Annotated in this window: 53 protein-coding genes (1 of these 53 running past the window's edge); 19 read left to right on the top strand and 34 right to left on the bottom strand. The window is 44.8% G+C overall.

Features of this window, described 5'->3' with window-relative positions; all coding sequences use genetic code 11:
- From JKP77_RS02815 to JKP77_RS02805, 3 genes are all read left to right on the top strand, one after another.
- Positions 1-193 carry the 3' portion of a tyrosine-type recombinase/integrase gene (locus tag JKP77_RS02815; RefSeq protein WP_246601056.1) on the top strand. The gene continues 83 nt to the left of window position 1, outside the view, so the window shows 193 of its 276 coding nt (coding positions 84-276); the start codon falls outside the window, past its left edge; the stop codon is at positions 191-193.
- Positions 194-280: 87 nt separating this feature from the next.
- A complete protein-coding gene (locus JKP77_RS02810; RefSeq protein WP_218309703.1) occupies positions 281-613 on the top strand; it encodes a type II toxin-antitoxin system PrlF family antitoxin in 333 nt (110 codons plus the stop codon).
- A gap of 20 nt (positions 614-633) precedes the next feature.
- Positions 634-1089 (top strand): type II toxin-antitoxin system YhaV family toxin, encoded by a 456-nt coding sequence (locus tag JKP77_RS02805; RefSeq protein WP_218309932.1) that lies wholly within the window; start codon positions 634-636, stop codon positions 1087-1089.
- 271 nt (positions 1090-1360) lie between these two features.
- Here JKP77_RS02805 and JKP77_RS02800 read toward each other — a convergent pair whose 3' ends face one another.
- The 4 genes from JKP77_RS02800 to JKP77_RS02785 form a co-directional block, all read right to left on the bottom strand.
- Positions 1361-2944: a hypothetical protein gene (locus tag JKP77_RS02800; protein WP_218309702.1), complete on the bottom strand. Its 1584-nt coding sequence runs from the start codon at positions 2942-2944 to the stop codon at positions 1361-1363.
- A 406-nt stretch (positions 2945-3350) separates the two neighbouring features.
- Entirely contained in the window at positions 3351-3833 is a 483-nt protein-coding gene (locus tag JKP77_RS02795; RefSeq protein WP_218309701.1) for a hypothetical protein, read from the bottom strand.
- A gap of 124 nt (positions 3834-3957) precedes the next feature.
- Entirely contained in the window at positions 3958-4263 is a 306-nt protein-coding gene (locus tag JKP77_RS02790) for a hypothetical protein (RefSeq protein WP_218309700.1), read from the bottom strand.
- Positions 4264-4525: 262 nt separating this feature from the next.
- Entirely contained in the window at positions 4526-5503 is a 978-nt protein-coding gene (locus JKP77_RS02785) for a lipid A deacylase LpxR family protein (protein WP_218309699.1), read from the bottom strand.
- Positions 5504-5765: 262 nt separating this feature from the next.
- On the opposite strand from JKP77_RS02785, the gene JKP77_RS02780 reads away from it, so the two are divergent.
- The 3 genes from JKP77_RS02780 (at position 5766) to JKP77_RS02770 (ending at position 6720) form a co-directional block, all read left to right on the top strand.
- Positions 5766-5987 (top strand): hypothetical protein, encoded by a 222-nt coding sequence (locus JKP77_RS02780; protein WP_218309698.1) that lies wholly within the window; start codon positions 5766-5768, stop codon positions 5985-5987.
- Between the two features lie 6 nt (positions 5988-5993).
- Positions 5994-6434, top strand: coding sequence for a hypothetical protein (locus JKP77_RS02775; protein ID WP_218309697.1), 441 nt, complete (start codon positions 5994-5996; stop codon positions 6432-6434).
- Positions 6435-6537: 103 nt separating this feature from the next.
- Positions 6538-6720, top strand: a complete 183-nt coding sequence (locus JKP77_RS02770) for a hypothetical protein (RefSeq protein ID WP_218309696.1) — start codon at positions 6538-6540, stop codon at positions 6718-6720.
- Here JKP77_RS02770 and JKP77_RS02765 read toward each other — a convergent pair.
- The 3 genes from JKP77_RS02765 to JKP77_RS02755 form a co-directional block, all read right to left on the bottom strand.
- On the bottom strand, positions 6707-7108 hold the full coding sequence (locus JKP77_RS02765) for a DUF6088 family protein (protein WP_218309695.1): 402 nt from the start codon (positions 7106-7108) through the stop codon (positions 6707-6709). The genes JKP77_RS02770 and JKP77_RS02765 overlap by 14 nt on opposite strands.
- Before the next feature lie 10 nt (positions 7109-7118).
- Positions 7119-7331 carry a hypothetical protein gene (locus JKP77_RS02760; protein WP_218309694.1) on the bottom strand — a complete coding sequence of 71 codons (213 nt, stop codon included), beginning with the start codon at positions 7329-7331 and terminating at the stop codon, positions 7119-7121.
- Between the two features lie 111 nt (positions 7332-7442).
- Entirely contained in the window at positions 7443-8252 is an 810-nt protein-coding gene (locus JKP77_RS02755) for a competence protein CoiA family protein (RefSeq protein WP_218309693.1), read from the bottom strand.
- Positions 8253-8604: 352 nt separating this feature from the next.
- On the opposite strand from JKP77_RS02755, the gene JKP77_RS02750 reads away from it, so the two are divergent.
- A complete protein-coding gene (locus JKP77_RS02750; RefSeq protein ID WP_218309692.1) occupies positions 8605-8895 on the top strand; it encodes a helix-turn-helix domain-containing protein in 291 nt (96 codons plus the stop codon).
- Positions 8885-10084, top strand: a complete 1200-nt coding sequence (locus tag JKP77_RS02745; RefSeq protein WP_218309691.1) for a type II toxin-antitoxin system HipA family toxin — start codon at positions 8885-8887, stop codon at positions 10082-10084. Before JKP77_RS02750 ends, JKP77_RS02745 begins: the two co-directional genes overlap by 11 nt.
- A 593-nt stretch (positions 10085-10677) precedes the next feature.
- Here JKP77_RS02745 and JKP77_RS02740 read toward each other — a convergent pair.
- The 9 genes from JKP77_RS02740 to JKP77_RS02700 form a co-directional block, all read right to left on the bottom strand.
- On the bottom strand, positions 10678-11034 hold the full coding sequence (locus JKP77_RS02740; protein ID WP_218309690.1) for a hypothetical protein: 357 nt from the start codon (positions 11032-11034) through the stop codon (positions 10678-10680).
- A gap of 90 nt (positions 11035-11124) precedes the next feature.
- Positions 11125-11691 (bottom strand): hypothetical protein, encoded by a 567-nt coding sequence (locus tag JKP77_RS02735; protein WP_218309689.1) that lies wholly within the window; start codon positions 11689-11691, stop codon positions 11125-11127.
- Positions 11679-12368, bottom strand: coding sequence for a hypothetical protein (locus tag JKP77_RS02730; protein ID WP_218309688.1), 690 nt, complete (start codon positions 12366-12368; stop codon positions 11679-11681). Before JKP77_RS02730 ends, JKP77_RS02735 begins: the two co-directional genes overlap by 13 nt.
- 52 nt (positions 12369-12420) lie before the next feature.
- Positions 12421-13413 (bottom strand): hypothetical protein, encoded by a 993-nt coding sequence (locus tag JKP77_RS02725; protein ID WP_218309687.1) that lies wholly within the window; start codon positions 13411-13413, stop codon positions 12421-12423.
- A 168-nt stretch (positions 13414-13581) separates the two neighbouring features.
- Positions 13582-14073, bottom strand: a complete 492-nt coding sequence (locus tag JKP77_RS02720; protein WP_218309686.1) for a hypothetical protein — start codon at positions 14071-14073, stop codon at positions 13582-13584.
- A gap of 119 nt (positions 14074-14192) precedes the next feature.
- A complete protein-coding gene (locus JKP77_RS02715; protein ID WP_218309685.1) occupies positions 14193-14825 on the bottom strand; it encodes a TIGR02594 family protein in 633 nt (210 codons plus the stop codon).
- 2 nt (positions 14826-14827) lie between these two features.
- A complete protein-coding gene (locus JKP77_RS02710; RefSeq protein WP_218309684.1) occupies positions 14828-16156 on the bottom strand; it encodes a hypothetical protein in 1329 nt (442 codons plus the stop codon).
- A 55-nt stretch (positions 16157-16211) separates the two neighbouring features.
- Positions 16212-16853 carry a hypothetical protein gene (locus JKP77_RS02705; RefSeq protein ID WP_218309683.1) on the bottom strand — a complete coding sequence of 214 codons (642 nt, stop codon included), beginning with the start codon at positions 16851-16853 and terminating at the stop codon, positions 16212-16214.
- A gap of 31 nt (positions 16854-16884) precedes the next feature.
- Positions 16885-17871, bottom strand: coding sequence for a hypothetical protein (locus tag JKP77_RS02700; protein ID WP_218309682.1), 987 nt, complete (start codon positions 17869-17871; stop codon positions 16885-16887).
- Positions 17872-18959: 1088 nt separating this feature from the next.
- On the opposite strand from JKP77_RS02700, the gene JKP77_RS02695 reads away from it, so the two are divergent.
- The 4 genes from JKP77_RS02695 to JKP77_RS02680 all read left to right on the top strand — a co-directional run bounded on the left by JKP77_RS02695 (position 18960) and on the right by JKP77_RS02680 (position 22904).
- Positions 18960-20066 (top strand): hypothetical protein, encoded by a 1107-nt coding sequence (locus JKP77_RS02695; protein WP_218309681.1) that lies wholly within the window; start codon positions 18960-18962, stop codon positions 20064-20066.
- A 390-nt stretch (positions 20067-20456) separates the two neighbouring features.
- On the top strand, positions 20457-21041 hold the full coding sequence (locus JKP77_RS02690) for a hypothetical protein (RefSeq protein ID WP_218309680.1): 585 nt from the start codon (positions 20457-20459) through the stop codon (positions 21039-21041).
- A gap of 194 nt (positions 21042-21235) precedes the next feature.
- Positions 21236-22285, top strand: coding sequence for a DNA adenine methylase (locus tag JKP77_RS02685; RefSeq protein ID WP_218309679.1), 1050 nt, complete (start codon positions 21236-21238; stop codon positions 22283-22285).
- 259 nt (positions 22286-22544) lie between these two features.
- Positions 22545-22904 carry a DUF3800 domain-containing protein gene (locus JKP77_RS02680; protein ID WP_218309678.1) on the top strand — a complete coding sequence of 120 codons (360 nt, stop codon included), beginning with the start codon at positions 22545-22547 and terminating at the stop codon, positions 22902-22904.
- Positions 22905-23090: 186 nt separating this feature from the next.
- On the opposite strand, the gene JKP77_RS02675 is transcribed toward JKP77_RS02680, so the two are convergent.
- A complete protein-coding gene (locus tag JKP77_RS02675; protein ID WP_218309677.1) occupies positions 23091-24665 on the bottom strand; it encodes a CHC2 zinc finger domain-containing protein in 1575 nt (524 codons plus the stop codon).
- A gap of 518 nt (positions 24666-25183) precedes the next feature.
- Between JKP77_RS02675 and JKP77_RS02670 the strand changes: the two genes are divergently transcribed.
- Positions 25184-26299: a thioredoxin domain-containing protein gene (locus JKP77_RS02670; protein WP_218309676.1), complete on the top strand. Its 1116-nt coding sequence runs from the start codon at positions 25184-25186 to the stop codon at positions 26297-26299.
- A gap of 45 nt (positions 26300-26344) precedes the next feature.
- Here JKP77_RS02670 and JKP77_RS02665 read toward each other — a convergent pair whose 3' ends face one another.
- Positions 26345-28786: an ATP-dependent helicase gene (locus tag JKP77_RS02665; RefSeq protein ID WP_218309675.1), complete on the bottom strand. Its 2442-nt coding sequence runs from the start codon at positions 28784-28786 to the stop codon at positions 26345-26347.
- Positions 28787-28856: 70 nt separating this feature from the next.
- Here JKP77_RS02665 and JKP77_RS02660 point away from each other — a divergent pair, with 70 nt between their 5' ends.
- Both JKP77_RS02660 and JKP77_RS02655 read left to right on the top strand, forming a co-directional pair.
- A complete protein-coding gene (locus JKP77_RS02660) occupies positions 28857-29483 on the top strand; it encodes a hypothetical protein (protein ID WP_218309674.1) in 627 nt (208 codons plus the stop codon).
- 53 nt (positions 29484-29536) lie between these two features.
- The gene (locus JKP77_RS02655) at positions 29537-29812 is read left to right on the top strand and encodes a hypothetical protein (RefSeq protein WP_218309673.1); all 276 of its coding nucleotides are present in this window, start codon (positions 29537-29539) and stop codon (positions 29810-29812) included.
- 395 nt (positions 29813-30207) lie between these two features.
- On the opposite strand, the gene JKP77_RS02650 is transcribed toward JKP77_RS02655, so the two are convergent.
- A complete protein-coding gene (locus JKP77_RS02650; RefSeq protein WP_218309672.1) occupies positions 30208-30423 on the bottom strand; it encodes a hypothetical protein in 216 nt (71 codons plus the stop codon).
- Between the two features lie 164 nt (positions 30424-30587).
- Between JKP77_RS02650 and JKP77_RS02645 the strand changes: the two genes are divergently transcribed.
- Positions 30588-31451, top strand: coding sequence for a hypothetical protein (locus tag JKP77_RS02645; protein WP_218309671.1), 864 nt, complete (start codon positions 30588-30590; stop codon positions 31449-31451).
- Positions 31452-31476: 25 nt separating this feature from the next.
- Here JKP77_RS02645 and JKP77_RS02640 read toward each other — a convergent pair whose 3' ends face one another.
- Positions 31477-31851 (bottom strand): hypothetical protein, encoded by a 375-nt coding sequence (locus JKP77_RS02640; protein WP_218309670.1) that lies wholly within the window; start codon positions 31849-31851, stop codon positions 31477-31479.
- 238 nt (positions 31852-32089) lie between these two features.
- Between JKP77_RS02640 and JKP77_RS02635 the strand changes: the two genes are divergently transcribed.
- A complete protein-coding gene (locus JKP77_RS02635; RefSeq protein WP_218309669.1) occupies positions 32090-33124 on the top strand; it encodes a hypothetical protein in 1035 nt (344 codons plus the stop codon).
- Complete coding sequence (locus JKP77_RS02630) at positions 33124-34398, top strand: tyrosine-type recombinase/integrase (protein ID WP_218309668.1); 1275 nt, start codon at positions 33124-33126, stop codon at positions 34396-34398. Before JKP77_RS02635 ends, JKP77_RS02630 begins: the two co-directional genes overlap by 1 nt.
- A gap of 13 nt (positions 34399-34411) precedes the next feature.
- On the opposite strand, the gene JKP77_RS02625 is transcribed toward JKP77_RS02630, so the two are convergent.
- From JKP77_RS02625 to JKP77_RS02605, 5 genes are all read right to left on the bottom strand, one after another.
- Positions 34412-35722 (bottom strand): IS4 family transposase, encoded by a 1311-nt coding sequence (locus tag JKP77_RS02625; RefSeq protein ID WP_218309667.1) that lies wholly within the window; start codon positions 35720-35722, stop codon positions 34412-34414.
- Positions 35723-35848: 126 nt separating this feature from the next.
- Positions 35849-40420, bottom strand: a complete 4572-nt coding sequence (locus tag JKP77_RS02620) for a beta strand repeat-containing protein (protein ID WP_218309666.1) — start codon at positions 40418-40420, stop codon at positions 35849-35851.
- 2 nt (positions 40421-40422) lie between these two features.
- The gene (locus JKP77_RS02615) at positions 40423-41298 is read right to left on the bottom strand and encodes a hypothetical protein (RefSeq protein ID WP_218309665.1); all 876 of its coding nucleotides are present in this window, start codon (positions 41296-41298) and stop codon (positions 40423-40425) included.
- Positions 41299-41831: 533 nt separating this feature from the next.
- Entirely contained in the window at positions 41832-42284 is a 453-nt protein-coding gene (locus JKP77_RS02610) for a type 4 pilus major pilin (RefSeq protein ID WP_218309664.1), read from the bottom strand.
- A 137-nt stretch (positions 42285-42421) separates the two neighbouring features.
- Positions 42422-45547: a response regulator gene (locus JKP77_RS02605; protein ID WP_218309663.1), complete on the bottom strand. Its 3126-nt coding sequence runs from the start codon at positions 45545-45547 to the stop codon at positions 42422-42424.
- Between the two features lie 186 nt (positions 45548-45733).
- On the opposite strand from JKP77_RS02605, the gene JKP77_RS02600 reads away from it, so the two are divergent.
- A complete protein-coding gene (locus JKP77_RS02600) occupies positions 45734-46978 on the top strand; it encodes a response regulator (RefSeq protein ID WP_218309662.1) in 1245 nt (414 codons plus the stop codon).
- Between the two features lie 21 nt (positions 46979-46999).
- Here the strand turns inward: JKP77_RS02600 and JKP77_RS02595 are convergent, their stop codons facing one another.
- The 9 genes from JKP77_RS02595 to JKP77_RS02555 all read right to left on the bottom strand — a co-directional run.
- Entirely contained in the window at positions 47000-48076 is a 1077-nt protein-coding gene (locus JKP77_RS02595) for a hypothetical protein (RefSeq protein WP_218309661.1), read from the bottom strand.
- A complete protein-coding gene (locus JKP77_RS02590; protein WP_218309660.1) occupies positions 48073-49629 on the bottom strand; it encodes an ATPase, T2SS/T4P/T4SS family in 1557 nt (518 codons plus the stop codon). Before JKP77_RS02590 ends, JKP77_RS02595 begins: the two co-directional genes overlap by 4 nt.
- Positions 49630-49640: 11 nt before the next feature.
- Positions 49641-50453 (bottom strand): hypothetical protein, encoded by an 813-nt coding sequence (locus JKP77_RS02585; protein WP_218309659.1) that lies wholly within the window; start codon positions 50451-50453, stop codon positions 49641-49643.
- Entirely contained in the window at positions 50450-51871 is a 1422-nt protein-coding gene (locus JKP77_RS02580; RefSeq protein WP_218309658.1) for a hypothetical protein, read from the bottom strand. The genes JKP77_RS02585 and JKP77_RS02580 overlap by 4 nt, the downstream gene beginning before the upstream one ends.
- Positions 51868-53517, bottom strand: coding sequence for a type II secretion system protein GspD (locus JKP77_RS02575; protein ID WP_218309657.1), 1650 nt, complete (start codon positions 53515-53517; stop codon positions 51868-51870). Before JKP77_RS02575 ends, JKP77_RS02580 begins: the two co-directional genes overlap by 4 nt.
- Entirely contained in the window at positions 53514-54206 is a 693-nt protein-coding gene (locus tag JKP77_RS02570; RefSeq protein WP_218309656.1) for a hypothetical protein, read from the bottom strand. Before JKP77_RS02570 ends, JKP77_RS02575 begins: the two co-directional genes overlap by 4 nt.
- Before the next feature lie 99 nt (positions 54207-54305).
- Positions 54306-55595, bottom strand: coding sequence for an EAL domain-containing protein (locus JKP77_RS02565; RefSeq protein WP_218309655.1), 1290 nt, complete (start codon positions 55593-55595; stop codon positions 54306-54308).
- A 26-nt stretch (positions 55596-55621) separates the two neighbouring features.
- Positions 55622-55825, bottom strand: coding sequence for a hypothetical protein (locus JKP77_RS02560; RefSeq protein ID WP_218309654.1), 204 nt, complete (start codon positions 55823-55825; stop codon positions 55622-55624).
- A 1145-nt stretch (positions 55826-56970) separates the two neighbouring features.
- A partial coding sequence (locus JKP77_RS02555; protein ID WP_218309653.1) for a Tn3 family transposase occupies positions 56971-57671 on the bottom strand: 701 nt, incomplete at its 5' end.

Raw genomic sequence — 57671 nt, 5'->3', positions numbered from 1 at the left:
TTGTTACCTGTTTAGTCATGCTACGGCTACGACAATGCTTGATAATGGTGCTGATTTGCGTCATTTACAAGAAATGTTAGGTCACGCTGATATTTCCACCACAGAAATCTATGCCCATGTGTCGTGTTCTAAGCTGGCTGAGGTGTATGGTAAGTCACATCCTTCAGCGCTGAGTGAACAGCGACTATTCTGATAAAAAGAAGAGGTAATGCATTTGCATTGCCTCTTCTTTCATATTAAACTGTAACCAAATGTCTGTATATCATATTGAGAGGCTATTATGGCTCAAGTTGCTTTAGAAGCAGAATCTACACTGACAGATCGTTTTCAAACCACAGTGCCTAGTCCTGTTCGTCAGGCATTGCACTTAGGCAAGAAAGACAAAATTAAATACGTTATTCAGTCAGATGGTAGCGTGATTATTTCTCGTGCTCATGTGGCACAAGAAAGTGATCCTGTACTTGGTGAATTTTTGTCGTTTATCGCTAGTGACATGCAAGCTCACCCAGAAAGACTACAACCACTCACCGCAAGTATGCGTGAAAGCGTGGAAGCATTGGTTGAAGGCGTTGAGATAGATTTAGACGCGCCACTAATGGATGAGGATGAATAGTTTTGTCGCAAAGTATTCCAATGGTTGTAAATGGTTGGACACTTTACACTCATCCATTATTTTCAGAGCAATATTTAGAACTAAAAGCCCAGATAGAAGACCTTAAGGAGAAAGATCCTACCGGTTATGTAAATAAAAATGCCACTAAACGGTTAGCGGCTATTCAAAAGCTGATGTTTCAAGTAATCCCACAAGATCCAACCAGTGCAAATTTTCGCCAAGGAAATACCTTAGGAAGTGATAATAAACATTGGTTTAGGGCAAAGTTTTTCCAGCAATATCGCTTATTTTTTCGTTATCACTTGGAGTCAAAAGTCATCGTATATGCATGGGTGAATGACGAGAAGACTAAACGAGCATATGGCAGTAAGGCAGATGCTTACAAAGTATTCAAAAAGATGTTAAAGACAGGTAATCCTCCAGAGGGATGGGATGATCTTTTAAAAGCAGCTAGGGACGAAACGCACTCTCCATAAGCAAACCGCTTGTTTTTCAAAAAGAAAGTAGCCTAGATTTTATTTAAGATTATTTTTTAAGCAGGCACGGTACTATGATCCAGTTATCGGGCGTTTTTATTCCAATGTTCCAATTTTAAATGTTGAATGGGCTTGGAATATGGGATTTTCCACTCTCACGCAGCATTATCTTTCATCCAAGTTGCGTCGACCTTTGTAAACATAATAATTACGTGCACTCTCAAGTCCACAACAATTTGCTGGTGGTGAAAGACGTAGGTAGAGCGTGCCCTCAGTCAGCAAGCCAGCTGTGCGATTTCCGAGGATCATCAAATCTATATGCTCTCAAGGCCACCCTGGAGGACCACAAATAAGATGAAAAGGTTTCATAGGGATCTGGGAGGTCAAGACTTTCCATTTGCGACCGGTATGCATATGAGAACCGCAGGCCAATCGTTTTGAGGTACCGAAGGACATCGCTGTAACGCGGAAAGTTCTGATCAAGCTGATAGGCAATACAGATAGTTTGCCATATGTTTGGAGGCACATCGAAGATACGGTACTCATCATCTGATTCGGATATCATTGAGTCCAGGATATGGGCGTCTATTCCGCATCCCCGGTTTAAGTATTCATAGCTAAAGATGAAATCATCGTGAGCCTTTTTAAAGTGTCGTGAGTTGCTGTGGGTGGCACTTATCTGGCGCTCTTTAAAGGTTTCTCTCCTATCAAAAATAGATTGTTGAAAACGCTGCCAATCAGAATTAGCTTGTTGCTTGAATTTCTTTTTTTTGGCGTCTAACTTTTGGTTCCTGCCCCAGATAAATGAAGGCGGCAGTGACGCAAGTAGGGCACCCTGACCTAATATGAGATAGCTTTGCAACCCTCTCGCTTGCTCCTGACTGGCTGACTCTATGAATACGGGGAGGGAGGGGGTCGTTTCAAAAACCAGTTGCAATTCGTTTTTACCAAGGTGTTCTACTGCTTTCACTGTAGGTGTTTTCAGCTGCCGGAAAACTCTATTCAAGTCTGAGGCCCGGGTTCTGAGCAAGTGTCTCCAGGCATCATCACCTTCTTCTGGTATCTCATAGTCAGGCAGAGGGAGGGGCTTGCCGACAATACCATCCACCAGCGACTCAAAGTTTTTACCAACAGTTGCTTCTCTGTCGGATATTAGTCGTTCACGCTCCGCGGATACCGGTGCCAACAATGCGTCCCTCAATGACTTGCATACGTGAAGTAGCGTCATTCTGCTGCGAGAAAGCACCGCTTTTTCAACAGAATCTTCCGTCCAGGGCTTTGTATGAAGGTCAGACAAGTCAATTTCTATTGTGGTGATGTCAATACGCTGCAGTTTGATAAGCTTCTCCGGGTCCACCTCATGGGTCACTTTCACTTCAAGGTTGAGTCGGAACGGAACGTCTCGATACTTGCTCTGGCAGACAACATCCCCCCTAATCAGAGCTTCGTCACTGGCACCGGTTATGCTGACCTCTGTTAGCGCTTCGGAAATTGGAAAGCCAGCTTTTTCACCAAGGGCATGTGCTTTTTCAAGGAGTAGAGGAATGCCGAAGCTGTCTCGATGTTGTCGTTCTGGCAAAAGGGGGAAGCCTGGCGCCGGGAGCCACGTTTGTTTCATTAAAATCGCTTCGGCAGTACTGTGAAGTCCATAGGCTGAACATTTGCTGGTGGCGGTCTTACCTTTGTGTGCAAAGTGATTGGTAGTGGTTCCTTTATAGAAGCGGGCTACCAGCAAGTCATTGCACTCGGGATTTGGGCATACGCAATTGCAGGCAAGGCCGTTACTTCCTTCTGGTAAGTCGGATATCAGTACTGGTTTGCCAGTGTCCCTATCAAGCCCTACGGGAACTTTCATTGCATCTCCTTACCGGTCCACGCATACTATTGCATCATGTTGTAAATGATGTCGCCATATCCCCAAGTCAATGTCCCGGCTATCGTCATAATGATAGCTACTCCCTTCGTTACAGGAAGCAGCCAGCTAAAAGACTTTATGGCCTCCAGTTCTTCAACCTCCGGATGTGAAGATGTAACGCGAAACGAAAGGTAATCTGCAATAAGGACAAGGACAGTAACAACAGAGCCTGAACGCTGGAACCATATCGCGGGGCTTTCGCATTTTGGTATTAACACACCTGCATACGCGCTAATGGTGAAGATCACGGAGAATGCAACAAGGGCCCACACCCAACACGTTCGTTTAAGCAGCTTTTTCTTGTAATGCTCCAATTATGTCCCCAGCTTTTTCCTTGATTACAGGGCTACATGTCATCCAACACTGAGCCAGATTTACACCATTCATTACGCGCTTTTTCATTGAAAGCCGGCTTTATAAAGCTCAGGTTATTCAACTTAGCTCCAATGTCAAAATATTGCTTTATTTGCAGCTTTTCTTTTTGCGGGATTTGCATGATTTTTTTGATGTCTTTATAGCGGACGTCGCGATTAGCAGCATACAGCACGTTGAAATGAACCTTCTCGATGGCTTCTACCAGGTCGCCACCACACATAGGGCAGCTATCTTTCGGCTTGTCATCAAAATCGACATCCCACCACACTTTTTTGCATTGGTGGATACACGCATATTGCGGCGCAGTGTTTTGGTCAGAAAAAGAAATGTGGTGAGCCGTATCGATGATTCTCATTGGTAAACTACTCAGTCGAAAAGATAATGGTAGGTGTGGGGCCGTGCTCGGCAAAGCACAGACCCACTTGGACCCAAGCTCGGCAAAGTTTGGATCCATGGGCATCTCGACGCTGAAACGCTGAGATACGATGTGCCATGCAATGCGCCAACATTCATGACACTGGTTGTTTAACCACGGAAAACAACAACGCTATATTACAAGGCACTTTGGGAGGTGTCTATCAGGGTCGTGCTCTATTTTTGGCCGCCAGGGGCGTATTGACTTTGCCGACTTTTATAGCCTCTTCCGGATGTAATCCTGACTGAATGTTTCGGAACACAGCCGGACTGGCTTTCAATCCTTTTACGTGGCCATTGAGCTTTACGGTACCATCCAGGGTGACGGCAATACTGTGGTTCTCATATTCTGTGAAATGTTGGACGCGGCTGGTCAGGTAAAAGCTGTGGTTATCATTGTGGCCATAAATCACGCTTTCATTGTCGATAAGCTCGGACCAAACTCGCCAGCAGTCGTTAAGTTCAATCATCCTGGTACCATTCTAAACGGGGAGGGAAGGTTACATACTTACACTACGAATACCTTTGAAGTTCATAGATACCGTAGTGCAGTCGTAACATGGCTCGTAGCCAGTAGGGACCTTCATTAATGACTGGAGATGCTCCTAGTCGAAGGTGTACGTATACGCTATACCCATTGGAAGATATGGTCAAGCAAAGTGGGTGGGTTACCAATATACCGGCAGCTGTTACCAATAATGGTTATCCGCTTTACCAGTTGCCGGTACACGGTTACCAATTAAAACCAAATCTTAGTTCTCCCCAGCGATGATAGTCCTCATCAAAAGGAATTCCCTCTACCTCCGGACTTCTGGCATTAAATGCTGCGGATAGCTGCCACGTTTCCCAGGCCACCCTTATACCAATTGCGGTAGTACGCACGCGCTTTGCGGCATGCTGGGTATACGGAGAGTCAGTAAACATGCCTCCTTCAATTGTTGAGTTTCGTAGAACGGCAGTCTCTTCTGCGGTAGCAAACAAATATGCGCTGGTGGGTGTGCATATTACTTTTAAGAAGCAGTGCTTTGACGGTGGTTCAGGCTTTCTTACAGGTTCTGGCGCGGGCGCCAGGGGATCTAAATCCCCCATTTTAGGGACTTTGGAAATCAGAAACGGGCCATCAAAATACGTTTTCATGTTATACAAAGACACTCTGACATCCAGTCCTGCTGTCGCTCTCATGAATACCGACCCCGCTTCTATGAAAACATAAGGCTGTACATCGGCATATCTGGTGTTTTGGATGCGGTCTTTATTCCACTGCATGAACCGGGGGATGGCAAAGCGGTGTGTATAATTGAACTGCACTGCCGGTTCGGTAGCTATTTGCTTCTCCCAGGTGGGATCATCAAGGTCCCACAACTTGTGCCAGTTCTTTTGCACCTCTTCAGACAGCGATGCTCTGCCCAGCAGGCCTAACTGAAGTTCAAAACGTGTGCTGGAGTCATCAGCATAAAGAGTTTCAACAAAGCGCGAGTAATAGGTATAGCCGGCATATGGCCGGTCCAGTGGCTCAAACTCGTTAAATCTAGCTGTGATTTCGGTCGGCGTGTAAATAAGATTCGCGAAGTGCTGTCCGGCGTTATGCTTGAAAACCTTGAAGTCGTTTTCACTGGTGAAGCAATTGAGAACATTAGCGCGATAATGCAGCTCATAGGCGGTTTGGGGCTTGTCTTCACAACCCTCCGGAGGGGGTTCTTTTGACTCCATGGGAAGGGGATTGCCAATCGGCTTTATTTCACCGTGGGGAAGAGTAGTAGTAGGTAATAAAGAATCGAGAAACGCATAACAATCCTTGTTGTGTCTGTTCTGTCTAAATAGTAGTCAGCAATTTTCAGCATAACCAGTTTTTTTGAATTTAACGCTGCTCCGGTAGATTTGCAGATAATGTACACACAAAAGTAAATGCGTGTAGATTCCTGATGCCAGGGCTAGCCTGGTGTTTCTTCAATTTGATTAAGGTATATATAAGATGAATTTCATTATTATCGCCGGTGTGCTGGCAGCGGTGTCGCTGTTTATCACCCATTTTTGTCTGGATGAAAATGCCACCACGGACGAAGCGGCCCAGCGGCGTCGCAAGAACTGGAAGCGCACCAATACGTTAGTGCTGGTGGTCATAATCGTCGTGTCCGGTTATGAGAAGTTTGAGGCTGAGTCAACTCAGAAGGAACTCGCTAAAATCGAGATATAAAGGGAAGTGCAACAGGAGGTCCGCGACCTCGGGTTCGAAGCACTGGAGCTACTCTTCAAGTTTCAAAACTACCGTTATCATGTTCGTTCGTATATCGAGCTTAGCGAGTTGGAAGGTGATGCCGCGCTGATTCAAAGGGAGAACGGTTGGCTGACTGAAATGAAGTATTCGGATCCACTCCAGAAAGCGGGGCAGATTTTACTAGAACTAAAGAGAGTAGCCCGGGACTTGTCAGCACTTAAGATGAGCAACCAGGAAGAGGTTTCAACGCAAGTGAGCGAATGGACAAGTCTAACGCTCAGCATGGACCTTGAGGATTTGTATAGGCATACCGGGAGCGACCTCGAAAAGCCCAATAACTATGTAGAGCAAACCGCTAAAATTGTCGGCCGAGCTCTGTGGCAAGATTTAGAGGCCGGGCAACGTCGCTCTGATATTTTGAATTGATGTAGCTGGGCGCCGGCTATATGCGGGCGCTCTGTTCCTAAGAGAACTCGATGTCTCTCGTTCCGTGATATTATGCGACCAGGTTAAGACAAGAGAACTCTCAATGTACAAAGTTGTTGGTCAGGGTAAGAAGGCAAGATTATATAAGCTTGATAAAGACGGCGAGCCATTAATAGACCAGGAGGTTATCGACCTCAATGAGATGGTACAACTGGGGGTGACTGACGCCGTTGCGTTATATGAGTTTGCTGACCTTCACAATTCAGGGGTACTTAAGGACAATTGATTTTGTGCTTACCGACTGTAATTTTTCTGTTGAAGGCAGGGTCATCTGGCGTCACTTTGACGTGCGCCGGGACTTGTGTACTTTGGCCTGACATGTATTTTTCGCTGAGACTGTCCACGGTATAGCTGACGCCCAATCTCTCCAAGGCTTCAATGAGTACACTGTCTGCACCACCAGCGCAATCTGGCATCACTTCTCCCGATATTCTATTTACCCTTGCTTTGGCATATAAGCCGTAGCCAATTCGCATTAACTCTCCGGATAACACGAGTTCTCGTAGTGCTTTCCCTGCCTGTTGGTAGGTTGATATCCCCTCAAAGTCAGAGCGCAGAAATACACAATTTTGCGACTTCGCAATTCGCTCTCTTACTCTACTCTTTACGGTCATGCGCGTAGGTTTACCCATTACTCTCGCTGGTGGACGTGATCTCATTGTAATACTTTTCGGCCCTGACACCTCCAGAGGAGGTCAGTCTCCATGCCAGGCTGAGATTGTCAGCGCGGAACTTCTCAATTAATCCATGTTTGGCCAGGGTATGGCAAGACACTCTGAAGTTTCTGTCAGCAATCGTTTTACAGCGACTCTCATTGATCATTGCTAGCAGCTGCATTCCAGGTACCGGCTTCTGGTGACCTTTTTGCAAGAAAACCCAAAGAAGAATTAATATATCCTTTTGAATAGTAGATATGCGCACTTCGCTCTTATTCATGTGCCACCTGAATTATCCTTTCTGACGCTTGAAGGGTCTGCGGGACGGTGTCCACCGCGGAGGCTCCGTTCGCATGGAAAGGCCTATGCTCAAAAGCTCATCGCGCAGAGTATCACTAGTGTCGGGATTCTCAGATTCGTTTAAGGGGGGCGTTTTATTTTGTCGTGGCTTGCGAACATAGGTTGCGGGCGGCTTAGTATAGTGCCTGTTGTAGACCCAGTAGCGGTACGATTGCAGCGTCTCTAGATAGTCTTTTAGTATTTCCGTATACAATTTCCCTTCACTTTCTGCGAAACGTTCTGAGAGTATCTCAATGTCCAGTGCCACAATCCCACAGTTCTTCCTGGTAGGGGAGGTGAGCTCAGCCGGCACTGTGCGACCTCTGTGTGTTAGGTACAAAACAAAAGTGTGTCCCTTTACTTCACTGAGGATGTCGACTTTTATACCCTCGAAAAACGCATCTATCTGTATATTCTCCAGCTGTAGCAATCGACTTTGACATTGCGTGGGGGGCAGGGCGGTGCGGTGTGCAGCAAGTACCGGTGTCCGGAAACGAAGCTGCCCGGTGTCACTGAGTTGGTGCATCATCAATCTCACTGACATAGCAAGTGAATACTCACAGAGTTTCTCAGCCTTTTTGTCGCCCCGGGTATGGTGGGCAAAATGGGGCATCTTGATGTTGCGCTCTGATTTTCTGGCCACCAGGGGGAGTCGGCAACTCGGACAAATACATCCGGCATCAAGTCCGCGCTCAACCTCATCAACTGACACCATTTTCTCATCGGCCAGTCGTAATCCAAAAGGGATAAGGTGAATACTCATGCTCGTTGTGCTCCCGATGACTTGTAAGTCATTTACAATATACTAGTAGCTAGCCCATTTCATGGCTTACCTCGTCCAATTAGGGCAATTATTACATCTAGCTTATAGTGTTTGTCCATATGGTCAAACTAATGAAAATAACCGATGCTAGTGTTCGTACGAACAGTGAGTTTGTTCGTAGCAATAACGTGTAAAAATCAATCCTACGTTAAACATGTACAAAGATGGGTAAAGACAATTTTTGTGATTAAAATATCATTCGTAAGCCGACTTATGCTTTATATTTTATACATGCCCAGCTCGCCTTTTTGTGTTATATTTAAATCATAAGCCCACTAATGAGTAATAAATCATGCAAAAGGTACAGGTTTTCATCAAATCTATTGGGAGATTGGTAAGTGCGGTGCGCTCTGACACCATGGATCAAACCGAACTGGCCGAGCGGACGGGGCTGAGTCGCTCAACAATATCAGCGATGGAGAATGGCCGGCCAGTAAACGTAAAAGCAGTTGTAAGCGTGTTGGAACATTTGGATTTGCTCGATGATTTTCAGGCGCTGGTGGATGACAAACTGGCAGAAAAAAGCCGCCTTTTGTTGCGTAAGTCTCGACAGGGAAATGTGGAATTAGACAATGATTTCTAAAGCGTTTGTATTTATTGATGGGTTAGAAGCATCCCCTGTGGTTTGTGCCAAGATTGCTTACGATCACCGCAATAATTCTTGCCAGTTTGTCTACGGCAAAAGTTACCTGGCACGCAAAGATGCTTTTGCCCTTGACCCGATAAACTTGCCGCTTAGCGAGAACACTTATTCAACCAAGTATGATCACGGACTTTTCGGGGCATTAAATGATGCCGGCGCGGATTCATGGGGTAAGCAAGTTATTCTGTCGTTGCATACTACCAAACCGAAAAATGAATTGGAGTTTTTGCTGGCCGGTTCTGGCATGGGAGTGGGGGCGCTGGTATTCAGTTTATCCAGCACTGGCTCAAAACGTAAACACAGCAAAAACACGTTGGGTGATATTCCGGTATTGCTAAAAGGGAAGGACGCCATCTTAAATGATAAGGAGGTGTCCGATGAGGCAAAAAAGGCCTTCGAGTATGGCTCAAGCATGGGGGGAGCGCGGCCTAAAACTCTCATCAACGACAATGGCATAGCCTATCTGGCAAAATTCAATCGCGATAACGACCTATTTAATACAGTAAGAGTCGAGCACGCCTCAATGCAAATGCTGTCAGAGCTGCCTTGTAGGGTTGCACCGACCCGGGTTTGTGAAACGCAAGACGGCGATGTGTTGCTGGTGGAAAGGTTCGATGTTCAACATGAAAAGCCGATCTGCCACTTTTTGAGTGCCAACTCGATATTCAATACGAAGAAGGTTAACCAGAGTCTCACCACCAGCACATATACTTATGGGTTTCTGGCACAATATATTCTTAAACACGGCTCAGAGCCCAAAGATGCGCACGACCTCTATTATCGCATGGTGTTCAACGCGTACATTGGAAACACTGACGACCACGCCCGCAATCACGCGCTAATGTATATATTCGAATCACAGGGATGGAGACTGACACCAGCATATGATGTATTGCCCATAGGAAACAGCCGCCTTCACGGTATCGGCATGGGGGATGACGGCAGGCATGCGACCGACGAAAATTTACTAAGTCAGTCAGAACGATTTGGCCTTAAACAGTTCAAGGCTAAAAGAATACTTGCTGAAGTTAAGGCGTTGGCGGGCGAGTGGCAACACTACTTTAAGCGTTATGGCGTCACTGACCAGGATATGAATCGGTTAGGCGGGATCATTCCAAACATTAGTTGAACTGCCCGATTAATTGCAAAGGGATAATTGAGGAAATCAAAAAAGCACCCTTCAGGTGCTTTAGGTGTGTTCTCACCGTGATTACGAGTTGACAAAAAACGGGTAGGGCTCTTCCACAGAATGTTCTAACTTAAGAAGGTAAAAAAGCTAATTCATGTGCCACCTTAATTAGCTTTTCGTATCTTTGAGGCCAACTTCCTTACATTGTCGTAGAGTAATAAAGCTTCATACTGCGGCCACTTGGAAGCCGCTGTGAATCGAGAGCAAACCAATCCAACCATAAATAAAGTTTCAGACTGTAGGGAGATTTGTTAGCGTCAGCCAAGCTGTCAGAATACGTAAGTCATTGATATTCATTGTGACCTTGAAATACAAAACAGCTTAGTGTGATACTTTAATACTTAGTATGAACTTTATTACTCTCCTACATACATTCGCTCTAACACTGGCAGTAAAAACGATCCGGTCCACCCCTGCAACCATGCGCGGTGCAGTTGGGTGCGGGCAAAGAGCTTTCTCACTGTTCTGCTTAACGCTTTATCTCCAGTGCATCGACTTTTATACGCCGCAATTCTGATGAATTCACAAATCATCTACTCATCCTTCTTCCAGTAGCCATAAACACACCGAGTACCTTTTCGGCTGCAGTCATGTGTATCCATTAGCCTACCATCGATAACAGCTGCCACGTGCTTTGTTACTTTTACCACCAGCGTGCCAGAGGGGAGGTCACCGGCATTGAGCTTAGTGGTACAGCCCTGGCCAACTTTCATTGTTGGGTACCAGGTAAAGCCGAGCTTAGTCATGTAATCATGAAACCACGGGCTTTTTGTCACTATGCCATTTCTGGCAGATTTGGGGCGTCGCTTTTCAGTCCCCCTGACTTTCTGTGAGGCATTCCCTTCAGCCAGAGTAGCATAGACCTCTTTGTAGGGGGGAGCCGGATGCAATGGCCACAGCCCTGGCTACACAGTCACGCGCTTCCCCGCGGTACCCGGCATCAACTCGGCCGCCGTCGTGATATCGGAACTTCAGTGTGTTCACCCGGGTGTCCCTCCGATTGGGTTTAGTGATAACAATCTAAAGTTCTTCATGAACTGTTCCTGGGTTAATCGCTCTGGCATCATTTGGTCGGTCCATACCCAATAAAAGCGCCCATACTTTTCGCTCATACGAATTCGCTTAATGCACATGAGACGGTCTTCTCTATCGATGTATGCTTCTGGTGCCGGCGTGATGGCCAGATTCATGAAATCAGCACCATTTAACAGGACCGGTTTCTTCCAGGTAATTGCGATCCCTTGCGCCTTGGCAATTTCAGTCAGCAGGTGAGCACGATGGAGGAGCCAGTGTTTGACGGGGGCGCCTGCAGCATCACTCTCTTGCCAAAATGATGTGTCGCCGTCCTTAAGGATGAACTCCGCGTTCCCTGAAAAGTACACCACCAGCAAAATTACTGCTTTCCCGTTCGCAAAATGCATGGTTCTTGTCAGCTCGACAGCGTCACTTCTGGTTTCGTTCGCCTTGTCGAATCCGTTACTTAACATTGTTGCGGCAAGTTTCTTTATTGCCCGAGGCGCAAAGGTGCCATTGTTTAGTTGTTCCATTGAGCTTCCTCAAAGTGATTTTCATAGTGGGTCATGGCCAGTGTCAGATAGAAAGTTTCCTGCTCTTGTTGCTGGGCATGTGCCAGGCTTCGATAATGGTCTGGAAGGGCATCCCGTTTATTGATGGTGTCAACATCAACATCCATCTCAAAGGTTTTACCAGAGTCCAGCTCGCCGCGGATAGTGAACGCGGTATCGGATTTGGCTAGATAACGCTTGGCGCCCGAGTGTTTCCCCATCCACGTCTCAAAACCCTGAAGTTCATCTTTCAGTGAGGCCAGGGTACTTTCCTGAGCGAAGATGGAATAACCATCGGGCACTTGGCGATTGAATTTTTCTATCGCATCGTTCAGCTGGTGGATGGAGCTATTTACGGTCGACTCATCTTCAATGGTCAGTTCGACCACCAGCGCAAAGTACGCAGTGTCATTAGAGACACCATATGTGATTGGGGCAAAAGCGTCATCATCTACCGTACAACCTTTGCAAATGCGCTCAAAGTCATTGGGCGCCAGGCTCGCTTTCGAATGCCCTCCAGCAATGACGTTAAAGTCCTCCAGCAACGTTATCGCCTCTGCATACGTGGCACCGGGCTTCATTACCAGGGTGGCGATGACGAAGGCGCCTTCGGTTATGTCGTTACTGTTGTAGTGGCTGAGCATATTACTTGTGATCATAATGGATTCCTCTTCAAATGCATCCCGGTCGTTAGCCGGGACCTATTTAGGGTTAGTTATACTTACCTTCCTCAATCGCTATGCTTACTCGGCGTGCGATATTCCAAACTGCCTCTTCACTGCTGAGGTATTTTGCGCGAAATACGGTTTTGAACGAGCCCTCTGATTCATCAAGAGCCAGTACCTTCAGGAGATAGCCTTCGCAGTGGCCGCGCTCAGCCACAGCCAGCAGCTTGGTCTGTTCATTTATCTCGTGGTCGAGGTTTTCCCAGCTAGTATTGCCGGCAATGTATTCAGCTGCGTCCAGTGCACTACACTCGAACTCCTCAACACCAATAATTGCCAGGCAACTCTCTATCTGCGCTCGGATTTCACGTGATGTCACGTAGCGGGCGTGCTCAAGCAGACCGGGCTCAGCCGGTTTGTTGCGGCAGATTGATGTGCGGATAACATCCGGAGTAAATGGAGACAGATAAGTCAGCTCCCCACCTTCCGGTACCAGGCTTTCCCAGCCTGCTGTCTTATAGGTGCGCCCAAGAACATCTGTGTTTTCCCACTGGGTGTTACCGTTAATATCCACCAGCGCAAAAACATCAACATCAATCCCGTGCTCAGGATGCTTTTGTGTGGCAATACCATCCAGCATCTTATAAGTGGCTCCGGCGTCATCAACGTATATCTTGTGAAGAGACAAGTCTTTCAAATCGTAACTGTTATTGTGGTTGTCTCTGACCACGGAGGAGATAGTGATTTCGTTGCCTTCCAGGCGAAAGGCATCCACCAGGTTTCTGCAAATAAGCGCTACGGACTCAAGCACAGGAGCATTGCCCAATTTGGCGTAGCTAACAGTGTTACTTTCTTTGGCTAAAAGATATGCTTCACCTGTCTGATTTTCTTTATAGATATCGATAAACAGCGTGATGACATCAGTTATCTGGCAGGAAAACCCGCAAAGCATGTCACTATCATCACCAGTGCTTCCTGGTACCAGCTTCATTCCAAGCTGAGCACCGATCGTCTGAATGTTTGTGATGTTCGAAGTCATATCTACTCCCTGTGATTGCACGTGCAATCTAAAGATGGCAAAAAATAAACCGCAACGCGGATGTATATATAATATATACACAGGGTAAGAGTGTGTCAATCAATTAATTTATTTTGTGCATAAAAAAGCCCGGTAATACCGGGCCGAATTATGATCGTAATTTTTTGTTTAAGGCGTCTCTACAAGATCGGCATAAGGGGATCTTTTTGCTCCCGATGGAATTAAGCAACCAGGATCAATCTCTCTTGCTCTGGCCAGCCATTCATCTGTTAAAGATTTGTCGTAGAAGCGGTAATGAAACGCCGATGAAATCTGGAGGAGGTTACCTCTTATTTCTGTGAATCCGTCTATAGAAGTGTAAACTTTTATCTTTCTGGAATCTCTTTCAAACTTATACCCATGTTGCCCCATGTTCTCCAGTAGGCTGAATGGACTGTCATATTTACCATGAAGGCGACAATAATTTCCGTTCGTGTTGGCGAGCTGGTTTGTTAGATCGTTCACCGCGAGGATGTTGCCATCATCAAGTAGGCTGGTGGTGTTGTGGTTAATTACAAAATAAGCCCGATCATTCCTGAGCATGTAGATACTTTTCGAATTGAAGGTTAAGCCGGCGCTTTTTATTGTGCCTCGTTCTAAGCCAAAAAATTGTACAGTCATAGTTGCCTCGCATAAAAAAGGGCAGACTCATTAAAGTAGGAGATGAGACTGCCCAGTTGATCTGGATGATTCTATGTAACTATAACATTTACATTGCTTGCGTCAATATAATATTTACATTAACTGTTGTAAGTGGGCCACCGGTACGCCACGCGGCTGCGGCTTAACCACCTGGATTGATTAACCTGATCCACCTTCCGGTCAGATGACTTCTGATTGCCTCCTAAGATAACGTCACCATTTGAGTAGGAATACGAATGAAAGCCTACATGTCGGCCATCATCAAAAATGTAAACTGTGATGGCGCCGATAACAGGCTGCGATATCTCCATACCCCAACTTAACCATGAGTCGGCGGCCGCTGAATCAGTGCCTTCGACGTTACTCTTAGTCAGACACCAATTTACAAAGCTGCTGCACCATGGAGTCTCGTCCAGCCGGGCATTTCTTTCCCCAAGTGTTGTAGTACGGTGGTACTCAACTATTCTTGAATTGTTAACTGGTCCGGGCACCTCGGCCACTCCCCTGGCGAGCTCCCCAAGGGCGATGTTGTACCAAAGAGGGACAACACCATGCTGAGCCACCAGCTGAGGGTCGTGTGCCGGTACCGCAATTGTATAGCCGGTGATTACATCATCAGAACTAATGTGCGAATTCATTGTTAACAGCTGAGAGGCACTTAAATCAAATACTCTCGCGACATCACTAATCCCCCGGTAGTTGGATGGAACCTTATATAGGCCTGCAATCACCGCTATCTCCTCTCAATAGTAACAATGCTTCTGCCTGTTCGAACTGGACTGTAATCAAATTCAGTTGGAGTCAATGCCTCTGTGTCCTGTTGTATAAATAATTCGCTTTCTTTTGCGTCAGGGTCAGGCGCCTTTTTCAAAAATTCAACGTCATTGTCCGTTAGGTTGTCGTACCACTGGTTTACTTTTGTCCAATTTTTATTTATCTCATTAATTGTATTCGAGATGTCAATTTCATCTACATTGTCCATGTGGTTGGTCTGGAATTCCGTAATCGTAATATCTTTCTCTTTGATGTATTTAATTGCTCGGAACACGTGGTATAGATCTTCAGTTTCAAGCTTGTCTGCAACCTCATCTGGGAGACCTGAAATCAGTTTGTCTGCGTATTCTTTAACGCTCTGCTGTCCATTTGTCGTTTGAGAAGTCTGATTAGTCAGACTGGCAATGTAGGATTCTATCTGCTCTCTGAACGACAGCGGCTGCAGTGCCAGCAGCTTTCTTATTTTGCTAAAGTTATTAATCACTTTGTCTTTGATAGGGCTCAAAGGGTCAACAGTCCAACCATCACCTTCAAGACCTTCCATACCTATACTCATAAGTTTGTACATTGCCGCCATCTGGACATCAGATATTAATCGTTCATCAAGGATTTCTTCTAACTGTTCCTGTACAAGGACCTGCGGCTGTACTTGTGATGGAGGCTGAATATTGGCTGTTCGAATCGAGTCGGCAACCATCTGGTTAATCTGTACCGAGGAGCACACATAAGATAGATCGAGTATTAGCTTCGCAGCCTCATAGAATGTCTTTGGTCGTTGCTCAAGCGCATAGTCCAGTTGTGTATCCATGGCGTTCCTTACCAGGTCAACTACGCTTGCCGCATCGGGTCCCATCAGGTAGTAGTTTTGATACAACTCTAGTGAGGACACCAGAAAGGAACTTCCTAGCGCTAACCTCTCTACTGATTCGGTTGAAGCACCATTAATGGCTAGTAGTCCGGTAACCAACACACTGCCAATCAAATACTGGTCTTTCGTATATGACATTTGATGACTATTATTAGCGATTCCTTCGACAGTCGATAGGCAATTTTGATAGGTCAACATTGACCCCTGTTCCACAAACCGTTTAAGTTTGCCTTTGTCTGGGTTGGCTTCGCCGATTTGTTCTTTAGCGTGTATATAGGTATCGTAACCTTCAGCAGGGTTGGCTGTGCCGTCCATGTGGTCATCGGAGATGTATTTGTCGCTGTTCACAGGATGATTGGCACATCCGCTTATGACTAATGAAGTGAATACAGCTATGCAGATTTTTGAAGTCCTTTTCATGATAGTGGCCTGTTTTAATAGTTGTATATTTAATATACAACCATAGGCGGTAACTTCAGCCTGCTTTTAGATAACTCCTGGGTTTTGTGCCCTCGCGCTTTATAAGTTCGTATGATGCCTTCAGATGGCGCATTTTTATTACGGCTTTATAAAGGGGGAGGTAGTCATAGCGAAATGGTGCGCTGGTGGATTGGCCATCTGTAAGGACGTGACCTCTACCCCTGAAGGCTTTAACTTCTACCTTTCCTTTTATGTCGGCAACTTGTGATTCGGCGATTCTTATTCTCTCGTGCACGCTATTGCTGTCTATGTGTATTTGAGATGCTAACTCCATCACACGACGCATTTGCTTTTGATAATCGGAAGATGCCGTTATCTCCTCAACACTCCGGTTGAGATAAAAGCCAATAGCTTCAGCCATACGTTTACCAGGAATCGCGCGTGTAGAAAAACTGCCGCCCTGTTTGTTGATGAAGTTAACTAAACCTGCTTTTGAAACTGAAAGCCAAAGGTGGCTGGTCACAAAGTGACGGGCCAGAAAATCTACATCAGTACGATATAGGGCGCCGGCAATGAGGTGATACCATGATTCATTCAGCTCTGCCTTTGAGTGGACTTTTGTTGAATAGCTAACTATCGAATTGTGGGCCTCTTTTATTTCGGCTCCAATGCTTTTTGCTAAGGCTGCTCTATTCACTAAGTGGTACCTTTAGTAATAGGTTAGAGGTTTACTTTCTAATGGCACTTAAGGATTGTGCTGCCACCATCCCATACCCTTGAACATTCTTTCCATCAACCTTTTGCGAAGTGCCTTCGACAAACTCGTATCCCAACCTTTGTTTTCTTTGCATCTCAAACTCTTCAGGAAAATTATTGGCTGTCGCCAAAGCTAATTCTGAAAAACTCTGGCAAAGCTTTTTTATTGCGATACCAGTTGTCGGTGCGTCGTGGAGAAAAAGATCGCCATAGACGCATAGGTTTGCCTCGAGGTCCATTTTGGTTGATGTGGCATTCACTTTGTTAGCAAGGTTTATCAGCTTCATCTCGATTTGAGAAAGATGGCGGTCATTAAGAAGCTCCTCAAAAATGTCTGGTTCAAGGTGTGCCCCCGCATTTGATAACCATGCACAGTCAAGAATGATATGACTTTCGAATCTGGTTTCATCTAGTTGTTCTGCTAAAACAGAAGCCAGCAACACGTCCTTTGTTTCGACATCAACACCTTTTTTTACAATGCCGGTTTCGAGTTCATCAAAAGGAGTGCACTGTTCAAATTCATAAACAGGGTGGTCTTCGTAGGTCACTCTAATAACTTCCCCTGCCAACTCAAAGTCAGAGGAGTAGAACGGTATGTAAAACCCGTCCATGTTTAGCTTTCTTTTTTTCCGCGGGTGAATTGAGCGCATCACTACTTCCAGATCTAATAGATCCTTCAAGTTCAGCTTGAGTTGGTTACATATACTATCGAACCATGCTTTGTCCGCTTTTTGTTTTAGCTTGAATCTGACTTCATTTTTACTGTTGAAGCGGGGGCACCGATATCCATGCCTAAGTGCTGCATCCATCGTTAGCACCATTTGATGCTCACTTGTAAGGTTGTCTAGCTCTCGGATAACAATAGCCTGAAGCTCGTTCATAAGACGAAGGTGCCAAGCCTTTATGTCTTGCTCTGTAGACTTCTTTGCAATTAGCTTTGTCAGCAGCTCGTAATTCATGTTATTTCCCTCTAGCGGTTATGCATATCATGTTATCACTTGTGCAATATTATTGTTATATCGATTGACTAGTAAAAGTAGCCTTCCACTGCCAGTTCCTATTGCGATCCCACTATTGAATTCTCTTAACTATGTATAATACCTCTCCCTCAGTATGCGGGTTTGCGGTATTTGTGAGAATTGACTATTCACAGGTCAGTTTTAACTAATTTCTGCAGCAATCTTCGCAAATTGAAGCCTGTATAGAGTTTTGAGGCTTAAGCGTTACGTGTATAGCGGTTGTAGGGTGATTGATATTGCGTAGATGTTCCTGATCACTTGTTGTGCCTGCCTAATTCTTAGGTTTTGGGGTAACTCCGAAAAAAATTCTCTAAGAATCACGCGCCGATGATTATAGAGATAACCCATTATTGGTCGCTACAGTCCGGTTCGCACGTGATGATGATTGACTGACAAAAGAATAATGACCTCTCAGCGGTCATTTTGTGTATTTGGGACATGATGATGAGTGTCAGAAAGAAGAATAATGACCTCTCAGCGGTCACTTTGTGTGTATGGGACATGATGATGAGTGTCAGAAAGAAGAATAATGACCTCTCAGCGGTCACTTTGTGTGTGTGGGGCATGGTGATGATTGACTGACAGAAGAATAATGACCTCTCAGCGGTCACTTTGTGTGTATGGGGCATGGTGATGATTGACTGACAGAAGAATAATGACCTCTCAGCAGTCACTTTGTATGTTTGGGACATGATGATGAGTGACCGACAGATGAGTAATGACCTCTCAGCAGTCACTTTGTATGTTTGGGACATGATGGTGAGTGACTGAAAGTAGATAAATGACTACTCAGTGGTCACTTTAATTTTGATTCTCTGCCATTTTTTACTCGCTCCATGTCGATTACTTTTTTTATGAGTACCCAGGTAGCAGATCTCATTGAATGGTGTGTCGGAAACCTGTGTCATCCTAAATGATATGTTTTATGCACTGCCTGTATTTTCTTTAGTGCCTAATTACACAACCAGCAATAAGATGGTATTATGCAAAAAGAGTATTTTTTGTGCATATGATTTAGGGGTGATCGCATGGGTAGTATGAAAGAAAAGTTACAAGACGCAGTGGTGAACGCTGCGGTTTCAGAAGAAGCTAATGAGGAGCAAGAGTTAAATGAGTTTTTCGATTTGGCTGTTGACGAAATGCTTGAACAAGATATTGGTGAATCAGACATCAAATCCGATGCTGACAGTATTGGGATCCCAAGTCCTGATGAGAAGAAGACTGAGCACAAGGAAGTAGAAGGGAAGTCAAAAACTAAAGAAGCAGAGTCAATCCCGGATCCGGACGCTGTGTCGAAAGAAAGCTCTAGTGAAAAGGAGCGGGAAAACGAATTTGATGATCCAGTCAATGAAAGTGAAAAAGCTTCAGAAATAAGCGATGTCGAAGAACCTCCGGCAACCAAGTCTGCAATTAAAAAGGCTATCAATAGTGTAGTTAGAAAATCGTCAGTCAAGGAACAGGGGCTTGAGGAGGAACCACAGCTCATTCGAAACATAGCGCCACCATCTTTGGCCATCACTTTGGAAAATGGAGAGATAGAAACTCCCGATAACGATGAAAGTGATGAAGCTAAACAAAAGTCCGTCTTTAATACATTAAAGGAAAGGTTTAAGCGGGGTGGTAAAAAAGCTTCGCCAACTGAGAATGAGACCGCATTTGGGTCTACCCACCGCCAGGCACAAACCGATGGGATCGCGAATTATGATCGGTACATTAAGCAGGTAGCTGGCACAAGAAACTATACCTGGTCAGAAACTGGATCTCCGAATGGTGTTGTACGTGAAGTCGTATTTGATGATTACAAGTGGGTAGATAAATCAAACAAAATCGATTTTCATTATTTATCAAATAAACCCAGGCAAGCTAATGAGTACTCTGAGCTGGCACTTGTGGCTGTTACTGCGGCAGCTCAGCGCGGTTGGACATCTCTCAAGATAACGGTAGCAAACGATGAACTCAAGAAAGCAGTCCAGGATGCAGCGAAAGATATGGGGATAAAGTCTCTGAACATTAAAGTTGAGCAACAAAACGTACATTCAAAGACAGCGGCTGCACAATCACCCGAGCAATTAGACACTGCAGAAGCCAGAGAGTCGGAAGGTGTGAACTATTCCCCGGTTACCAATCTACTTTGATTTAGTAGTGTGTTTTGGAGCCCCGTTTCTACGGGGCTTTTTTTTGGCCGTTGTAAAGACACCATAAATTATGCATCTCAGATACCTGATTGATATTTAAACTTTTGCTGCTATCTTGCAATGAATTACATGCGATGAATCAGTCAAACTGAATATAAAGGAGTTAAACATGCAATCAGGGAAGTGCCCGACTTTAAAACCGCCCGCACGCTGGGTGAAAAAGCAGTAAAAGGTTATGGAGAGTGCAGCTGTGTTCTGTCAGATCACTTGGGGTTGGAGCTCAAAATGTTTATAGGCCACTGTCGGTGGAACCAATTTGTTAGTTACTGATTTTTGTATTACAGGACTGTATGGACTCGTATATGACCTAACACTTTTAAGGGATACACCTTGATAAGTTATGTAGATGAAGCCGGGAGCTTTGTTTCTAAAGGCGCTTCAAAAAATTCATGGTGTACAGTTGCTTGTTATTCCATCCCTGAGTTCAATAAAACAAAGCTCTCAGCAATTTTGAAATCGCTAAAACAACGAGAAGGGTTTTCGGTAGATTCTGAGGTAAAGCTGAAGGATCTTTCGGAAAAAGGATACCTTGAGTTTATTTCTCAGTTGAGCGAATTACAGGGGGCTCTTTTTGCAGTTGCCACAGACTCGTATTACAACTCAATCGAGGCAATAAACTCTCACAAGGAAATGCATGTAGAGTCAATATGCAGAGGGCAGAGAGCGATGAAGTTTGAGGGAGGGGTGCAAGCCATGAGGGTCCTGCACTCTCAGTTCAGTGGTTTGCCTGAACAACTTTACGTACAATTTCATTGCCAAGCACTACTGCTGTCATCATTCCTTAGAAGGGGGATCGCATTTTACGTACAGAGGCACCCGAATACCCTCAAAAAATTTCGTTGGCGTTATGATGCAAAAGAGCTTTTGAAAATAACAGATTGTAGGAGAGGAATAAAGTTTCATACTAAAAGATAAGTAACTCTGTTCGTGCCGTTATTAGAATCGATGTGAACATAATTAAAGATTCATACTAATTGCTATTACCGAGCCGAAATCAAGCTAATGACGAGTATTAAAGTGTCATACTCGTTTTCCCCTATTATCTCCTTGACTGCAAAATAACCATATATCACACTTAGGTTATTAATGTGATATATGGTTGTTTTGGTATGAAGAAGCAAAAGCACACACCCGTTTCTGCACCTGTTACTTGGTTTGGAAGTAAGAGCCGTCTAGTGAAAAAGATTGTTAGCCACTTTCCAGAGCACAATACTTACGTAGATGTGTTTGGGGGATCTGGCGCAATGCTGCTAGGTAAGCCTCCAAGTAAAGTTGAGGTGTATAACGATCTCAATAAAAAGATGGTGTGCCTGTTCAATGTCCTGTCAGACCAAGCGAAAATCAAAGAGTTGATCAGGCGTTTAGAATTGACGCCCTACTCACGCGATACATTCAAATCCGCAGTTGCAACCATAGACCAAGAGCAAGATGACATAGAACTGGCCAAGCTAATGATGGTGGTGCAACGTCAGTCACACGGTGGTTTAGCCAAACAGTGGTCATATTGTGTTGATGCTCCCGCAGGAGGATATAGCGCCAGCGTACGCAAGTTCCATACAGGTATAGAACGACTGCCAGAAGTGCATAAGCGCATGAGAAAGGTGCAAGTTGAAAACATGCCTTTCCAAGAAGTGTTGAACCGCTATGACCGAGAAGAAACGTTGTTCTATCTCGATCCTCCTTATGTCCCTGAAACTCGCGTTAATGGCACGTATGAGCATGAAATGACGATTGATGATCATGTAGATATGGTGGCGCAGCTGCGACAACTTAAAGGTAAGTGTATCTTGTCTGGTTACGCTCACAAGGTTTATCAATCTCTTGAAAATGACGGATGGAAGCGTATAGATATTGATGTGATCGCCTCAACCAGTAAAAGCCGAGCATCGAGAACAGAGTGTTTATGGTTGTCACCTAATTGTCTGATAAAAAATGAAATACCAGAGTATCAAGACATTGCTAATGATGAGACATTGACCAATCGACAGAAGGCGGCCAAGCGGGTACACCGACACCGAACCGACCAATCAAAGGAAGCGATAACCAAGGCAATTAACAGTCTGAAAAGAATGAAAAAACGAGTCACCAAAGTTGAGGTGGCACGTATGACAGGCATTAGTCGAGAGCATATCACCCGTTACTATTCCGACCTTTTCTGAGGTGATCGCGTTTTCCCTAAATTGCAGAACTGCAATACAGAACAGCGATAGTGGGCAAAATGGCAGTTACATTAGGTAACGCTGCCAATTTAGTATGGGACTTTAATACTTAGTATGAATCTTTATTACTCAGTATGAGGCTATATTCCTCTCCCACACAGATTTCGAGGATTCTTTTCAGAAATTCGTGCCTGCAATACTGCAAGCATATTCGCTCGATAATCCAACACCAGCATTAAATTGGTGTGACTACTCTCCTATGAAAGAATACATCAGCACCGTGCCGGATTATGTCGTTGAAAAGATGCCCGAGCTTGAAGGTAAAAAAGGTTTTGATATTCAGAAAATAGTCCGAGGAGATATTGCGTTCGTTGATTCGAAATCTAGCCCTGGAGTTCAAGTTGCCGACCTATTGGCTTCTGGACTAAGAAGGTTGCTGAGGCTTGAGTTTGATGACAATGAAGTAATGGCGAGAGCATTAGGAAAGCTGTTGTTACAAGAGGAAGGAAATAAACCTCCAATCGCACTTGTTGCTTTTAATGGCCAGTCTCCTCTAAATGAAAAATTGGCGACAGTTGTGAGAGAACTAATCCTGAACTGCCGGGGAATACTGAAATAATGCTAACGGGCGTAGGTTTTTGGATAGCTTCCCGGAACGAAGAAACTTTTGTTTGTGCTGGTGTTACTGCATGAGACTTCTTGAGGCAAAGCGAACTTTCGGACTTGGTTGAACAATACAGTGACACGTGTCGGTTGGAGTTATAGCTACTCTAACTGGACTGTTTGTGCTCATTTGCGGGAAGTTCTACCGAGAAAGGTAAGCTGTTCTGGCCTCTTCAGAAGTGTTATCAAGTACGGTGCTGATATTTATGCGCTTCTCGGTAGCATGCAAATATTTAGCTGTTTGCATGATGCTTTTTAACAATTGATTGTTACTCTTCTCTGCTCGCTGTATATACTCCGATATTGCTTTTTCTGTAACATCTTCATGAGACGTCATACTGGTGTGGATCACACTGTTTACTGCAGTTTTGGCTTCTTCTCGCTGAGTTGCGTCTACGAGAATGCTTTTCCCAGGCTGTTGATTATTAGACGGCCGACTGAATTTGCTACTGAAGTAGGTCTCTTTCTCGAAAGAAATGGAGTATTTCTCAAGAACGCTCTGACGGATATAGTTTAACAAAGCACAGTTTTCGAATTCCCCACCCAACAGAGATTCGAGATGATCTTTGATCGCACTCTCAGGAAATGCCGAAGAGTTAGTACCATATCTTTGCTCTAGATGAGATTCTATGGACATTTCTAAAAGCTCAACATAGCTGAAACTAGCTGAAGGCGGGACAGTATTCACATGGAAATCATCGCACAAATCGAACGTTAATCGTGCAGCATACCGTGAAGTAGACTTCAATAATTGCTGAACCTTCTCGTGGATACCTGGATCGCTAAGGTCTAGGCGAATTCGAAAGTCGTTCACACACAAAATGTTCTCGTCTTTCTCGAATACGCGGAGAGCCGCCCGAGAGATTGTTTCGAAACCTGCGACAGTGGATATGTATTTCGTGTTACCGCTATTCTCCCCAGATTGGAAACAGAGTGCATCGACCGGACTTTCGACCAAAATAATTGTTTCTGGTGGACGTTTTATATTAATTTTCTGGGAACCATGTATTAGCTTGCTGAGACTCATTGCAGGCTTCGCGGGCAAAAAATCTTGGCGTTCTGAATCAAATAAGTGAAGCCCATCTATATGGTTAGAGTAATAACTCCTAATGGGCAGAGCTGCATAGTCAGCGTCGGGAAGATCTGATATTGAACTCAATAAGTTGTTTTTAATATCTCTCTTGTCTTCAGATAAATTTAGCGCCACTTTTCTTATAACTGATTTCGATATTGGTACGATGTCGAAAGATTCAGCTACTTCACTACTGACTCCAATTTTGGCCAGAAGCTCGTTGAAACATTCGTTGTTGATCTTGCCCGCTTTTCCAATAGCGAACAAATCATCGTACACACGCCTATAATCCTGGACGGTCGCTGAAGAACTGCTGCCCTTCTTCCCGGTCGAAACGTATGGCACTTTTTCATTGTTGAAGTCGGCCAATTCTTCGATAGTGTTTACGAAGTCTTTGCCATGGTACTGCTTGATGAAGTTTACAATTCCTCCACCAGCACCACATCCATGACAGCAGAAACTTTGTTTAGCTTCATTAACATAAAATGACGGTGATTTATCATCATGTCCTGGCAACGGACAGCGTCCGGACAGCTCCCCTCTGGCGCCGCCGCGCTTCAGCTTTGTGTATTGCTCGACATAGTTAACGATATTTGTCTTATCGATGATGTCCTGAATATACTCTTTTGGAATTAGGCTCGCCATTATGCACAAAACATATATTTAATTTGTTTTAGTTTATCAGAAAACCATCCATATCGGCAATTGTCACAGAGTAGATACTGGATTTTTCGTAGAAAAAGAGGAGCTAACTTTCATCCATCAAATGTCTGCGAAAAGAGAGCTGCATTTAGAGCGTTTTGGCTGGTCTTAAGAAACAAATATAGATTTTAGCTGGGGGCAGGAAAGGCATTGTGGAAAGCAAATGAGCGCTCCTGTGTACACCCCATATTGCGCTGTTTGTACACCCCATATTGCGCTGTTTGTACACCCCATATTGCGCTGTTTGTACACCCCATATCGTGCTCTTTGAACCCCCAAGATTGGGGATGACTGCTCGGAGATATGCCTGAAGAATGAATTTTTGGAGTTACCTTGCACAGTTCGAGGCGACGTAAATGGTTACGTCCAATATGAGGCAAGGTGTCGCAGACATGTTACGACTTCCATAGATATATATTGATTGCTAATATATGCACAACATATATTCAAAAGGCATTAAAATGTACGAAAAGAAAGTATCTGTCAGGTCAATAGCTGAACTCGGAGCCATAGCAGTAATAGGGTATCTTATTTGGAAAACTGTATCGCTCGAGAGTCAAATGAACACGATTGTTGAAATCATTGACACGACCTCTCAGAAAGCGGACCTCAAAATATTGGAGATGCAGACTAACAGCAATTTGGAAACTGACGAAGACTGGGATAATTTTTATAGCCGGAATGACGAAAAAAAGGACGACTATCCTGTTGGGACTGTGGGTGCTTTGCGTGTGACCGGGAAACTGAAAGAGGCCTTTGGTGAAAATATCCAGATAATAGTAAATCCTGACGAACGAGCTCAGATGTACAACGCAGAGATAGACGGGAAATCCTTCGTAGTAACCGGTGATGAAAAACACCTCTTGGTTGAAGACATAAAAGTCCCACTAGAGCCAGATGAATACAGAGCATTTACACAATCTGATGAATTTCAAGAGCTCCAGGCAGCTTACAAACCAACCTCTGGCAGAGTTGATACTGTTTCTAAAGCTGAAGTTAAAAGTAGTCCAACAAACAGCGATTTAATTAGTGATGGGTTGATAGAGGAGCTTTATCCCGCCGGACTTCCAGGACTCAGTCCAGCAGAGAAGTCTTTATCAAAGAGAAGAGTGTTACTCGAAAAGGCTAAGCCCCATATGCTTAGTTTTGGAGGGGTAAACCAACATACAGAACTCTTTGTTGCGTTCGACCTCAGCTGTCCAGCGTGTAGGCGTTTCTTTGAGTCAGTTCCGCTCCTGCAAGAAAGAGGGTATACAATCAATCTAATGATGATTGACAAAACAAGGGAATATACATCTGACAAAGCCCTTACCTCACAAGCAATATACTGCGACGCTAATCCAGAAGAAGCTTTGAAAAAGGCTGTTAGTGGGGGTGAAATTTCTACAGAGCCGTGCTCGAAGGGAAGACAATATTTAGAATCAATGACTAACGCAGCACTAAGAATGGGAACTGTTGCTACTCCTTCGATTTTTACTAAGGATGCACTTCCGATCTATGGATATAACACCCGAAGAGAGCTGTATTTCCCGATTTATGATCCACCATCAATTGAAAGTTGGCTCAGCAGATTGTAACTGTGATGATGCGAGACTAGGGCGCCCTTCGGGGCGCCTTTCAATTCAAATGTTGAAAAGGATAGGGTTGTCATCGTCATATAAGTGCTCTTCCGTGTTGGCCGGCTCGATATTACGACTGTCTATCTTAGAGGGGGTAGGGGGCTTGCTTGAAGTTGCTCTTCTGAGTTTGTTAGCGAACAAGTCAGAAGCTTTAGGAGGCATATTCTCTTGAGGGGTAGAAGTGGTACGTTCTGAACCATTCAGATCGTCAGCTATCTCATTACCCGTATGATCCCGCTCCTCAACAGTACCCTTAAATCTTAGTAAGAAGTCCAGAGGCCTATAAAAGTTAGTCTTTCCATTGACAAAGCGAGCATCACAGTAGGACATTTCAAGTTGTTTTTTGTGCCTGGTAGTGATCACGTATGCAACACGTTCTTCTTCTGCAATCGTGCTTTCGGTGGGGTGTTCCTCCCTGAAGAATGTCTCCTGTTCTGCGCCTATAAAGTACACATGCTGAAACTCTAGACCTTTTGCAGCATGGCCGGTCATTAGTAAAACCGAACCTTCCTTGTTGTTTTTCGTGTTATCGGCAAGTAATGTTAGTTCATCTACAGCCTCTGCGAACGTTACTCCGGTTTTTAGAGTCTCACCGAAAATCTCCATTAATTTAGTAATTCTTTCGGTGCGCTCATTCATTTTCTCAGCAACCAAGACTTCGATTTCTTCATCTGAGCCTTCAGGGTGCTTCTTTCTTGCAGCTTTTCGGGCAGCATCATTTAGAGACCCTGATATTTTGGATGTAAAAAAGCTAGAGATTTGTTGTTGAAATAAAGGCACCACTTCCTGTCTAAACTTGTCTGATTGCTCCTCAACCTTCGCGGCAAAGTTTCGATTTATCAGCTTCTCATGGTTAAAATGATTTAGGTCCAATCCAGCCCAGCTAGCTAGCTCAGTGTCAGTTAAAACTGGCATATAGTCCCAAATAGCCGTTAGCTCATCCAACAGTTCTGATGCTCTTTGCGATCTGGCCACACCAGATTTTGCAAATTGCTTCAGGTACGCCATAGGACTAACCTGAAATTCTGACGCTTTTTTATTCAGGTTTACTTTGGTAATGCCGATTGGCAACTCATCCATTATCTTGTGCAGTGCAAATCGATCATTCTCGTTTACCAGCAGCCTAAGGACAGCCATGGCAATCTTCACTTCTTTGGTACTGTAAAAGTCAACATCACCAACTACGTCATACTGGAGCTTATTCAACTCAAGCTTTGACTTGACGGCTTTGTTTACTGACTTGGACCGGTAAATTACGGCAATTTCATTTGGTTTAACCCCAGACGCTAACTTTTTCTGAATGTTGTCTACAATGTAAGCCGCTTCCTGATCGTCGTTTTGAAAGTGATGGATCATCGGTTTTGGGCCATTAGCTGAAGACTTGGCCTCCAAAACCCCATCCGTTAGCTGGTTTGCCATTTCTTGGCCAAACTGGTTGATTGCAGTTATTGAAGCAGCAGCTGTTCGATAGTTCTCAGACATGGGAATTACTTCTGCATCATAGTAATCAACTATATTGTTCATGCTATCTGCATCAGCTCCCCTGAATCCATAAATTGCCTGCCTCATATCTCCCACAGGTATCAAGCTTTTGACCTTCTGCATATCAACGATCTTTCTGAACATCGAAAATTGCACTGGAGAGGTGTCTTGTGACTCGTCAACCTGGATGTGCAAAAATCTTGCAGCCAAACGTTTGCAAATACCTTGGTCGTTTTCGAGCAATTTGTTTGCGTGAACTAAAAGGTCATCGAAATCCATTGCCTCTGAGCGGACACAAAGTGTTTCGTATTTTTCCCACCAACTCCAAACTAAAAGCTTCCTCGCCTCCCTATTTTCGCGAAAATATTCTTCATCCAATTTTGTTGAGTTAGAGGCGGATAAGATTTTGTCTTTAACGCCGCTGTCAATTTGTATGCTTGAGTAGAAATCATGTGAATTCATGCCTTGTGCTTTATTGAGAGACATAGTTGATTTCAGTAAATCCTCATCTACCTTTGCGGTTTCAAGAAGTGCCTGAACCGCTTCAGAGAATCCTTTTTTTGCCTCTCTAATAAGGGACTGACTATCTGACTTATCAATTATGCTAAAGCCGTCTGGGTAGCCATTGCTTTGAAAGTAATCATGCTTATGGTATGGCCTAAGTATTTGTTTGATAGCAAATTGGTGAAATGTTCCAACAAAAGCTTTATAGGCGTCGTCGCCCACACTAGCCACAAGTCGATCCCGCATCTCTTCACTTGCCTTATTAGTAAAGGTAACCAAAGCCAAGGAAGAGGGGTCCATACCTTTAAGTATTTTGAGGGAGGCGCATGCTATCTGAGCGGTTGTTTTTCCGGTTCCCGGCCCAGCAACTACCACTTTAACGCCACTTTCAATAGTAGCGAACTTCAATTGCTGCTTATTCAAGGGGGCCAGAATTTGCTCTATCGTTTTATTACCCACGGCAACCTCTATCGTGTTAATTATGCACAAGCATGATATATTGTGCTTGATTGTAACAGAGGTAGATAATATGTCATTAACAAGAGACGAAATAGGATCGCTGTTTGCTGAGTGGTTCGCCTACGCAAAAAACTTTGGTAGCAAAGACATAGTCATGAATAAGCGTGGATTTGATGACTTCGCAACAATAGGCTACATGGAAGGAAAGGATTCCAAACCTGCGCTGCCGATCAACAGGAAAATCGGCAACATCGTTTTTTTTGACAGTATAACGCCTGTTCAGTTCGCCCCATTCGTAGACCTCGTCGCCTTCGCTAATGGTGAAAAGTTAGAACGGAACAAAGCGCTACTAGGACAGAATGTACACGACGAAACTATCAGCTCAAAAATCGGAGGCCGAGGAGTAAGAGTAGGAGGGGTAAACCAAAACGACCATCTTTTGACTTTAACGATGCATCTTATCCCGACCGATGAAGAATACCTTAAAGAGTTCTTGGGTAGAAAAACAGCTGAAGGTGGTGTTGAAGAGCAAATAGTACAGTACTGGCACAAAACGTACGGTCTAATGACAAAAGAAATGTTGGATGAAAAAATTGAAAATTTACTGAAATTGAACGTGGAGATCGTTGATAAAGCGAAATTCAAGGCCTACGCTCATAAAAACCTGGCTGAACAAAGGGTAAAAACCAACATTTGAAGCTATGCAAAAAATATATATAATGTTATTAATTGCGTGGCGAAGGTCATAAAATGGAATCAAAAATTGGAGTTCGTATGGAGAACTGTCATCACAGACTCATAAAGATAAGAGAACAGATCATTGCCAGCAACGGCAAAGACGCGAACTCTCTTGAGATGCTAGCTATTGCCGACCAATTAATAAAAGTAAGTTCAGTCATGCTTGATGAAATGTCCAGGAAGGTTAAGTGGAGCCACAAGGATAGATTTGGCTTCAACCGGTTCATACAAAACGTCGAATCCTTCGTTCAATTAAACATAGAGCTATTGCTTCCGAGCCACATATGAAAATTTCTCACGATCAAGTAATTACGGCCAGGGGCATACTTTCCACAGTCAGGGATAGTTTAACTGGGACTCGATTTGACAATCTATTAGACAAAGACTTGAGGATTAACCAATTTAAATCTTCAGGAATGGAAGGTACCGCTGAGCAAAACCCTACTTCTGTCCAATCTCATGAAAGCGAAATCTTTAAGCCATAAACTCTAGGCTATCTTAAAAGCTCCAGACTTTGCTCATGGGGCTTTTTTTTTGCGCCTTTGAAAATCTGATAGAGGGGGAGGGTGCCCGGAAACCCGGTCATCCAGGCACCCAGTAGGCAGTGCGGATAGCCTACTCTGCACACTATATACATGTTGGTTCAATGATTGGTATGCATCAGTATACTTGCGTATCTAAATTCATGTGCTGCTCATCACTTTGCGGTAATAAGCCTCATTAATTGCCACTGTCATAAATCCAGCACCGGTAAACCCTTTCTCAGATACCCTGAGGAATCTTTGAGCCTTTAGCGCTTTGATAAGTTGTGTGTCTTTCAGGCAGATTAAATACCTGGCACGAATAGCGTTCTGTGCCCAATAGTTGAGTTCTACGCCTGACTTGGAAACTTTGAACATAAACTTATCCAGGTCTCCAATCTCCTCAGTGTGAGGTAGAAACGATAGTTCGTAGCCTTTGTTCTTTAGCCTAACCACTTTAAAGTTTGATATTTGCACAAGCATTGCATAAACTCAGATATGTATAATAAATATACATTGTGCATAAAATAGAGGTTATGTCTATGCGGAAAATACCAAATAAACTATTGGCAGCAGCTGTTGGCGTGGTCAGTATCGCTTCAATATCAATTCAAGCACAAAGCATGTGGGATTCAGAGCCAGATTCAACCGTACTTGAAGCCAGAAGCGTTATGAGCCAAGTTGAAAATGTCAGTAACAGTGAAGACGTCAAATTTATGAATGGCATCCAGTTCATCAATTTAGAATCTGGAAATTACGTCGATTCAAAATTTATCTTTGATAACAGCGCCACACTTCATGATGGTATGAAGATGCATGGCAAAATAGGGCATCCGGACTTCACTATTAGCTTCACTGAGGCCGAAAAGCAGGCAATTGAAGGAATGGTAGAAGCAACTCCAGAGCCGGCGAGGACAATTGTTGAAAAGCATTCGAATGACTTTTTCGTGCTAAAAAAGTTTGGTGAAAGCTATGACACGTACCGGACTGGGCAGAAAGAACGGATCATGGGTCTGATTGAGGGTGGAGCGAAGTATGAAGATCTCAGTATACGTGATAAAAATTTCTTAGCGGATTCAGAAACAATCTCTTCAGCATTTGCCTTGGCAACAATCGCTAAGGTCGAGCTCTCAAATGGTGCAACACAAAAAGAAATCGCTAACATCATCGATAGTTTCTCATCAATGCTGTCTGAAAACCTCCAAGAGGAAAAGCAGATAAAAGTAGCGGTGATGGAACAGATTAAAGAGTTAGCGGGTGATCCTGGCGAGCTATTCGGTCTTGACGCTGTAGAGCTCAAGGACAGAATTCAACGTGTCACATTAAATTCAACCCTATCAGGCGCCTCTGGTGATGATATTCTCAATAGTGAGCTTGGTAACGACTTTTCCGCGCCAACTGCCTAGAAGCCGATTCATAAGCCCCGGCGCATTATAACGAGGCAACTTGGTTGTAATGCGCTGTGTGTAACTCATGACCTTTTGGCGTATCCATAGTCACCATTCCGTTTGCTTCTTTTCTTATCAACAAATAGCTTTTGTTATCGGTAGTCGTAAACACACTCCCTTCTACTAATTCGCTTGATGATATAGGCAGGTTTACAACGTTATCTTTTCGGTCCCGATGCGCTATACCAGGCCTTGCCAGTTCAATGTGCATACTTTGATGAGTGCTTGCTATTGCTTCGTGCTGGTCAGCATTAATAACGCTGTGCGCTCCGAGTGCAAAAGCCCCGCTTACAATTAATGTTTGAAGCGTGTTTCCGATAACGTTGTTGCGAGAACGCTTAGTATTTTTATGGCTCATGAAAAAAGTGCCTAAAAGTTATATCATGTGCATAAATTGCCATAATTACGGCATCTTGACAAGATCCTCGTTAGTACCGATAATTATACTTATCGGTACTATTAGTGATTTAACCCTTCTGTATCGTCTCTTGCTGGGTTTTTGAATAATAAAGTTTGTTAGAACTCGGTGATGAGAAACTTATACAACCTACAACCCGTAACCGAAATTAGTGCTCCCTACCGCTTCATGGTAAGCAATGATGATATACTTTGTGCATTATTTTTCGGGTGAGGTTTATGTGGTAAAGGTATCGCTATCATGCTTTTCAAGGATGTTTGAATTTCTTCAGATGCATGGGGTTTGCAATATATTTTTGGACAGGTGCGATGGTAAGTATTACGTCGGGTTCAAGAATATGAGTGTAAATTTCATCATAGTTAGACCCGGCGCTATGAGCATTACTGTGCAAAACAAGGAATACGTACTGGTGTCTTTCTCATCAAATGGTATCGGCGATGTGAAGGTCTTACTCGAAAGCGGTCTAGAAAGGTACCGAATAGTAAAGTACAGAGGAAATGAAAAGCAGCTGCCTTTCAAATTGCAGCCAGATATCCTCATGGAGACTGACATTACAAAGTTTTTCGATAACAATTGTCTCACCGGTTACAGCACCGCCTTATATGAGGACCTATCGAGGGTCACCACTCTGTCAGCCTTTAAACTAATCGAGCACTACGAGTCGTTTAAATTGCCAAGTGATAAAGTAAAGTCTGCGCTTGCCAATTCCGATGAATTACATCCTGCGAGGAAAATAGCTGAGTTGTTGTCGCACTATTACGGGAACGTTGTCCGGAACCAGTATGAGGTCCTTTTGAATGACCTGGTTAATTATCATTACAGCCATTCCCCCGTAATTGATGTTTTATCAAGCACCCTACCCTATAAAAAACGATCTATGAAACCCCACGAATTTATAGGGCCTCCGTTGGTCTATGTTGACAAGAATAAGCTGACAGCCCCATTGGTTTCATTGAACGGCATTTCTTCAATTTATGGAGTTAGTATAGATTTGCACAAATTTGGTAAATGGTTCGACTGGCTTGCGAAAGAGTTTTTACCAATGAATGTATTTTTATCATCAACTGGGTTAGACATGGTCAAAGGAGCATTCAAGCAAGCCGGGATCATTGGGACCTCTGCAATTGTCACTAGTAATGAGGGCTACAAAATACTCATCACAGAAAACATTCACGCCAACAGCGCTGTTTCCTCCTTAAAGAGAGTTAGCTAATGAGTGACACCAAAATTACCCCTTTTTTTGATGGAATAGCTTTCTTAAACGAGGCTAATGCTCACATCACTTCCAAATTAAATACTTACCTTGAGAGTGGCGTTGAAGACGTTTTTTTAGTTTATGAGTATGCTCTTGAATTTTTGGAGGAAAACTCAGGCAGCCCTCAGACATTTAAAAGTTATCGTGCAGAGATCGAGAAGTTTCTATTTTGGGCTTGGCATGTAAAAGCTATCGAAGTCAGGGAAATCGATAAAATTCTAATGCGAGACTATCTCGCGTTTATACGCTGTCCATACCAAGAATATATTGGCAAGCCAACAAACTCGCGATTCAAATTTTCCCCTGGTAAGGTAGCGCGGGTACCCAACGAGAACTGGCGTCCATTCGTAAATGCTAATCATAATAAAGAGGTAGGAGAGAACGCATACTCATTCAGTAGCAGATCAATTTCTCTTTCACTCTCTGTTTTGTCTCGCTTTCTTGATCATTTGATTGATAAAGACTATTGCGAAAGAAACCCTGCAGCAGCGCTCCAAAGACGAAAAGAGTTTAAGCACAGTGAGCAGAACGACGCAGAAGAGATCCGTTACTTTTCACCAGAGCAGTGGTCTTATATTCTCAAAGTCCTGCCTCATGGTGATTCCTTGTCTTACGAGGAAGCTCGGAAACGATTCTTGATAATTGCTATGTACAGTCTGTATACACGAATTAGCGAGTTTTCAGCCAGGCCGGCACATACTCCGCTAATGTCGGACTTTAAAATGTTATCTCAGCATAATGCTTACGTGTTCAGGATCCCTATTTCGAAGGGATATAAAGGTCGAAGTGTAACAGTGTCTGACGACCTTAAGACCGAATTCAAAAAGTATAGGCAAGCCCTTGGTCTTACCCCCCTGCCCTCACTGAATGATGCTATGCCGCTGTTTCCTAAGGTCAAGGGGACAAGTATCGTTGCTTCAGGCCTTGGAGTAAAACAAATCTCGAATATCATAAACGGCGTGATAAACGATGCATCAATGCTCTCACAGAGTGAAGGGTTAGAAGAGCAAGCTTCTGTGCTACGCAGTGCCACACCCCACTGGTTTCGCCACACCGGTATTTCGCATGACATAAATTTTAATGGAAGAAGCCTGACTGATGTGAGAGATGATGCTGGGCATAAGAGCATAGAAACAACATCTAAGTACTTGCATACGAGTATTAAAGAACGATATGCAAGTACTAAGCATAAAACCATTAACCCTGAAATCGGAAAAAAAAAGGCGCTCTAAGAGCTAATGCCGTTCACTTAAGGTGAGCGGCATTTTTCTTTCTGCTGTATCGTTGTGGTCTCTTTTTAACTGTCCGAGGGAAGCTTCGTTCCCTTCGTGGAGCCAGAATAAGATTCTCAGCCATTTTATGCAGATATTTATACTGCCTTGGAATAGCGCCGGGCGTTGAATATGGCAAACCGACAAGCAGCGACGTGACCTGAGCTAGCGCGCCGTTGAAGCTGAGCTGGTAAGGCAGGTAGTTCCCTTTTAGATTAAAGCACATCTGAACCATTTGATATCGCACCAGATTGTAGGTCAGCAATACGCCCCACAGTTCCTGCTTCACTAATTCAGGTAAGCGACTACGCAGGGTCAGGCGGTTTCCCAGCATGTATTGTTTCTGCTCCCGATAACCCAGCTCGATTTCCCAGCGATGTGAGTATAAGTCTGCGATATCGGCTGCAGGGTAGCGCATGGCATCGGTCATTGACGTGAGCACTTCATAGGTTTTTCCTTTGATTTTGCGGCTTACAATACGGGCGGTCAGCGTTTCCGGTAATCCCGGCCATAACTTTCTGGAGCGAGGGTTACTGCTAAGACTTACCAGTTTGTCGTTACGTCCGAGTGAACGGATTTCCTGATATTGCAGATTCTTTCTCACAGGAATAAGCCAGTGTCGGTTTACCCCTTCGTGCTGCCACTGATGCAACAGGCCCGGGGAGTAAAACCCTTTGTCGAACAGGGTGACACTATTATCTGGGGTGGTCTCAATAAGTTTTTCCGCCAGCTTCATTTCATTGACGGCATAACTATCAAAAGCGCTTCCTGTCATCAGATGAGTACTCAGCTCCATCTGACACACCATTCTCACCTGTGGATAGAGAGAGTCTTTCTGGCGTGAAAACGCGTTGGCATTTTCGGGCGTATCTTCGGTACGCCATACAACACCATCAACGCCTAACAGCACCAGTCCGTTCCACTGAGGTAAATTTGCCTGCCTGACCCAATGTGCGGTCATGTGCTGATACACCGCCTTTGCGCCACTTTCCCCCAGGGTTTTACGACGCTGCGTTAACGCACTTGGTGCCACAAAGGGCTTACCCTCACGGTCAACAATATCCAGTTGATTCACAACATCAGATATCGACTTGTCATTGTATAACGCCATACCCACTAGCAGCCACACCAGCGATTCGAGCGGCAACTTGCGTTTGCGCAAGGTAACCGTATCAGTCATCAGATAAGCTTGCTCAATCAACTCTAATGGAATGAGGTCTGACAGCGCTCTAGCTTGCGGCTGCTTAACAGTATTGATGATGTCGAGAGCTTGAGAAACGTCCATAAAAAAATCCGATACCAGTTACCTGATATCGGATTTTGAAGTCTTTAAAAGATCGGTCAACCGATCACTAAATTCTTAACTGATCGGCATTAGCTCTAAGAGCGCCTTTTTTTGTAGACCTTGAACTTAAGTACAGCCTTGAGCGATTCCGGCCTCACAATCTGCGATCCACTGACCAACGTCGAGACCATTTACAGTGAGAGTGCTCGTTGCATGAATGTCCTGTGCAGTGACTGTTGTAGCGTTAATGTTAGCTGCGTCTACATCCATGAGCTCCAGAGTGGCACCGGTGGCCCAAACGTTATCTGCTTCGCGATAACTTAGAGCTCCAGCAACCATTTCATCCGGCACAATCATTACCTCATTCGCTTCTTTCTTGAGCCTAATGAACTCACCACTGCCTGAGTTATCAGATAGCACGAGGTCTCCTGAGACATAAGTTCCTGTGGAGTCAATGAACAGCGCAGAATCAGTGTTAAACCGGACATCAAAAGTTTGATTTGTCAGCTCTGTCTCTCCTATTGGCCCCAAAGCAGCTGCAACCTTACTTACCACTGAAGTAGCTGACGAGAGGTTTATAGAGCCACTTTTGTTAACAAGTCCAGCCATGTTGTATGTCGGACTGTTAGTGAGGTACACATCACTCCCAAAAGAAAAGGTTGCTTCGGCGGGTAGTTGCAAATCCGATAGGAGTGTCTGAGTATCAGTAACATCTACTCGGACAAATGATGACTTGTCGATCCCACCGAGAGTGTCTGCATCTATATTCATTGCGCCGATATTGGCTTCTGTAAGGACATTACTACCGTTGTATTGAAACTCTGAATCTGAAGCTGTTAAAAAGGCGTTGCCTGCTTCCGTCTGTGCATTGATTGAGCCCGTTAGTACGAGCCCATCGCTAGACGTTCTCAACCTTTCTTTTGAAACCCGGTCTTTTACGAAATAGAGCTTAAACTCAGCGTCGTCAGTACCAATAGCTGACGCCAAAGCAATAGGGCGACTTCCCAGAATATTAATATTTACCTCATCCTGGGCAGCTATCCGAGTGTCTCTGGATACAATATCTGAGGTCTTTCCAATATAAGTGAGATAGGTTCCAGCCATCGAAGCGGACCCGGGCGAGAGATTCAGTGAACTTCGAGCAGTCGGCGTCCTTACTGATTCTAAAGTTAATATATCCCCGGTTATAGCTAGCTGACGAGTAGCATGGATGTTTGCGTTGTTAGTGAAAACTAAGCCAGCGCCATTGGGCGTACCATCCGGGTTCTCGCCATCAATTGTATAGACACCGCGTAGGGTACTGTCCATTGTTTTTGACACAAGGTCTGAGGTATCAACATAGCTAGCCACGTTGTCAGCGGTTAGTACATCAGCCCCATTGTATGTGAACGCGGTATCAGAAAGGGAAAGGTATTCTGTTTCAGTGCCGTCTCCGTTATCCGATACACCAACCAGACCTTCGGTAAACTTAGTTCCAGACTCCGTCGTTTCGAGTCGTGCATTGCCATCGTAGAAGAGTTGGACTGTTGCTCCGTCACCACCAAAGTTAGCTCTGAGAACATCAGTCTTGACACGTGTACTCCCGCCTTGAATAGATACCGTGTCAGCAGCAATCATTTTGAGGATTGGGGTTGCAGTTTTTTCAGTGGACTTCTGCATCCCGAGCATTACTTGCTCGTTTCCATAAAGGTAGACTTTCCCATATTCAAGGTGAACGTCGGAAGCCCATCCGCCATTCCTTATCAGCATTCTGTTCATGCGAGTAGCCTGAGAAAGAATATCTTTCCCTCGTATTTTCGAGGTTTCACTCATATAGATGTCAGCGCCATTTTCCATCATGAGCGCTGCACCACTCGATGTACCGTCAACTTCTTTACCGTCGATTGTATATATACCGCGCAATGTTCCACTTTGCGTTTTGGATACTGCGTCTTCGACGGAAGCGGCATATGACGAGATATTGTCTGCAGTGATTACATCGGAGCCATTGTAGGTGAATGCACTATCGCTAAGGGTGAAATATTCGGTTTCCGTTCCATCACCGTTATCAATATTTGCAGTAATCCCCCCAACAATATCGACACCTTCAAGAGATGTCCGTAAACGTTGATTGGCGTCATAATGAAGAGAGGCAACACCGTTGCCGTTTTCGTCTTTATAGCCATCGAAAATAATTCCAGGATTTTGGTAGGAAGCATTGCCAACTGCTAGTTGCACTGACTGGCCGGCTCCAACAAATACGCTATTAGAGGACCCTCCGAATGACTCCATTCTCGTATCTGCTACACCTATGAACACTTTGCTACCTGCCGCTCTGATTTTAGCTTCGCCACTCAGCGTCAATGTGGCGCTTCTTTCAAAGCTTCTTCCTGTTAATGAGACGGAGGTGCTTGGGGCGACAGCATTGTAAAAGAGGCCTTGGCTGGTCCCATATCCATCACTAACCCCAAATACTTTTGTGCCATCACCTCGCCTGACGTTTAAGTCGCCAACGATCCCGGCTCCGTTAACGAACTTAAGCGCTGCATCACTTGGTGTCGTGCCGTCAGCTTCTAACCCATCGATAGTGTAAAGACCTCGCAACGTCCCATCTTTGGTTTTGGATACTACATCATCAGCTGATGCTGCGTAGTCACTGAAATTGCCAGCAGTTAATACTTGGTTACCTTGATAGGTGAACGTAGAGTTTGAAAGATTGAAATATTCCGTTTCAGCGATACCATCATCATCGGAATCAAAAACTGCGGTTATTCCTTGATTTACTACTACACCTGAGGCGGTAGTAGTTAGTCTCGGCATGCTTTCATAGAGCATTTGTGAGTAACTTTCACCAGTACTGGAGTCATACTTGCCAAGAAATACGATTTCGTTGTTACCACTTAAAGGTCCAGCACGTAAAAACAAGTCTGATTTGGTGCTCAGGCTGACATTTTCGGCCCATGGCTGTTGCCCACCATACCCACCGATTTGGACGCTCCTGGAACTTACCGTAATAACGGTGCTGGCAACGGAGATGCCAGAAGTGTTGCCCGTTTTTGTAGCGCTTAGTTTTGCGACTCGACCAGAATGCAGGTTGAGCACATCGCTCGCTTCCAAATTAACATTGTCACCGCCGTTGGAAGAGTACATTCGCTGACGTCCGTCGAAAGCGATACCTGAGCCATTAATAAAGTCCAGGCCGGCACCACTAGATGTAGTTCCATCCTCGCTCAAGCCATCAATGGAATACATCCCGCGCAATACACCGTCCTGGGTTTTTGACACGGCATCTTCAGCAGTAGCTGCATAAGTCGAAAAATTAGACGCAGTAAGCACGTCCGCACCGTTATATGAGAAGTTGTTGTCAGAGAGGTTTAGGTATTCTACGCCGCCATTCGTTGCCTTGATATTACCAGTAACATTCAAAGCACCATCAATAGCAACGCCTGCAGCGTTTGTCTGCAAACGCTTATCGCTGTTATACATCAGCGTGACGCGGGCATTGGCATTGGAATCATTGTCAGCCCGAAGTGCATAGTCCGGTGTCAGGTACCCGTTTTGGCCGACAATCATGTTTATCTGACCACCGCCCTTAGCAGCCAGGTTCACTTTCGATGAAGCGCCACCACTACTTACCACGCGATGATCAGATGCTCCAATCCACGTTTCCCCGCCCAGCGCTTTGAATACCGCATCATTGTCCATGGCAAGGACGGCACCCGAATCATCCCTTCTGCTTTTAATGGACACTGAGGCAGAGCCATAAGAGGGCTTGAAGATAAGTCCTGACCCGTACGCACCATCACCAATACTCAGCAAAGTGCTTCCCCCACGCCCAATACTCACACCGCGGGTTCCGGAATCAATCCAACCTGACCCATTCTGGTCGCCACTTTCGTAGAAATTGATACGTGCTTCATTCCGTATGTCGAAGCCCGACCCGGGACCATCGATTGTATAAAGGCCAGTTAAGGTACCGTCCTCTGTCTTTGAGACAAAATCTGAGGTATCAAGGTAATTACTCAAATTATCTGAGGTAACGACATCCGCACCGTTGTAACTCAGTCCAGATGAATTAAGGGAGAGTACATTCGTATCGGCAGTTAGAGTCGTATCACCGGTGATATTCAGGCCACTGGCAGTTATAGCTCCCGCATTATTAATATCATTTCCGGCCATATCGATATGTGTATGCATGGTGCTAGCATCAGGCCGAGCAGGATCTGCATAGCGGGCAAGAGAGACCTCATTGGCAACAGCACTCATCGGTGTACCAAACTGTAAAGTAACTGTCGAATTAGTAGCTAGTCCATCCACCTTGCCGGCAATGTACCGGGCCAGCTCAGGGGTAGCGACTTCGACGGAAAGAGCATAGTTACTCGTGTTATTTGTGCCATCGATTGCCGTCCCGTATGTAGTATTGAAGCTACCGAAGTAATGACTGTCTGCTACCAGGTCACTCATCACGTCTGGAAATGTCTGGTTTGCTGCCCAGTATGACAGTGTGGCAACACGCAGGTTTGTTAGCTTTTCCGCCACCAGGTCTGCTTCCTCAAACTGGGATGTGTAACCATCAAGTAGTGTGTTGGCCACTCTCAAGTTTGCATCACTCGCGAACGCCGTAGATACGGAGGTCAGAGGTAGCAGGGCAATAGAGACGGCAGCTACGATTTTTAGGTTACGAAACTGCGCAGTATTTTGCTGGTGACGGAAGTTCATAGTTATTCCTCAGTCTGAGTATCTGATTCGTTGTCACTTTTGATGGGGCGGCAATTTGGAACAGCGAGGATGCGACGGTCAAATGCTGCTTTATCAAGCGGGTCTAAGTCAGGATAGGTAAAAATCCAGCGGCCCAAATCTACGTCTTTTGCAATAGCCGGCTCCCCTTCCCATTTAACGCCACGCTTTGTGGCCTTAGCGTAGGCGACAAAAGGCTCAGCTCCCTCTACACAATCTGGAAACGCTACAGATTCATGATTCATTACAAGCGTAGGATTCCGAGGAAATTGCTCAAGGAGCACCGAATCAGGTGATTCAAAGTCGATAATCCATTTGTCAAAAAGGGTTATCTCGGTGTCACCGGTGCGCTGAACCATGGCGAGAGGGTTGCCATAAGCGGCCATGGTTTTAAAAAACACTTGAGCTTTTGAGTCCAGATAAGCCTCTGTTGACACTTCGTCGAGATAACTTTGAGCATCTTTGAGCTCTACCCCCTGAAGTGAAAGTGCCCCGGCAATTGACATGACACGAGGATCATTTGGATACACATCCTGGTCAGCCTCAATTTTCTGTTTCATAAACTCTTTGGCGAATGGCGCAACAGCCGTGATCGTAGATCGCGCTTCAGCATAAATTTCGTTCTGCTGGGATTTTATCGCGCCAAGGTTATGCCATAACAGCATCGAAGCACCAAAAGCTGTTAAGCCCGCTAAGCCAGCTGCCAGCGTGCGGTTCATAACCTTTTTATGGTTTTCTTGCAGTTGCTCACTAAGCGCTTTTAAGCTGGACTTGAGTTCATCCAGTTCAACGTTTGGTTCTTTGACAACTTCCTCAGCGTTTTTATTCTCATGCTGAGATTGGGTATCTTCTTGATTCATGGTTCCGCACCTTTAATTAGCAGCCTGAAACGGAGTCGTAACCGGCTATACTAGAAATTCTCTGGGTTGAGGGTTTTTCGTAATCCGTAATTACACGTGAAAATGTTAGGGTGTTGCCGGTAACCACCCCTCCGGCCATAGTAGCTTTCGCTGCATAACCCAATTGGTCATCGTCTAAATTGAGGCTTACCGTGGCCAGGACGGAAGAAGGAGTTTTTGCGATGCCTAGTGAATATCTGCTTAAATCCGCGCTACGTCTTATGGATGGGAGGTAGTTGCTTGTGAGTTCACTTACTTGAACAACACCCACGTGACAGGTTGTCGTGTAAAACTTGTTTAGAGCCCATGTAAATGACCTTACGTCTCTATACACGCTCTCTATATTTAATTCGTCTTGTGAAGACTTGCCTTTTGAAATAACTGCGACAGCGCCAAAAAACGTTGCTGCTACCAAGACAGCATAAAAAGCGAGGAGTAAAACTCCTCGCTGACTTTTGTTGCTTAGGCTGACAGTTTTCATCAGGCCGGGATAATTAGTTTGTCGTTACAGCGATAGTGCCGGCAGTACAGTTCGCTGTATCAGTTGATACGTAGCGCCCCATCTTCGCACCGATTCGAGTACAGACTTCTTCAGTTAGGCCTGTTGCTGTAACTGTTAACGTATTTGCCGTCGTGCCAGTCACTGTGTAGGCACCACCAACAGGGTTTCCGTTTGAATTTGCAAAAGAGTCAGGAACCAGGCCCAGTGAGGATAGTGTAGTGATATCGATGCTGGAGTAACCATCGGTCGCACCGTTTTTATAGTTGCGCGCACCTTCAATAATGTGGGTGATACCATCTGAGATCAGATTTTCATCAGATTTTGACGCCAGAGGCTCAGTTTTCGCTTGTACATAAGCAGTCATGCCTACAATGATTGCAATTGTAAATGCTGCGTCCAGAGACAGGATGCCGCGATTCTTTCGTGTTCTTAACTTGAATAACATAGTTGACCTCGATTAATTGATATTGCATATCGAGTATACATTAAGTCAAATTAAGGAGTGCCCTGCTTGGTTATTACATTTTATATTAGGGTATATATTTTTATACGTTCGCAAGGCGATGATAGGCGTTCGGAGTTTTAGAAAAATTCAGAATTGAATTTGGTAATTTCATCTTTCAATAAAATCAGATCAGCATCATCCACATGGCCTTTTGTGGCCTCGACCTCCATTTTGCGGAGGTGTTCGGCAAGTCTTATTGCTGATACCTCTTTGGCTAGTCCCTTAAATCCGTGCGCTTCTTTTCTCAACTCTTCGGCGCTTCCATCTACATAAGCCGCTTCGATCTTTGCCAGCCGGCTTTGCCATCGGTTTTTATAGCTCTCTTTGACAGAGGAGATGAGTTCAGTTAGGTCATGAAGTCGGCGATACATTCCCTCTTTGTCCCACGTCAAAAGCACAGGAGATTCATCGGGTTTCTCGAGACGCTCTAACGCGGCGCTTTGGTGAAGACTGTCGTGTCCGAGTAAACGATCCAATACTACGATGGCATCTTCAAGTACAAGCGGTTTAGTTAAATACTCGTTCATGCCAGCATTAAGACAGCGCTCACGCTCTCCAGCCATCGCAGCAGCAGTCAATGCTACGATTGGCAGGTCATCAAAACCACCGGAACTACGAATAGCTTTCGTCGCTGTGAATCCGTCCATTTCGGGCATGTGGCAGTCCATCAACACTACATCAGGTTCTGACTTGAAGACCTTTTCAACGGCTTGCTTACCATCGTCAGCCGTTGCCACTTCGCACCCCAGGCGCTCAAGAAGACCTTTTACAACAATTCTGTTTGTTTCGTTATCATCAACCACAAGAACTTTGGCCTGCTGATAATCCCGGGAGTTTAAGAGAACACTCTCTTCTTCATTTTGAATGTTTGAGTCTAACCCCATCAAATTATATTTTATTTGAGGGATAGCGATATAGTCCGAGCTTATGAATTGAGCTTCACCACCGACAATCGATGGCTTTCCTTGACTGATAACAACGACTGGTTTTGGAAGTGGGGCGACGTTAATTACCTGGTTGCTGTCCTGATGAAAGATAAGAGTCCCATCAGCGGTATCATAGTCTTCCTGTATAAATTCGAAGTCATTCCTACGTAAGCGCATTATGATATAACTTTCAATATCTTGGTTGCGGTAGTGGGGTATATAGACCTTTGTCGGTTGGACACTCTGAGTTGTACTTATTACGGGGCGTTCAAACTGAAAGCTGGCGACGAAAGTTGAACCTTTTCCATAGGTCGACGTTACTTTGAGGTCTCCTCCCAGTAGCTGACATAGTCCTTTGGATATTGCTAAGCCAAGGCCGGTACCTCCATGATTGACCTGCACCTCTTTTGAACCTTGAGAGAAACGGTCAAATATACTTTCTAACTTATCTTCTTGAATACCTGTGCCGGTATCAGTAACACGAGCAAGAACTGTCGTATATTCTGGCCCAGATTGGGCGCGAAGTGAGACAGTAATACTTCCGTAACGGGTAAACTTCACTGCGTTACTAACTAAATTGGTAAGTACCTGTTCAAACCTGAGAGGATCGCCACGCACACTAGAGAATACGACTTCCTCCGCATCTAAAACGAGCGACACCCCATTTTTTTTCTCAATTGACGATGCTTCTAATACCCGGTCAGCGACCCTTACGATATCGAAATCTCTGTCGACAAGTTCAAGCCTGTCAGATTCCATCTTAGAGTAGTCGAGGATGTCATTGATAAGCCTCATTAAGCTATAGCTCGATGAACGAATAAGGCTCATGAAGCGCAGTTGATTTGAGCTTAGGTTTTCGGTGCCTATGAGCTCTACAGCTCCTTTTATACCATTTAGCGGAGTGCGCATCTCGTGGCTGACTGAGGAAACGAAGTTTGACTTCATCTGATTAATATCTTTTGCTTCCTTCAATGCTTCTTCCAGCTCCGCGGTCCTAACCCTGACCATTTCGTTCAAAGTCTCGGTTTCTTCTCTTAGATTTTCTTCTCGCTCTTTCTCATCACTCACATCCTGTATGTTGAAGGTAAAGTAGTTAATTTCGTCGTCTCTGAGCGAGTACGTTAATAAAAACTTTAAATACGTATTAGGGGTGTCGGTGTTGTTTACTTTATAGATAAACCTCTGAGTGCCTGCGGATAGAAACTCATCTATGTAACCACGCAGTTTAGAGTCGCTTGGCAAATACCTACCCGGCAGTACGTCAGCCTTCATTAAAGACAAATACTTTTGGCCGTCATTATTGATATCTTTTACTTTGAACTCACTGTCCAGCAAAATGAAACCGTTTGGCATCGTATCGACAATGATCTTCTTTTCGTCCATATAACGGCGATGCTGGCGGATCTTAGGGGCAGCCCAAATTGCAAAGATAAGTAATAATGGCAGCGTCAAAAGTGCACAGAAAAACACAATAGTCTTGTTGTTTTTCTGTTTTAGTAACATCGTGGCATCAATGATGATGACATTCGAAAGAACTGGGTTGTCCCAGCTATTAGTCGAATTGGTCACCATAAAGATATATTCATCTGCTGAATCAGTCGCTATATACACGGGAAAATCAAAAAGGCTGTAAGGAGCATTTTGAAAAGAGTCAAACCAATTGCAACCTGGATGCTGACAAGATTCCGTGATCGCACTTCCTGCATTAGCGATGAGTTTACCGCTAACATCGAGAGTGATTGTCTGTCCATATTCAATGTTATTTTTGTATACCGGTGGCTGGAAATCGAAAAACGCGACGAAGTGCCCCAGTAACTCGCCCTTTCCGGTCGTATAGATTGGCATTACGATACCCAAGACTGGTTCTGCGTTTACCATTATTACCGGCATGATACTCGGTTGAAAATTAGGCTCTTTTTCGTATGCTTCAATATACTTTTTAATCGATGGCATGAACTGCGAGTAATATTTATCACCCCAAGGCAAAGTGCCCTCTATGGAGTCCCCGTCCAAGTTAAGTATTTTGTAAGCCAAAAGCTCCGGCATCAAATCTCGATTATCAAGAATGGATTCTGTAAGTAGTTCTTCGGACCTACCGCCTTTTGAAAATGCCTGTTTCAGGCCGGAAGCGCCGGATAAGATCCTAAGCTTGGATCGCTTCTCCTGGAGAAAACGAGAGTTCGTTTCCCTGGTTTCCAATATTAGTCTGTTTCCTGCTTCGCTCACGGACTCGGTAAGTTCAGCTTCCAGGCGATTGTCGTAAAGAGCTGTGGCCATGGGAATGCCAACGGCAGAGAGAGAGCATATCAGTGCGAACATAATATTGGTTTTTCTTACTGTATATCCCATGTTTCGTACGCACTTAATGTTTAATGTGTTTGAGGTTAGAATCCTAATTCATTTAGTGTATCATGTATAAAGTAGTTATCATATGCAATTAAAGATCCCGAATTAGGTACAAGTATGACGCACAATAGAGACGCAAAAATATTGATTGTTGACGATGAAGAAGTCTCAGTGATGACTTTGCGTCAGGCCGTAAAGAATCTCGGTCGAATTGAGTCAAGCTCGTCAAGCAGTGACGCCATCAAAAAAGCCAGAGAGTTCAAGCCGGACCTAATCCTTATGGATTTGAACCTCGATAGTATGAATGGTTTCGAAGTTTCTGACGAAATCCGCAAATACTTGCCTGAAGTTGGAGTGGTCTTTATCACATCAGAGGATAATGCTACCGCTGCGAGTGGTGATGGTCACATTGAGAGTGATGCCTACGCCCGGGGAGGTATGGATTTCATCACTAAGCCCATAGATTTGCACCTGTGCTATAACATGGTCAGTAACCACTTGGAAATAGCGCTTTCAAAGTCTGAGCTATCTATTAAAAATACTCAAATGAGTACCATGCTTAACGCAATTGGCGAGGCAGTTTTTCTCACTGACAAGAGTGGAAACATTCTTTTGAGTAATGCAGTTGCCAAGAAATTGGTTGGGTATACGGCGTTAGAGTTTGATAAGAAGCCGATTTCTGAGTTCATTGAGTTGTTAGATGGGAATGGAAATCTGGTCGAAAGTCAGGTTGAGAAAGCGTTATCTGATCTTAAAGATATTTCTGCCCCTATTGCATATACCCTGCTAAACAGAGAAGGTCTGGAGCAGAAAGTTATCTCTGGCGTGAAAGTGATTTACTCAAAGAATGGCGACGTGGCCGGCACCGTCCACATTCTCAAGCCTGTCTCCTCTGTTTCACTTTACGATAAAGAGACAACCTTGCCTTCCGCAGATTTATTACAAGACCGACTCCAGCATGCTATGTCCATGGCTCTTAACGGTTCCAAATTAGGTGATACGGTTATTGTTACTGCCATTAAGGTAACCAACGGAAACCTCTTAACAGACACTCATGGGCCCGGGGTTATGGCAGATTGTGTAACTGAATTCTCCAAGTCTATCAAGCGTTGTCTAGCCCCAGAAGATAGCTTTGGAAGGCTTGATGATACAACGTTCTTAATCATCTCAATGTGCAATGGTAATGCTGGTTCAATAGAAGATTTCCAACAGCGCGTATCAGCTGCTTCGAACGAAAAAATATACCATATGGGTGAAGATATGACTCTGAACGTCAATATTGGTAGCGCCACATTCCCTGAAGATGGCGCTACCCCCTCGGCCCTCGTGGAGAAAGCCTTAGAACACGCTGACAGACACTGACCGAAGCATTTTTGGTGGACGTTAGTCCGCCAAAAGCACCCCTCCATCAATCACGATCCCTATGCCAAGGGTTCCGAAAATGAACCCAAATACCATTAAAGCAAGTTGCCAGCGCATCACGACTTTATTTGAGCTAAGTATAATATCTTGTTCTGATTGTTTGGATACGGCAATTACGGCATTTGAAAACACGGTGTCGTTAACGCCGCTAAAAAATCGCCTTAATCGAATTATCTGGAGTTTATCAAGCAATCCGTGCCCAAAGTATTTACTCCTTGGTTCCCCAATCAGGAAAGCACTAGCATACTGCTCTAAATACGAACGGAAATAAGGTGATGCATAACGACTGATTAACTCGAATGCGTCGTTATCTTCGCAGCCTGAGCGCTTCAACAGCCCAGTTAGAGTCAAGAATCTTAATCCGCAGAACTGCCGGTAAAGTCTAAATGGCCAGAATTGATCGGCTTTCTCCCTCGCCTTACCTGTCCAGTTTTTTTGGATTCTAGTGTAAAAAACGACGAGTGTTGCGAGGGCCGGTACCAATACAAACCAAAAGTTACTAAAAACAAACCATAACCCCCTGCCGAAATCAGCTTCGAACCCGGTTACAACTCCGTCAGTCCTCGCTTCTATCATTGGAAGGATGAAGCCGCCAACAGCAGTCAATGTCATCAGTCCAACCATAAAGATGGTAAATGGAACCATGAGCTGAGACAGCGCCTGCTTTTTCAAACCCTTCTCTGACTCAATCAACCCTACAACTTCTTTCACCTGCTCGATACTTTGGTTATTAAATCTAATGAGCTCAAATGCTACCGCAATATCCGGATGAAAGTATTTTTTGATTATTGCCTGGTAGCCTTCCTTGCTGTTTGAGGCAGCTTTAATCTCATAGCTAATCTCAACAGCTACATGATCGGCGCCGTAAGTCAGCTCATAAGCTTCTGCGGTGTAATCGAGCGCTTGAAGTATATTCACATCGTTATCCATATACGATGCGAGTTGCTTAATGTATTCGATTTGGTGCGGGAGTTTAAAGAATGTTATTCGCTTATAATAAAACGCAAAAGCTTCCAGTTGGTGTGTCAGCTCCATCAAAAATACTCCAGCATATCTTGAGTGCACATCATGCCTTTTCGAGCATACTCATAGCACTGTTTATCAATTGGGTTGTAATTCGTTGTGCGAAGATACTTCCTCCAGGCCACAAACTCGCCACGAATAATAAAGTCTTTGTCCTCGTCGGATAGCTCAATGTATTCAATAAGCAGCTTGCGTCCGATTATTCCGGTACCTTTGCAGCTGGAGCAGCCCTGCTCACATCTAATCATCATTTCACCACTCAGTGAAAGGTGTAAGGCTTTGGCCTTGGCTGCCACAATCGAAAACCTTTCAGCATCCTCTTGCTCAAGGCTATTCAATGTTATCGCGCATCTAGGACACAGGCGTTTCACTAATACTTGTGACATCAGTAATGATAAGGATTTGTCTGCCACAATGTTCTGTACTGGTACTTTCAATTCAAGCAACCGCTCGACTACACCTGGGGCAGATGTGGCATGACATGTCGTTAAAACCGGGATCCCTGAGATCATCATCCCGAATGCGAACTTCGCAGAGGCTGGGTCCCTCATCTCCTGCACGTAAACCCCGTTTGGGTTCATCCGGTTAATTGCCCTCATCTGTTCGGAAGGGTCCGCTTCCATAGTTATCTGCGTAACGTTAGTGAACTCAGATGGTGCTTCTATCTCAATTGGATCTTCGTAAGTGAATAACTTTTCACTCTTCGGCCGCTCTAAGAAAGCCGCGAACATTGTTGTTGTTTTCCCGGATCCAGTGGGACCAGACGTAATTATACCGCCACGCGCTGCAGAGACCTTTTGTTTGATGATGCTGTACAAACCATCATCCAAACCGAGCTCATCAAGTCGTAGCGCATCACGTTGGATACGCATGTTGATAAGCAGTTCTCCCATTTTGCTAGTTGGAATCTTCAGGTAACGCAACTGTAGCTTCGCTGCAATCTCCCCTGAGTTACTATACACGGTATGTTTGATTTGCTTTTCTTGCAGCGACACTTCATCGAAAGAGCCACGGGTTGCACCGGCTGACTGACCGCCGTCATACGCTGCTCTACAAACCGATACACCAAACTGGTAATCGCTTAACGGAAAAGTTTCGGATAAAAGCGAGTCGTTAACCTTGAATTGAGCAAAAGACAAATCCTTGTCTTTGGAACAATGTATATAAACATCCTGGCAGTTGAGGTCGAAGGCCATCTGCATCAGCTTCTGAAACTGATGAATTGACTGAGCGAACTCAATCTCTTTTGGCCGACTAATTTCTTTAGTCACCTTCGCATTTATTAGTCGCTTCAGCTTCTCTTCAGACGCTATTCCTACGGACTTAACGTGAATATTTGAGTTGGCAATGTCTTCCAGCAAGATGAAGACAGCAGATGATCGATTTTCATAAGCAAAGTTGTCGACTAATAGAGTTCCAGAGTCAAAGAAAAGCGCGGTTACGGAGTGCCTTCTTGTTAGTGGAACTATTTTTTCTTCGTGTAACGGTGAGACATCGTATTCATCGAATTCGCTTATGTCATCAACACTGGCAATAAACTGAAATGCAGCACTAAGATCGAGAGACATCTAAGCCATCCTTAAATACACGAGGAAAAATCAGAGCCAGTGGCTGTTTCAAAAGAGACACAGCCATTTTCAGAGTTAACCGATTTAACTAAATACGCGCCGGCGTAAGAACCGGTACTTAGGCTTTCCAAATACTGGCCATTAACGAGTAGGTCCGCTGTGTTCCCAGCAATAGCTGTGACTTTGACTGAGCCCGCATGCTTTCTGCTTGCGGCCTCAGGGCTTTCAACAGCAACTTTCGAATCACCTCTAATTTCCGATTCGATCTCCAGTGTCTGCTGGTGGAGTTCGGCGGCTTTATGTTCGGCGGTAACCCGCTTAAGTCGGGCTTCAGCTACACGAGTGCGCTCACGCTCAGCATTCAACTGTAATCTCAACTCTATCCATTTTTTTTCAACTTCTGGATTGAGGGCATTCTCCAGCATCTTCGCTGCTGCTATTGCCGTTCTATAATCTGGCGCAACCACAAAGTCTGGCACTTTTTCGGCCTGTTCAGATGAAACGGTATTAGGTTTTACGGGTGGCTGGTGGCTGATCACACTTCGGTTACTTGGTGTTGGTGTTGCTCTTTCGCTTACACTTTCCGAAACTTTCGTGGCTTTAGGCTCACCTGCCGACAACTTTGATAACCTTGCTTCAAGGTCGTTATCGTTGGCAGATTCGCTTTGCAAGAGCCCTTTAATTTTGCCCATGACTGGTATACCCGAAAATTGCAGAGCTGATGCGCCTATTGCACCTACGATGACGATTAATTTGAAAATTGTCGCTACAGATTTTTTGCTTTGAATTTTCTTTGTACTGTCAACTTGGTTTTCATTTTTCATCGTGATGTAACTCCTGCAATTGTAAAGCTCATTGTCGCGGTATACCCGGGGAAGTCTCCGGGTGATTGATTGCTATTTTCTTCCCTTTCGCTGCGCCGTTTTGAAGGAGAGTTTTTCCCTTCTCTACTGAGCAGTATCTTTTCAAAGGCGTATGGATAGCCGTCTAGTAGTGCGCCGATTGATGCGACATCAAAAGCAGTGAAGTCATCAATTTGTAGTGAGATAAGTCTCTCGGATAAGCCTTTGGGACCAGTCCTCACGGGCACTTCATCTTCAATATCGTTTTCGCTGGCCTGTGCGTCGGATGCTTCAGGATTGAAATCAGATATCTCAATGTTGGGGTTGTCCCACCAGTCTTTTGTCGCGTCAGTAATGTATTTTTCGAAACTGCCGGTATGGAACCGGGCATAGTTTCTAAAAAGTGGCTCAGTGCTGATTGGTTTTATGAGTGTGGCTATGTTGTTTTCGAACGTTATTTGCCACTGATGCGCATTAGCGAAGGAAGTCAAATGTGCGAAGTTCCCTCCCGCTTCCTCCTTGAGTTTTAGCGATAGGGCAACGATAGAGTTCTTTAAGCGCTTGGCTTCAACTTCATGAATTTCCCACCCATCAATGAGCTGTGCTCTTCTCATTGCTTTATTTACTTCTCGGAGAACAGGGAGCGGACGAACGCTGGTTTTAGTGTACCAGTCGGCGAGTACACTGAAATCCGGTGTTTGAGCGTTCTGCTTATTGGTTATTCTCTCTGAGATATCTCGGGCAACCGCGGTGGTAACCGCCTCCTTATCTGCCTGTTGCAACATAATATCTGTAAAGACAAGGACTACCGCGAGTGCACCCACAGCAACAGAGTAATAAAATCTTTTTTTCAAAGGATGGCCTTGGAAAGCCAATTTTTTCAATTCTTCAGCCTGGACAAGGTTTTGGGCTGTAAAAATTTCACTCAGCTTGGGGATTACAATTACATTCTCGCCGGGAAACGGGAGAGTAACTTCACCTGCAAACTTCAATTCAGGCCCCTCATCAGGCGCTATGTTAGACAGAATTACAGGCGAGGCGCCCAGGCGGTTAAAAATTATATTGAGCTTTAAAACCTCTGCAGGACTAGGGTCAACAGTATCGATAAACACTTCATCAATGACAGTCTTGTCCTTGAGAACCAAAAAATAACACTGCGTTCCTTCAATGCTCACGACTAAACAGGTTTCGTATTGGACTATGTCAGGGTAAATTGAGGCAGCGACCATTGGCCCAGTGGAAGTGGCGCCAAAAACTACTAACGTATTGTCGTGCTCGATATATTGGCCGTAAGGCTTTCCTTCTTTCAGTATCTGCCCTACGGCTTCTTTCAAGCCCTTGGCGGAGACGAAAGGGACGGTTTTCTGACAAACTGTGAGCGAATATGACTTCTCACTCATAAGAAGACCGCCTCCACAATCATCAAAATTTCAGTGTTTCTGTCTTGAGCAGACTGTGAATAGCCAGAAACTCCGCTTGTGGCTGATACTGCTTGAATTTCACGCACCGTGCTCCCAGCAGCGAGGATCGGACGCCCCGGCTCCAAAACCAGAGTGGTATTGAATACCCGGTCTGAAATCTGGGGACTTTCTACCTCATTGCCCACTTCCCCTTTTTTGGTAATAGTGACCAAGTCAGATAAAGAGCTGGACATATGAACCATGACATCGTCTTTTCCGATATTTGGAAGCATGTACAACAGGATCCCAGACTCAGCCACTTGCTGTTCAATGCCAGTTGTCGCCCCTACATTGGAAGTCGTTTGCAATTTTCTATCAGCAATGAAACTAACTTTGTCGACGTTCGTAAAATTCCCTATGCGATTATTCAACGCCATGCCACGAATAACGGTCTTTTGCAGAATATCTCCATTCTCTTCCAACGCTTGTATCAAGCCCTGAGTCCCGTTTTCATAATTTAGCGAAACACTGCCAGGTGTAGTTAAACCCCCGACTAAAGATTGAGCCGAGTTAGTTGCTGTCGACCAGGCAAGTTCACCACCGTTCACCAAATCCTGAATATCGACTTGTAAGTCCAGTGCTGACGAGTCTTTAGTTGTTACCGTTAAAAGTGTTATATCAATCCGAACGCTTCGCATTGAGCGATCGGTTTTGTTTCTAACAAACGTACGCACTGAATCCATTTGGCTAGGGAGAGCTCGAACATAGATGGAGTTGTCTGAGTCAAATGCCTTGACTTCAGCGCCTTCCTCACAGCGCCACTTTCTTTCGGCGTTACTTTGAATTTTAATCACCTGGCTTCCGGGTGACACCAGACCCAGTAAATTTTCCTGAGCTTGAGACCCGGTACCGGCAGTATTGGTCGAGGCATTACTTTGATTATTCTCAGTGGTATCAAAATTATCGCTGCAACCTAAGACAGCTTCGATTCCCTCTAAATATTCCTTAATCGGGTTGATAGACCCTGTAACGTTTGAATACTCTTCACCGGTATTCGATACCGCACCTGCCTGCGCAAAACTGCTATCACTACCTCCCATTCCGGAACCTCCATTTTGTCCCTGTTGGTTGGCATTTCGTTTACCTATTGAGTATTCATATTGACCGGGGATAGCCCGTATTGGGAAAACTTCCTCAGCGTACTTTTTCCAGACCAAAGTGTTATCCACAATGTCGTACTGATAACCGGTTGATGAGCGGATTGCATCCAAGACGTCACCTACCGTCTGGGCATGCAGCAACCCGGTCACCGGTCTCTCAGGCTTAGCTCCCACACGATACTCAATCGAGAATCCATGTTTCATTTGCAAGAACCGCGAAATTTTACCAATTGTTGAAGATCGGGCCTGATAAGCAGCTTGTTTAAAGTACCAGTCCGGTAGCGACCGCTCTCCTTCTTCTAGCGGTGGAACATAAAACGCGTCGAAGTGATAGATGTTAGGCGTTTCTTGGTAAGTAGCGAGCGTATTCTCATAAGCTTCACGCTCCTTGTGCACCGTTTCCTTAAGTTCACTAGGTAACGTTATGGATTGGCAGGCGGATAACAACACCACTGCGGGGGCAATTAATGCAGTACGATTTCTCATTTTCTTACTCCCACCCGATATCTAACGAACTCAGGATCATCCTTGTAAAACAGCGCATAAAAGTCGTTCTTAAAGGTAGCGAATACAATAGGGACTGTGCCCGCATAGTACGGCTCAATGATTTGCTGCATCAGGATGTCTGGAGTTGCTGCGGTAATGCAGGTATCACCGGCTACAAGATGCCTTCCGACTTTTGCAATCAGGCCATTAGAATCTGGATACATTGTCGCGACAAATCTCTCGATATTGCCAGAGAGCGTCCCTTTTTTGAGAACGAAACCGGCGAACGTATCGTTACGAGTTGCAAATTCATGCTTTTCTCTGTTGTCGCACCAACTGTCCATAAGCAAATAAACTGGTTTTGGGAGTGCGTCTTTATCAGATCGTGGGGAGGGCTCAGGGGCAAGCGCATCATCAGGAGGAGTCAAAATCGCTTGAGAGGCTTTGTTTTCTGACGAGCTATGTACTTGATTTCTGCCATCCTGAGCAATAGGCTCAACCGCCTTTGATTCGTCCTCATGGGAGCCTGAAGTATTGTCAGACTGAGTATCCCCCCCACTGCTATCGTGCAGACGAGTGGACTCACTTTCTTTAGTTGGACTTTGCTTGGTGGTCGATGGTGTATTCACACAACCCGCCAAAACAAATAACACTGACAACACTGGCAGCGCTAGAGGCTTGTATTTCATGTATCCCTCGAATCGTTAGTTAATCACTAATATGAATCACACTATATATGATATGCATTATTTAAGAAAGGGTTAAGCGGGGGAATCGCGTGAAGAATCTTATGCCGGCAGTTCTGTAGAGTTCGCAGAGATGAGTTTTAGATATGATTCACGGGGAAGTGGTGGGTTATATAAAAAGCCCTGGACAGATTTGACGCCTATTTGGCGTAATATTTCGGCCTGCTCTTCGGTTTCAACGCCCTCTGCTATTAACCCGCTACCATTTGCCAACTGCATCTGTACCATTGCTGAAATGACTTGGCGCGTTACCGTGCAGTCTACAATTGAGTCGACAAAAACCTTGTCGATTTTAATCGTGTTAGGCTGGATCTCGATAATCCGCTTCAGGTTAGAGTAACCTTTGCCGAAGTCATCGATGGATAATCGATATCCTGCCTGGCGTAACAGCAAAAGGTTTCGTAATGAGTTTCTGTGCCGTTCGAAAAGGTTATCTTCCGTTACTTCCACTTCAAGCATACCCACAACTTCAGGTTTACTCGCAGCAACAGTCTGAAAATATGAAATAACGCTGCTATTCGTGAGTTGTTTGATATCTAGATTGATACTCACTGGATGGCGAGACCCTAACCTTATTTGCTCGCCCAGGAAATCTATGACGTAGTCCAGCGTATAGATGGCAAAATCGTTACTCATGCCGTAGTGATCCATTGATTCCAACACAGCACTGACAGGATAGGGTTTCTCATTTTCGTCATGCCAGCGAACCAGCGCCTCACTTCCGATGACTTCTCCACTTTCGAGGCTGTATTTAGGTTGGAAGTAAAACCTCAGTGCTTTTGAAACTACAGCGGAGTTAAACGCTTTCCGAAAACCTGAACGACTGTTGAATTGCGTCGGAATGGTATTGTCGGCCATCGCAAACCGGTCTCCATCCTGTTTTGCCAATCGTAGCGAAAATTCCGCGCCATCTAACAAGTTATCGAAAGTTGTAGAACCGGCAACCGCGTTCGCTATTGACAAGCGGGAGCCCAGTTCCACCTGCATACCAGAAATATCAATTGGGCGGCTAAGCGAATTATTTATCGATGTGTAGATGTGAACGGCATCTTCTCTACTCATAGCTCGCTCGATAAAAATAAGAAATATATCGCCGGAATAATGTAGCCACTGAGAACTGGGAAAATGATTGATCAGAACATTTTCAAGACGTTGGCCTACCTCCTGGAGCGCAGCATCACCGAAAAGGCTACCGTGGAGGTGATTAACCTGCTTGAAGTTATCTAAGTCCACCAGCACTAAGCTACCCCTACGCATATTACGAATGTATTTATTAACACACCGGCGAAAACTATCGACGTTGTTATGGGAGAGCTTAGCGACTGTCTGCATTCAATTACCCCGGTTCTAGTGCATATTTAATTGACGTGCGGAGTTTCTTTGACGACCGGTTCGACAGGTCTGGATTTGTCAGCGGTCAGACTCTCATCCGACGTTTCAATTTGACTGCTGGAGGTGGGCTTTTGCTCAGGGACGATTGCACCAACAGCAACACCTGCAATAGGGCCAATGAGCGCCACAATGGCCACAAGTCCGCCGAAAGAACCTTTAGTTTGCAACATTGAAAATCTCCGAAGATATAATTGACACCACGATTATGCACAAAGAATATCTTTAGATCCATACAAGGTTACGCTCAATTTAAGAAAAGTTTCGCCATGACTATCATCTTTGCCCCTAGTCCTGAGGGTCATCCATCCTCTTATCGCTCTTCGACCAACCCGAGTGCCTCTCTGCTAGACCGTACTGGCGGCTCCGCCGCCAACCAGAGGGTTGAAATGGTGACAAGCAAACGTAGTTATAAGTAGCAATCAGGCACTAATAATTAAGGTAACCTATCTTTTGTAAACGAATAGCCCCTTCCCTTTTCGACCGTTAAGCAGTCCTTAAACTACACCAAGAAGGAACCCTATTTTTATGCCCAATGTTAATCTGTTGTATGCTACAACGACAGAATTACGGCCGGCTCAGCGCAAGCGCTGAGGGGTTTAGCAGGACGCCGATTCGAAGAGACGGCCAATGTGGTATGGTAGCTATTGGACTAGGGGCAAAGATGAGGAAGTTTTTTTCCTCATTCCCGCTGATATTGGGCAAACTTTATTTTACCCACACAATTTGCGTCAGCTTTATTGTTACACTGTACAATTTGCGCCAACTATATTGTAAATGCACTAACTTTATTGGCCCCCCAGGTCTCGACGCTGCTGCCCCAACCAGCCGAGCTTGCTCTCAGGACTAGGGGCAAAGATATTAGACCTGATGATAGCCATGCTACGAGTGACTAAAGCTGCACATGTGGTAGTATATGTGCAACTCTATATTGGAGATAATTCGTATGCTTCAACGCGACACTTCCCTATTTCCTTCACCTATAAAGCGAACAGGGACCACGTATCAGACTCATTCCCTAGTACATTGCCAGAACGATACCAACTTGAAGCTTGAGCCCAGCACACGTAGCAAATTGATGAGCTACCTCTGTGCATTGGCCGGCACTGTTTTGTTGGGATTCGCACTTTTGCACGGGCCCGGAAAGGTGAGATTCTGGATTTGCTGTTCATCAGCGTTGGCGCATTTACGCTTCTCTTTATCGCTACAAAAATCTACCAATCAGGGGTTCTAGGGATTTTCCCCTCTAAAAAGACATAATCCTCTGTAGACCACACCAATAAATGGCTGCGGAGGTGGTTTACTTTCAGCTTGGAGCCTAATCATCCACTATCGGCCTTGTTATTTCGCCAATATTGGGCAATTTCCCAGTATTAGTGAAGTTATACGTTCCGCTTAAGTTGATATTTTGCCACGCAACGGGCGAAACAGCACGAGTGATACCCGCTTTCTCTTCATCTCCTCTCGCTTCAAAGTGTCCCAGCAGATGACTCAGTATCGCGGAGTTGAAGTAGATGATCGCGTTGGCAAGCAATCTTGCACATTCATTCCAGATAGCGATTTCACTCTCGTTTTTGCCTCGGAACTGATCGCCATTCACCGACGCAATAGCCCGTCTCAGGAAGTGCCACGCTTCTCCCCGGTTAAGGGCACGCTGAACGTACTGCCGCAAACTGGCATTGTCTATGTAATCCAGTAAATATTGCGCTTTGACCAGTCGATTATACTCCGTCAGCGCCTGTAATGTCGGGTGCCCCGAAGGATAACCAGACAACTTTCTTACCAGCATTGCCTGTGTCGTTCGCTTTGTCTGAAGTGACAGAACAATGCGCCTAATATCCTGCCATCCCGTTTCGATGACATTCGTCCTGATGGGCTTTTTCAGGGCAAGGTTGGTGCCGCCGTGTTCATTTTCAGTTACGTCAAACAGATCATTGATGACACTACTGAACTGCGCGTATCGCGGTGCAAAACTGTAACCGCATAGATCCAGTAAGGCGAAGTTAACATGATTGACAC

The organism is Alteromonas antoniana (assembly GCF_019249295.1).
GTDB classification, from domain to species: Bacteria; Pseudomonadota; Gammaproteobacteria; order Enterobacterales; family Alteromonadaceae; genus Alteromonas; species Alteromonas antoniana.
This window is presented reverse-complemented; position numbering and strand designations above follow the sequence as displayed.

What these genes read in the sequence shown, in the direction of transcription:
- JKP77_RS02810 (WP_218309703.1), top strand. Translation starts at nt 281, where the DNA reads ATGGCTCAAGTTGCTTTAGAAGCAGAATCTACACTGACAGATCGTTTT.
- JKP77_RS02805 (WP_218309932.1), top strand. Translation starts at nt 634, where the DNA reads ATGGTTGTAAATGGTTGGACACTTTACACTCATCCATTATTTTCAGAG.
- JKP77_RS02800 (WP_218309702.1), bottom strand. Translation starts at nt 2,944, where the DNA reads ATGAAAGTTCCCGTAGGGCTTGATAGGGACACTGGCAAACCAGTACTG.
- JKP77_RS02795 (WP_218309701.1), bottom strand. Translation starts at nt 3,833, where the DNA reads ATGGATCCAAACTTTGCCGAGCTTGGGTCCAAGTGGGTCTGTGCTTTG.
- JKP77_RS02790 (WP_218309700.1), bottom strand. Translation starts at nt 4,263, where the DNA reads ATGATTGAACTTAACGACTGCTGGCGAGTTTGGTCCGAGCTTATCGAC.
- JKP77_RS02785 (WP_218309699.1), bottom strand. Translation starts at nt 5,503, where the DNA reads ATGGAGTCAAAAGAACCCCCTCCGGAGGGTTGTGAAGACAAGCCCCAA.
- JKP77_RS02780 (WP_218309698.1), top strand. Translation starts at nt 5,766, where the DNA reads ATGAATTTCATTATTATCGCCGGTGTGCTGGCAGCGGTGTCGCTGTTT.
- JKP77_RS02770 (WP_218309696.1), top strand. Translation starts at nt 6,538, where the DNA reads ATGTACAAAGTTGTTGGTCAGGGTAAGAAGGCAAGATTATATAAGCTT.
- JKP77_RS02765 (WP_218309695.1), bottom strand. Translation starts at nt 7,108, where the DNA reads ATGACCGTAAAGAGTAGAGTAAGAGAGCGAATTGCGAAGTCGCAAAAT.
- JKP77_RS02760 (WP_218309694.1), bottom strand. Translation starts at nt 7,331, where the DNA reads ATGCAGCTGCTAGCAATGATCAATGAGAGTCGCTGTAAAACGATTGCT.
- JKP77_RS02755 (WP_218309693.1), bottom strand. Translation starts at nt 8,252, where the DNA reads ATGAGTATTCACCTTATCCCTTTTGGATTACGACTGGCCGATGAGAAA.
- JKP77_RS02750 (WP_218309692.1), top strand. Translation starts at nt 8,605, where the DNA reads ATGCAAAAGGTACAGGTTTTCATCAAATCTATTGGGAGATTGGTAAGT.
- JKP77_RS02745 (WP_218309691.1), top strand. Translation starts at nt 8,885, where the DNA reads ATGATTTCTAAAGCGTTTGTATTTATTGATGGGTTAGAAGCATCCCCT.
- JKP77_RS02735 (WP_218309689.1), bottom strand. Translation starts at nt 11,691, where the DNA reads ATGGAACAACTAAACAATGGCACCTTTGCGCCTCGGGCAATAAAGAAA.
- JKP77_RS02730 (WP_218309688.1), bottom strand. Translation starts at nt 12,368, where the DNA reads ATGATCACAAGTAATATGCTCAGCCACTACAACAGTAACGACATAACC.
- JKP77_RS02725 (WP_218309687.1), bottom strand. Translation starts at nt 13,413, where the DNA reads ATGACTTCGAACATCACAAACATTCAGACGATCGGTGCTCAGCTTGGA.
- JKP77_RS02720 (WP_218309686.1), bottom strand. Translation starts at nt 14,073, where the DNA reads ATGACTGTACAATTTTTTGGCTTAGAACGAGGCACAATAAAAAGCGCC.
- JKP77_RS02710 (WP_218309684.1), bottom strand. Translation starts at nt 16,156, where the DNA reads ATGAAAAGGACTTCAAAAATCTGCATAGCTGTATTCACTTCATTAGTC.
- JKP77_RS02700 (WP_218309682.1), bottom strand. Translation starts at nt 17,871, where the DNA reads ATGAATTACGAGCTGCTGACAAAGCTAATTGCAAAGAAGTCTACAGAG.
- JKP77_RS02695 (WP_218309681.1), top strand. Translation starts at nt 18,960, where the DNA reads ATGGGTAGTATGAAAGAAAAGTTACAAGACGCAGTGGTGAACGCTGCG.
- JKP77_RS02685 (WP_218309679.1), top strand. Translation starts at nt 21,236, where the DNA reads ATGAAGAAGCAAAAGCACACACCCGTTTCTGCACCTGTTACTTGGTTT.
- JKP77_RS02680 (WP_218309678.1), top strand. Translation starts at nt 22,545, where the DNA reads ATGAAAGAATACATCAGCACCGTGCCGGATTATGTCGTTGAAAAGATG.
- JKP77_RS02675 (WP_218309677.1), bottom strand. Translation starts at nt 24,665, where the DNA reads ATGGCGAGCCTAATTCCAAAAGAGTATATTCAGGACATCATCGATAAG.
- JKP77_RS02670 (WP_218309676.1), top strand. Translation starts at nt 25,184, where the DNA reads ATGTACGAAAAGAAAGTATCTGTCAGGTCAATAGCTGAACTCGGAGCC.
- JKP77_RS02660 (WP_218309674.1), top strand. Translation starts at nt 28,857, where the DNA reads ATGTCATTAACAAGAGACGAAATAGGATCGCTGTTTGCTGAGTGGTTC.
- JKP77_RS02655 (WP_218309673.1), top strand. Translation starts at nt 29,537, where the DNA reads ATGGAATCAAAAATTGGAGTTCGTATGGAGAACTGTCATCACAGACTC.
- JKP77_RS02650 (WP_218309672.1), bottom strand. Translation starts at nt 30,423, where the DNA reads ATGTTCAAAGTTTCCAAGTCAGGCGTAGAACTCAACTATTGGGCACAG.
- JKP77_RS02645 (WP_218309671.1), top strand. Translation starts at nt 30,588, where the DNA reads ATGCGGAAAATACCAAATAAACTATTGGCAGCAGCTGTTGGCGTGGTC.
- JKP77_RS02640 (WP_218309670.1), bottom strand. Translation starts at nt 31,851, where the DNA reads ATGAGCCATAAAAATACTAAGCGTTCTCGCAACAACGTTATCGGAAAC.
- JKP77_RS02635 (WP_218309669.1), top strand. Translation starts at nt 32,090, where the DNA reads ATGATGATATACTTTGTGCATTATTTTTCGGGTGAGGTTTATGTGGTA.
- JKP77_RS02630 (WP_218309668.1), top strand. Translation starts at nt 33,124, where the DNA reads ATGAGTGACACCAAAATTACCCCTTTTTTTGATGGAATAGCTTTCTTA.
- JKP77_RS02625 (WP_218309667.1), bottom strand. Translation starts at nt 35,722, where the DNA reads ATGGACGTTTCTCAAGCTCTCGACATCATCAATACTGTTAAGCAGCCG.
- JKP77_RS02620 (WP_218309666.1), bottom strand. Translation starts at nt 40,420, where the DNA reads ATGAACTTCCGTCACCAGCAAAATACTGCGCAGTTTCGTAACCTAAAA.
- JKP77_RS02615 (WP_218309665.1), bottom strand. Translation starts at nt 41,298, where the DNA reads ATGAATCAAGAAGATACCCAATCTCAGCATGAGAATAAAAACGCTGAG.
- JKP77_RS02610 (WP_218309664.1), bottom strand. Translation starts at nt 42,284, where the DNA reads ATGTTATTCAAGTTAAGAACACGAAAGAATCGCGGCATCCTGTCTCTG.
- JKP77_RS02605 (WP_218309663.1), bottom strand. Translation starts at nt 45,547, where the DNA reads ATGGCCACAGCTCTTTACGACAATCGCCTGGAAGCTGAACTTACCGAG.
- JKP77_RS02600 (WP_218309662.1), top strand. Translation starts at nt 45,734, where the DNA reads ATGACGCACAATAGAGACGCAAAAATATTGATTGTTGACGATGAAGAA.
- JKP77_RS02590 (WP_218309660.1), bottom strand. Translation starts at nt 49,629, where the DNA reads ATGTCTCTCGATCTTAGTGCTGCATTTCAGTTTATTGCCAGTGTTGAT.
- JKP77_RS02585 (WP_218309659.1), bottom strand. Translation starts at nt 50,453, where the DNA reads ATGAAAAATGAAAACCAAGTTGACAGTACAAAGAAAATTCAAAGCAAA.
- JKP77_RS02580 (WP_218309658.1), bottom strand. Translation starts at nt 51,871, where the DNA reads ATGAGTGAGAAGTCATATTCGCTCACAGTTTGTCAGAAAACCGTCCCT.
- JKP77_RS02575 (WP_218309657.1), bottom strand. Translation starts at nt 53,517, where the DNA reads ATGAGAAATCGTACTGCATTAATTGCCCCCGCAGTGGTGTTGTTATCC.
- JKP77_RS02570 (WP_218309656.1), bottom strand. Translation starts at nt 54,206, where the DNA reads ATGAAATACAAGCCTCTAGCGCTGCCAGTGTTGTCAGTGTTATTTGTT.
- JKP77_RS02565 (WP_218309655.1), bottom strand. Translation starts at nt 55,595, where the DNA reads ATGCAGACAGTCGCTAAGCTCTCCCATAACAACGTCGATAGTTTTCGC.
- JKP77_RS02560 (WP_218309654.1), bottom strand. Translation starts at nt 55,825, where the DNA reads ATGTTGCAAACTAAAGGTTCTTTCGGCGGACTTGTGGCCATTGTGGCG.